The organism is Chryseobacterium sp. WLY505 (genome assembly GCF_030846215.1).
Taxonomy (GTDB): domain Bacteria; phylum Bacteroidota; class Bacteroidia; order Flavobacteriales; family Weeksellaceae; genus Chryseobacterium.
The window spans coordinates 1-57,034 of the sequence record NZ_JAVCWI010000001.1; the positions used below are offsets into that span (position 1 = coordinate 1).

General features: G+C 37.3%; 61 protein-coding genes. 30 read left to right on the plus strand and 31 right to left on the minus strand.

Annotated elements, in window-relative coordinates:
- Window positions 1-65 precede the first annotated feature (65 nt).
- Window positions 66-950 carry a TaqI-like C-terminal specificity domain-containing protein gene (locus tag RAH34_RS00005; protein ID WP_306594729.1) on the plus strand — a complete coding sequence of 295 codons (885 nt, stop codon included), beginning with the start codon at window positions 66-68 and terminating at the stop codon, window positions 948-950.
- Here the strand turns inward: RAH34_RS00005 and RAH34_RS00010 are convergent.
- Window positions 947-1,843, minus strand: coding sequence for a TaqI-like C-terminal specificity domain-containing protein (locus tag RAH34_RS00010; RefSeq protein WP_306594730.1), 897 nt, complete (start codon window positions 1,841-1,843; stop codon window positions 947-949). The genes RAH34_RS00005 and RAH34_RS00010 overlap by 4 nt on opposite strands.
- A 91-nt stretch (window positions 1,844-1,934) precedes the next feature.
- Here RAH34_RS00010 and RAH34_RS00015 point away from each other — a divergent pair, with 91 nt between their 5' ends.
- Window positions 1,935-2,543, plus strand: coding sequence for a master DNA invertase Mpi family serine-type recombinase (locus RAH34_RS00015; RefSeq protein ID WP_306594731.1), 609 nt, complete (start codon window positions 1,935-1,937; stop codon window positions 2,541-2,543).
- Window positions 2,544-2,589: 46 nt separating this feature from the next.
- On the opposite strand, the gene RAH34_RS00020 is transcribed toward RAH34_RS00015, so the two are convergent.
- A complete protein-coding gene (locus RAH34_RS00020; protein ID WP_306594732.1) occupies window positions 2,590-3,000 on the minus strand; it encodes a helix-turn-helix transcriptional regulator in 411 nt (136 codons plus the stop codon).
- 297 nt (window positions 3,001-3,297) lie between these two features.
- Here RAH34_RS00020 and RAH34_RS00025 point away from each other — a divergent pair, with 297 nt between their 5' ends.
- The 3 genes from RAH34_RS00025 (at window position 3,298) to RAH34_RS00035 (ending at window position 8,531) form a co-directional block, all read left to right on the plus strand.
- A complete protein-coding gene (locus RAH34_RS00025) occupies window positions 3,298-3,804 on the plus strand; it encodes a hypothetical protein (RefSeq protein WP_306594733.1) in 507 nt (168 codons plus the stop codon).
- 1,611 nt (window positions 3,805-5,415) lie between these two features.
- Entirely contained in the window at window positions 5,416-7,281 is a 1,866-nt protein-coding gene (locus RAH34_RS00030; RefSeq protein ID WP_306594734.1) for an McrB family protein, read from the plus strand.
- A complete protein-coding gene (locus RAH34_RS00035) occupies window positions 7,278-8,531 on the plus strand; it encodes an McrC family protein (protein WP_306594735.1) in 1,254 nt (417 codons plus the stop codon). Before RAH34_RS00030 ends, RAH34_RS00035 begins: the two co-directional genes overlap by 4 nt.
- A gap of 22 nt (window positions 8,532-8,553) precedes the next feature.
- Here RAH34_RS00035 and RAH34_RS00040 read toward each other — a convergent pair whose 3' ends face one another.
- The 3 genes from RAH34_RS00040 to RAH34_RS00050 all read right to left on the minus strand — a co-directional run bounded on the left by RAH34_RS00040 (window position 8,554) and on the right by RAH34_RS00050 (window position 12,554).
- Window positions 8,554-8,919: an HIT family protein gene (locus RAH34_RS00040; RefSeq protein ID WP_306594736.1), complete on the minus strand. Its 366-nt coding sequence runs from the start codon at window positions 8,917-8,919 to the stop codon at window positions 8,554-8,556.
- Window positions 8,919-9,950, minus strand: a complete 1,032-nt coding sequence (locus RAH34_RS00045) for an HNH endonuclease domain-containing protein (protein WP_306594737.1) — start codon at window positions 9,948-9,950, stop codon at window positions 8,919-8,921. Before RAH34_RS00045 ends, RAH34_RS00040 begins: the two co-directional genes overlap by 1 nt.
- Before the next feature lie 132 nt (window positions 9,951-10,082).
- Window positions 10,083-12,554, minus strand: coding sequence for a TonB-dependent receptor domain-containing protein (locus RAH34_RS00050; protein ID WP_306594738.1), 2,472 nt, complete (start codon window positions 12,552-12,554; stop codon window positions 10,083-10,085).
- 421 nt (window positions 12,555-12,975) lie between these two features.
- Between RAH34_RS00050 and RAH34_RS00055 the strand changes: the two genes are divergently transcribed.
- On the plus strand, window positions 12,976-14,118 hold the full coding sequence (locus RAH34_RS00055) for a 1-acyl-sn-glycerol-3-phosphate acyltransferase (RefSeq protein ID WP_079242492.1): 1,143 nt from the start codon (window positions 12,976-12,978) through the stop codon (window positions 14,116-14,118).
- 68 nt (window positions 14,119-14,186) lie between these two features.
- Here the strand turns inward: RAH34_RS00055 and RAH34_RS00060 are convergent, their stop codons facing one another.
- Window positions 14,187-15,236 (minus strand): alpha/beta fold hydrolase, encoded by a 1,050-nt coding sequence (locus tag RAH34_RS00060; RefSeq protein WP_306594739.1) that lies wholly within the window; start codon window positions 15,234-15,236, stop codon window positions 14,187-14,189.
- A 323-nt stretch (window positions 15,237-15,559) separates the two neighbouring features.
- On the opposite strand from RAH34_RS00060, the gene RAH34_RS00065 reads away from it, so the two are divergent.
- The 7 genes from RAH34_RS00065 to RAH34_RS00095 all read left to right on the plus strand — a co-directional run bounded on the left by RAH34_RS00065 (window position 15,560) and on the right by RAH34_RS00095 (window position 22,526).
- On the plus strand, window positions 15,560-16,543 hold the full coding sequence (locus tag RAH34_RS00065; protein WP_306594740.1) for an L-histidine N(alpha)-methyltransferase: 984 nt from the start codon (window positions 15,560-15,562) through the stop codon (window positions 16,541-16,543).
- A gap of 88 nt (window positions 16,544-16,631) precedes the next feature.
- On the plus strand, window positions 16,632-17,804 hold the full coding sequence (gene egtB / locus RAH34_RS00070) for an ergothioneine biosynthesis protein EgtB (RefSeq protein ID WP_306594742.1): 1,173 nt from the start codon (window positions 16,632-16,634) through the stop codon (window positions 17,802-17,804).
- Between the two features lie 10 nt (window positions 17,805-17,814).
- Entirely contained in the window at window positions 17,815-18,735 is a 921-nt protein-coding gene (locus RAH34_RS00075) for an ABC transporter ATP-binding protein (protein ID WP_306594743.1), read from the plus strand.
- Entirely contained in the window at window positions 18,732-20,297 is a 1,566-nt protein-coding gene (locus tag RAH34_RS00080; protein ID WP_306594744.1) for an ABC transporter permease/substrate-binding protein, read from the plus strand. Before RAH34_RS00075 ends, RAH34_RS00080 begins: the two co-directional genes overlap by 4 nt.
- 62 nt (window positions 20,298-20,359) lie before the next feature.
- Window positions 20,360-20,905 carry a hypothetical protein gene (locus RAH34_RS00085; RefSeq protein ID WP_306594745.1) on the plus strand — a complete coding sequence of 182 codons (546 nt, stop codon included), beginning with the start codon at window positions 20,360-20,362 and terminating at the stop codon, window positions 20,903-20,905.
- Between the two features lie 82 nt (window positions 20,906-20,987).
- Window positions 20,988-21,596 (plus strand): Crp/Fnr family transcriptional regulator, encoded by a 609-nt coding sequence (locus RAH34_RS00090; protein WP_306594746.1) that lies wholly within the window; start codon window positions 20,988-20,990, stop codon window positions 21,594-21,596.
- A 33-nt stretch (window positions 21,597-21,629) separates the two neighbouring features.
- Entirely contained in the window at window positions 21,630-22,526 is an 897-nt protein-coding gene (locus tag RAH34_RS00095) for a cyclase family protein (RefSeq protein ID WP_306594747.1), read from the plus strand.
- Window positions 22,527-22,567: 41 nt separating this feature from the next.
- On the opposite strand, the gene RAH34_RS00100 is transcribed toward RAH34_RS00095, so the two are convergent.
- The 3 genes from RAH34_RS00100 to RAH34_RS00110 all read right to left on the minus strand — a co-directional run bounded on the left by RAH34_RS00100 (window position 22,568) and on the right by RAH34_RS00110 (window position 25,234).
- Window positions 22,568-22,996, minus strand: a complete 429-nt coding sequence (locus RAH34_RS00100; protein WP_306594748.1) for a DUF3592 domain-containing protein — start codon at window positions 22,994-22,996, stop codon at window positions 22,568-22,570.
- 90 nt (window positions 22,997-23,086) lie between these two features.
- Window positions 23,087-24,574 carry a serine hydrolase gene (locus RAH34_RS00105; protein WP_306594749.1) on the minus strand — a complete coding sequence of 496 codons (1,488 nt, stop codon included), beginning with the start codon at window positions 24,572-24,574 and terminating at the stop codon, window positions 23,087-23,089.
- Between the two features lie 87 nt (window positions 24,575-24,661).
- Window positions 24,662-25,234: a helix-turn-helix domain-containing protein gene (locus RAH34_RS00110; protein ID WP_306594750.1), complete on the minus strand. Its 573-nt coding sequence runs from the start codon at window positions 25,232-25,234 to the stop codon at window positions 24,662-24,664.
- A 174-nt stretch (window positions 25,235-25,408) separates the two neighbouring features.
- Between RAH34_RS00110 and RAH34_RS00115 the strand changes: the two genes are divergently transcribed.
- Window positions 25,409-26,290 (plus strand): CPBP family intramembrane glutamic endopeptidase, encoded by an 882-nt coding sequence (locus RAH34_RS00115; RefSeq protein ID WP_306594751.1) that lies wholly within the window; start codon window positions 25,409-25,411, stop codon window positions 26,288-26,290.
- A 71-nt stretch (window positions 26,291-26,361) separates the two neighbouring features.
- Here the strand turns inward: RAH34_RS00115 and RAH34_RS00120 are convergent, their stop codons facing one another.
- On the minus strand, window positions 26,362-27,441 hold the full coding sequence (locus tag RAH34_RS00120) for a hypothetical protein (RefSeq protein ID WP_306594752.1): 1,080 nt from the start codon (window positions 27,439-27,441) through the stop codon (window positions 26,362-26,364).
- A 383-nt stretch (window positions 27,442-27,824) separates the two neighbouring features.
- Here RAH34_RS00120 and RAH34_RS00125 point away from each other — a divergent pair, with 383 nt between their 5' ends.
- The 11 genes from RAH34_RS00125 (at window position 27,825) to RAH34_RS00175 (ending at window position 32,369) form a co-directional block, all read left to right on the plus strand.
- Window positions 27,825-28,040 (plus strand): RebB family R body protein, encoded by a 216-nt coding sequence (locus RAH34_RS00125; protein WP_034697211.1) that lies wholly within the window; start codon window positions 27,825-27,827, stop codon window positions 28,038-28,040.
- A 17-nt stretch (window positions 28,041-28,057) separates the two neighbouring features.
- A complete protein-coding gene (locus tag RAH34_RS00130; protein WP_306594754.1) occupies window positions 28,058-28,573 on the plus strand; it encodes a hypothetical protein in 516 nt (171 codons plus the stop codon).
- A 38-nt stretch (window positions 28,574-28,611) separates the two neighbouring features.
- Window positions 28,612-28,800, plus strand: coding sequence for a hypothetical protein (locus RAH34_RS00135; RefSeq protein WP_114819196.1), 189 nt, complete (start codon window positions 28,612-28,614; stop codon window positions 28,798-28,800).
- On the plus strand, window positions 28,797-29,624 hold the full coding sequence (locus RAH34_RS00140; protein ID WP_306594756.1) for a hypothetical protein: 828 nt from the start codon (window positions 28,797-28,799) through the stop codon (window positions 29,622-29,624). Before RAH34_RS00135 ends, RAH34_RS00140 begins: the two co-directional genes overlap by 4 nt.
- A 33-nt stretch (window positions 29,625-29,657) precedes the next feature.
- Window positions 29,658-30,041, plus strand: coding sequence for a hypothetical protein (locus RAH34_RS00145; RefSeq protein WP_306594757.1), 384 nt, complete (start codon window positions 29,658-29,660; stop codon window positions 30,039-30,041).
- A gap of 20 nt (window positions 30,042-30,061) precedes the next feature.
- Entirely contained in the window at window positions 30,062-30,289 is a 228-nt protein-coding gene (locus RAH34_RS00150; RefSeq protein WP_306594758.1) for a hypothetical protein, read from the plus strand.
- Between the two features lie 460 nt (window positions 30,290-30,749).
- Complete coding sequence (locus RAH34_RS00155; RefSeq protein ID WP_034697220.1) at window positions 30,750-31,007, plus strand: RebB family R body protein; 258 nt, start codon at window positions 30,750-30,752, stop codon at window positions 31,005-31,007.
- A 77-nt stretch (window positions 31,008-31,084) separates the two neighbouring features.
- The gene (locus RAH34_RS00160) at window positions 31,085-31,342 is read left to right on the plus strand and encodes a RebB family R body protein (protein WP_034697223.1); all 258 of its coding nucleotides are present in this window, start codon (window positions 31,085-31,087) and stop codon (window positions 31,340-31,342) included.
- 78 nt (window positions 31,343-31,420) lie between these two features.
- Entirely contained in the window at window positions 31,421-31,678 is a 258-nt protein-coding gene (locus tag RAH34_RS00165) for a RebB family R body protein (protein ID WP_034697225.1), read from the plus strand.
- Window positions 31,679-31,763: 85 nt separating this feature from the next.
- Window positions 31,764-32,021 (plus strand): RebB family R body protein, encoded by a 258-nt coding sequence (locus RAH34_RS00170; protein ID WP_034697227.1) that lies wholly within the window; start codon window positions 31,764-31,766, stop codon window positions 32,019-32,021.
- Between the two features lie 84 nt (window positions 32,022-32,105).
- The gene (locus RAH34_RS00175; RefSeq protein WP_114819192.1) at window positions 32,106-32,369 is read left to right on the plus strand and encodes a RebB family R body protein; all 264 of its coding nucleotides are present in this window, start codon (window positions 32,106-32,108) and stop codon (window positions 32,367-32,369) included.
- A 66-nt stretch (window positions 32,370-32,435) separates the two neighbouring features.
- Here RAH34_RS00175 and RAH34_RS00180 read toward each other — a convergent pair whose 3' ends face one another.
- The 4 genes from RAH34_RS00180 to RAH34_RS00195 form a co-directional block, all read right to left on the minus strand.
- Window positions 32,436-33,116: a response regulator transcription factor gene (locus RAH34_RS00180; RefSeq protein WP_306594759.1), complete on the minus strand. Its 681-nt coding sequence runs from the start codon at window positions 33,114-33,116 to the stop codon at window positions 32,436-32,438.
- A 9-nt stretch (window positions 33,117-33,125) separates the two neighbouring features.
- Window positions 33,126-33,875, minus strand: a complete 750-nt coding sequence (locus RAH34_RS00185) for a sensor histidine kinase (protein WP_306594760.1) — start codon at window positions 33,873-33,875, stop codon at window positions 33,126-33,128.
- Window positions 33,845-34,381 (minus strand): hypothetical protein, encoded by a 537-nt coding sequence (locus RAH34_RS00190; RefSeq protein ID WP_162800846.1) that lies wholly within the window; start codon window positions 34,379-34,381, stop codon window positions 33,845-33,847. The genes RAH34_RS00185 and RAH34_RS00190 overlap by 31 nt, the downstream gene beginning before the upstream one ends.
- A gap of 94 nt (window positions 34,382-34,475) precedes the next feature.
- On the minus strand, window positions 34,476-35,189 hold the full coding sequence (locus RAH34_RS00195; RefSeq protein WP_306594761.1) for a hypothetical protein: 714 nt from the start codon (window positions 35,187-35,189) through the stop codon (window positions 34,476-34,478).
- 205 nt (window positions 35,190-35,394) lie between these two features.
- Here RAH34_RS00195 and RAH34_RS00200 point away from each other — a divergent pair, with 205 nt between their 5' ends.
- From RAH34_RS00200 to RAH34_RS00210, 3 genes are all read left to right on the plus strand, one after another.
- Entirely contained in the window at window positions 35,395-36,030 is a 636-nt protein-coding gene (locus RAH34_RS00200; protein WP_306594762.1) for a LysE family translocator, read from the plus strand.
- Window positions 36,031-36,206: 176 nt separating this feature from the next.
- Entirely contained in the window at window positions 36,207-37,070 is an 864-nt protein-coding gene (locus RAH34_RS00205; RefSeq protein WP_306594763.1) for an AraC family transcriptional regulator, read from the plus strand.
- Window positions 37,071-37,159: 89 nt separating this feature from the next.
- Window positions 37,160-37,882: an FAD-binding oxidoreductase gene (locus RAH34_RS00210; protein WP_306594764.1), complete on the plus strand. Its 723-nt coding sequence runs from the start codon at window positions 37,160-37,162 to the stop codon at window positions 37,880-37,882.
- A 282-nt stretch (window positions 37,883-38,164) separates the two neighbouring features.
- On the opposite strand, the gene RAH34_RS00215 is transcribed toward RAH34_RS00210, so the two are convergent.
- The 4 genes from RAH34_RS00215 to RAH34_RS00230 all read right to left on the minus strand — a co-directional run bounded on the left by RAH34_RS00215 (window position 38,165) and on the right by RAH34_RS00230 (window position 42,707).
- Window positions 38,165-38,743 carry an NAD(P)H-dependent oxidoreductase gene (locus RAH34_RS00215; RefSeq protein WP_306594765.1) on the minus strand — a complete coding sequence of 193 codons (579 nt, stop codon included), beginning with the start codon at window positions 38,741-38,743 and terminating at the stop codon, window positions 38,165-38,167.
- Window positions 38,740-39,762, minus strand: coding sequence for a saccharopine dehydrogenase (locus RAH34_RS00220; protein ID WP_306594766.1), 1,023 nt, complete (start codon window positions 39,760-39,762; stop codon window positions 38,740-38,742). Before RAH34_RS00220 ends, RAH34_RS00215 begins: the two co-directional genes overlap by 4 nt.
- A gap of 53 nt (window positions 39,763-39,815) precedes the next feature.
- Window positions 39,816-40,382 (minus strand): Crp/Fnr family transcriptional regulator, encoded by a 567-nt coding sequence (locus RAH34_RS00225; protein ID WP_306594767.1) that lies wholly within the window; start codon window positions 40,380-40,382, stop codon window positions 39,816-39,818.
- 555 nt (window positions 40,383-40,937) lie between these two features.
- Window positions 40,938-42,707 carry an aminopeptidase P family protein gene (locus RAH34_RS00230; RefSeq protein WP_306594768.1) on the minus strand — a complete coding sequence of 590 codons (1,770 nt, stop codon included), beginning with the start codon at window positions 42,705-42,707 and terminating at the stop codon, window positions 40,938-40,940.
- Window positions 42,708-42,923: 216 nt separating this feature from the next.
- Between RAH34_RS00230 and RAH34_RS00235 the strand changes: the two genes are divergently transcribed.
- Both RAH34_RS00235 and RAH34_RS00240 read left to right on the plus strand, forming a co-directional pair.
- Window positions 42,924-43,361: a DUF6526 family protein gene (locus tag RAH34_RS00235; protein ID WP_306594769.1), complete on the plus strand. Its 438-nt coding sequence runs from the start codon at window positions 42,924-42,926 to the stop codon at window positions 43,359-43,361.
- Window positions 43,362-43,560: 199 nt separating this feature from the next.
- Entirely contained in the window at window positions 43,561-44,667 is a 1,107-nt protein-coding gene (locus RAH34_RS00240; RefSeq protein ID WP_306594771.1) for a DNA topoisomerase IB, read from the plus strand.
- A gap of 128 nt (window positions 44,668-44,795) precedes the next feature.
- Here the strand turns inward: RAH34_RS00240 and RAH34_RS00245 are convergent, their stop codons facing one another.
- The 13 genes from RAH34_RS00245 to RAH34_RS00305 form a co-directional block, all read right to left on the minus strand.
- Window positions 44,796-45,686: an AraC family transcriptional regulator gene (locus tag RAH34_RS00245; protein WP_079242523.1), complete on the minus strand. Its 891-nt coding sequence runs from the start codon at window positions 45,684-45,686 to the stop codon at window positions 44,796-44,798.
- 162 nt (window positions 45,687-45,848) lie between these two features.
- Window positions 45,849-48,095: a TonB-dependent receptor plug domain-containing protein gene (locus tag RAH34_RS00250; RefSeq protein ID WP_306594772.1), complete on the minus strand. Its 2,247-nt coding sequence runs from the start codon at window positions 48,093-48,095 to the stop codon at window positions 45,849-45,851.
- Between the two features lie 187 nt (window positions 48,096-48,282).
- Window positions 48,283-49,170 (minus strand): urea transporter, encoded by an 888-nt coding sequence (locus RAH34_RS00255; protein WP_306594773.1) that lies wholly within the window; start codon window positions 49,168-49,170, stop codon window positions 48,283-48,285.
- A 191-nt stretch (window positions 49,171-49,361) separates the two neighbouring features.
- Window positions 49,362-50,063, minus strand: coding sequence for a membrane protein (locus RAH34_RS00260; RefSeq protein WP_047421274.1), 702 nt, complete (start codon window positions 50,061-50,063; stop codon window positions 49,362-49,364).
- 143 nt (window positions 50,064-50,206) lie between these two features.
- Window positions 50,207-50,995, minus strand: a complete 789-nt coding sequence (locus RAH34_RS00265; RefSeq protein WP_306594774.1) for an urease accessory protein UreD — start codon at window positions 50,993-50,995, stop codon at window positions 50,207-50,209.
- Window positions 50,996-51,634: an urease accessory protein UreG gene (gene ureG / locus RAH34_RS00270; protein ID WP_306594775.1), complete on the minus strand. Its 639-nt coding sequence runs from the start codon at window positions 51,632-51,634 to the stop codon at window positions 50,996-50,998.
- A gap of 177 nt (window positions 51,635-51,811) precedes the next feature.
- Window positions 51,812-52,504, minus strand: coding sequence for an urease accessory protein UreF (locus tag RAH34_RS00275; protein WP_306594776.1), 693 nt, complete (start codon window positions 52,502-52,504; stop codon window positions 51,812-51,814).
- Window positions 52,497-53,006 (minus strand): urease accessory protein UreE, encoded by a 510-nt coding sequence (gene ureE / locus RAH34_RS00280; RefSeq protein ID WP_306594777.1) that lies wholly within the window; start codon window positions 53,004-53,006, stop codon window positions 52,497-52,499. Before ureE ends, RAH34_RS00275 begins: the two co-directional genes overlap by 8 nt.
- Window positions 52,996-53,643, minus strand: coding sequence for a hypothetical protein (locus RAH34_RS00285; RefSeq protein WP_306594778.1), 648 nt, complete (start codon window positions 53,641-53,643; stop codon window positions 52,996-52,998). Before RAH34_RS00285 ends, ureE begins: the two co-directional genes overlap by 11 nt.
- A gap of 101 nt (window positions 53,644-53,744) precedes the next feature.
- The gene (gene ureC, locus RAH34_RS00290; RefSeq protein WP_253317554.1) at window positions 53,745-55,466 is read right to left on the minus strand and encodes an urease subunit alpha; all 1,722 of its coding nucleotides are present in this window, start codon (window positions 55,464-55,466) and stop codon (window positions 53,745-53,747) included.
- Between the two features lies 1 nt (window position 55,467).
- Window positions 55,468-55,836 carry an urease subunit beta gene (gene ureB, locus RAH34_RS00295; RefSeq protein WP_034697259.1) on the minus strand — a complete coding sequence of 123 codons (369 nt, stop codon included), beginning with the start codon at window positions 55,834-55,836 and terminating at the stop codon, window positions 55,468-55,470.
- An 11-nt stretch (window positions 55,837-55,847) separates the two neighbouring features.
- Window positions 55,848-56,150 carry an urease subunit gamma gene (gene ureA, locus RAH34_RS00300; RefSeq protein ID WP_034697260.1) on the minus strand — a complete coding sequence of 101 codons (303 nt, stop codon included), beginning with the start codon at window positions 56,148-56,150 and terminating at the stop codon, window positions 55,848-55,850.
- Between the two features lie 154 nt (window positions 56,151-56,304).
- Window positions 56,305-56,670, minus strand: coding sequence for a hypothetical protein (locus RAH34_RS00305; RefSeq protein ID WP_114819169.1), 366 nt, complete (start codon window positions 56,668-56,670; stop codon window positions 56,305-56,307).
- Window positions 56,671-57,034 lie beyond the last annotated feature (364 nt).

The following is a 57,034-nucleotide window of genomic DNA, read 5'->3' on the forward strand; positions in this document are numbered from 1 at the left end:
CTATTTTGATTTAATTTATACCTATACTGTCTAAAATAATTCTATGCAATAATAATAGCAAGGAAATGAGCGATTATTTTAGACAAAATGGAGCAAATACCACTTTTTTAAGTACTGAAAGTTGGGTGATTTTATGTGATATTGAACAAGCTATAAAAACTAAAATAGAAGCAATTGGTACACCACTAAAAGATTGGAATATTAGTATTAACTACGGAGTTAAAACAGGATATAATGAAGCGTTTATTATTGATGGAAAAAAGAAGGAAGAATTAATAGTAGAAGATCCAAAATCTGCCGAAATCATACGACCATTATTAAGAGGGCGTGATATTAAACGATATTCTTATGAATTTGCTGATTTATATATAATTACAACATTTCCAAGTCTGAAAATTAACATTGATGATTATCCGGCAGTAAAACAGCATCTTATGAGTTTCGGATATGACAGATTAAAGCAAACAGGCGATGGAGGAGCAAGAAAAAAAACTAATAATCAATGGTTTGAGACCCAAGATAGCATAAATTATTGGGAGGATTTTTATAAACAGAAAATAATTTGGGGGGAAATCTCAGACTCTCCAAAGTTTTCTATTGAGTTAGAAGGTAAATATATTAATGAGGCTACTACATTTTTAATGGTAGGCGAAAGCCTACTTTATCTTATTTCTTTTTTAAATTCAAAAATATCCGAATACTTTTTCTCAAAAATTGGAACTACAACAGGTGTTGGTACCGTAAGGTGGAAAAAATTCACAATTGAACAACTCTTTGTACCAAAAATTTGTCCTTCACTACAAAAACAGTTTGAAGATATAACGATTCAGATCATTAATAATACAAAAAATAATAAAGATTCTTCTTCTCTTTTTAAACAAATAAATTCATTGACTTATGAATTATTTGAATTTTCAGCTGAAGAAATTGAATTAATAGAAAATAATTAAGATTCTTCTTCATAAATAAGCTTTTGAACAAAATTTTCAATTTCATATACTTCTTCTTCGCTAAAGTTATAGAAGCTATAAACCCATTTATCAATTTTTTCTATATTTATTTCATGTAATAAATCATTTGCTTGATTTAAAGTAGTATGATTTGGTTTTGGTATTGGAATATTTTTAAAGTAATCTGTAAACATTTTAAACCCGGTTTCATCAAATGAATATATATAATATCTAAATAGATAACCTAATAACGTAGAATTTAAAATAAGCCAAATGTATTCAATATGTTCACCAATAATAAAGTAACAATCATTTCCAAAAAAAAAGTTTTCAGATTCATCGTAAGTAAAACGGGGGAAATTTAATAAATTGCTTTTAGCTATTCGCATTATACCAGGATATATTATTTTCTGTTTATAAAAATCCTCCATATAAGCACAGTTTCTTAAATTGTATGGACTCACTCCTTTATCGCTTCTTTTGGTTAATTGAGAATAAAATTGATTTAAGTGTTTTTTAATAGCAGGATAATTTTCTATATCTATGGGATTTATATTTTTTTCTTTTATACCATTATGAGTATTAATTAGCCATAAATCTGCAAAGTCATATCCAAATCTTTTGACATCCCTGCCACGTAAAATAGGTCGTATGATTTCGGCAGATTTTGGATCTTCTTTTATAAGTCTAGCTTTCTCTCTTCCATCAATAATAAAGGCTTCATTATATCCTGTTAAAACTCCACGATAGATATTAATGTCCCAATCTTTTAGTGGTGTACCAATTGTCTCAATTTTTCTTTTAATTTCTTTTTCAATTGATGATAAAACAACCCAACTTTCTGAATAATTGAAATCTGTAAGAACAGCAAACTGTCTAAAATAATCGCTCATTTCCTTGCTATTATTATTGCATAGAATTATTTTAGACAGTATAGGTATAAATTAAATCAAAATAGCATAATAATTTTTAACAACAAATACAATGATTTACGGATACATCAGAGTAAGTACAGACAAACAAACAGTAGAGAACCAACGTTTTGAAATCAATCAATTTTGCCAGCATCAAGAAACGATAGTAGACAAATGGATTGAAGAAACGATCTCTGGTGCAAAAAATGTAGATGACAGAAAGTTAGGTAAGCTTTTAAAAAAAATGAAGAAGGGAGATATTCTTATTTGCTCTGAGCTTTCCAGACTAGGAAGAAATCTATTAATGATTATGGGGATTCTTAATGAATGTATGAATCGGGATATTCAAGTATGGACGATCAAAGACAATTATCGGTTAGGGAGTGATATTAGCTCTAAGGTGTTAGCCTTTGCTTTTGGACTTTCCGCTGAGATCGAAAGAAATTTAATTTCCCAACGAACTAAAGAAGCTTTAGCAAGAAAACGGGCGGAAGGAGTAATTTTAGGAAGGCCTAAAGGAAGCAAATCTTCAAAAACTAAACTTACAGGACAAGAAAAGAAAATTCAGGAACTTCTGGATAAAAAAGTATCATATTCTGCAATTGGAAGAATCTTAGGGGTACACAGATTGACTGTAAGCAGCTTTGTAAGCAGACAAGAAAGTCTCCATTTAAATTAAAAGTAAAAAGGTTCAGCATCTGCTGAACCTTTTTCTATATCTTAAGTTATCCCTTCTCAATCAATCTCTCCAGCCTCCCCATCATCTCATCCTTCTCCTTCAGCATCCTCTCATAAAGTTCCATTTTTTCTTCATGCATTTTAAGGATAGCCTCTAACGGATTAAAAACAGGATGAATATTGATCGCAGAAGCTCCTTCTTTGAAATCACTAAACGTATTTGCAATAATATTCACCGCCTGCTCCTCATCAAAATTCTGAAATGCTTCCACCGGAATTTTCAATACTTTGGAAATTCTTTTCAGTAAAGGATCTTCAATAATTTCTTTCTGTTCCAGCAGAGAAACTTTCTTCTGGTTCCAGTCGTCCCCAAGGTCAAGAGCCAATGCTTCCTGCTTGATGCCCAGCATTTCCCTGAATCGTTTTACATTGCGTCCCTGATGTATTGTATGTTCCATGATAATTCAACATTTATGAGGTTTAAATATAGAAAAATATTTATAAAAATGCCCCTTAAAAAACAGCTTAATTACAATCTCTGTTCTTCATGCTGATAGTGTGAAACGGTCCTCCTCTCCTATTTCACCATTTCCGTTTTTATACCCTCTTTTTTTCATCAAAAAGTCAGAAAAAACAAACGCTGTTATCTGATTTTCATTTTCTGATGGACACGCTCTGAAAATCTTACAACACCCTGTTTTTCTATGCCTGGCACTCGCTATATTTGATCATACAAACCCAAAAAACACAATATTATGGCACTAGACAATTTAATCAGTGTAAGCTTTTCAAAAAGTGATCTGGAAACGATTGATAAAGCAATTCAGGACATCCAGTCTGTACTGTTGGGAAAAACCATCAACCTTACTCCGGATCAGAGACAGCAATACGGAAGAATTGCCGAACAGAACAAACTCTTCGTGAATAAAGCCAAAATCTATATGGAGCAATATGCCCAATACGTTCCTAATTTTCTGGATAAAGCAGAATTCGATAAAGATTATATTGCAAGAGAACAGATCGAACAAAGACTGCAACAACTGGATTCTTTAACAGAACAGCTTTCAGACACCAAGGTATTGCTGGATCACGATAATTATCATAACGCCATCAGTTTCTATCGAAGCATCAGATACCTTTCGGAAGAGAATGTACCGGGGACCAATGTTATTTATGATGATATGAAGCAGTTTTTTGTGACAGGACAGGCTTCAGTACCCACTCAAGCACCTCCGCCATCAAGTTCAAACAACAATCAGTAAGAATAAATATTTTTTTTGAGAGCACGTGAAAAACGTGCTTTTTTGTGCTCGCCCATTTACTGATTTTTGGTTGGGAATCGCAAAGACGCAAGTTCTTATTATAGGGACACTGCTTAAGGCGCAAAGATTTTATCTCCGATAAAATTTCTGATGACCTACTTTAATTTCCTTGCTGAAAATCTTTGATTTTCTTGCGCCTTACAAAACATATCAATATTTAAAACTTTGCGACCTTGCGTTTAAAACAATAATAAGCCATTGTATTAATCAGTAAGAATAAATACTTTTTCTGAAGCACGTGAAAAACGTGCTTTTTTGTGGTTATCTGTTTACCATATTTTGGTTGGGAATCGCAAAGACGCAAGCTCTTGTGATAAGGACGCTGTTTAAGGCGCAAAGATTTTATCTCCGATAAAATTGCTATAAATCAGTATTTCACCTGCTGAAAATCTTTGATTTTCTTGCGCCTTACAAAACAATCAATATTGAAAACTTTGCGACCTTGCGTTTAAAACAATAATAAGCCATTGTATTAATCAGTAAGAATAAATACTTTTTTGAGAGCACGTGAGAAACGTGCTTTTTTGTGGTTATCTGTTTACCATATTTTGGTTGGGAATCGCAAAGACACAAGTTATTATTATAGGGACGCTGTTTAAGGCGCAAAGATTTTATCTCCGATAAAATTTCTGATGACTTACTTTAATTTCCTTGCTGAAAATGAATTTCTCCCGCAGATGTAAGGGATTACGCAGATATTAGGCTATGATGAGTAAACGCAAAGGTTTTATTGATTCGAATTGATGATTGGAGGGAGCAAAGGAATGGCGGCTGCGCCACTGATGAAGCCAGATAAATAATGCTCATGATTCTTACAATAGTATTTTACTCCTCTTACCTCCTTCCCTAACCTCCTCCAGGTTGTATAATAACCGTCTCCACCCCTTTGGACAACGGTCTCTACCCTCTTATATAAGCAGGTGGAGCCCCTTATCCAAGTCCGTCTACCCCCTTACCCAAGGGGGTATAGCCCCTTCATGAAGGGGGTGGAGACCGTTCATGAAGTCCCTCCAGGGGCTTGGTGAAGGGGCTAGAGAGACTTCCGAAGGGTCTATGGGTATTTCTGAGCAATATTTATAGTGACTTTTAAGAAAATTTACGCTTTCCCGTAAGCAGAAGCTGGAGATTTTTATTATTATTGCGATCTATAATTATAAGACCATGAAAACAAGTACTATTTCATGTCATACATGATGGTATTAGCATATTTAATATTTACATACCTTCATTTCCAGTTATTATTTCATTTAATATTATAATAAGGAATTAAACCATAATTGATTCAGCACCTACTTCATTAAATTATCTACACAAAAATCAATGAAAAACTTAGAGTATTACAAATTAAAAGAAGAATTTCTTAACGAATGGCCATTATCAAGAATTCAGGATTTAAAATTAGAGGAATATACCAATCTGGATAAAACGTCCTTTTGCTATTGGGTTGAAGCAAAGACAAATCTTTTAGGAAGCATTTGGGGAGGCTCTGCTTACAAATTTGGTATCTACAAACGTAGAGATAAAAGTAAAGAGGTGCTGAACGGGAATAGAATGACAGATGATGAATATGCTTGGCATTCAAAATATGGTAAAACAAGAGAAGAAGCATTTTCAACAATCAAATTAATTTTATTGGAAATTGTTGAGAGTGCACAAAATAATGATCTGGAAAGCATTGATAAAATTAACTTAGGTGATGCTTACAAATGGAAAATTGCCTTTTTATATAACAATTTCAAAATTGTTAATATCTATAAGTGGGACAATTTATATAATGCTGCTGAATTTTTAGGTTTTGATGAGGATATCAAAAGCTATCCTGCACTCAATAGTTTTATTATACAAAAGAAAGGGGCCGATCAGGATTATTTTGATTTTACTCAGCTCCTATGGAATAAAAGTGAAACAGAAAATAATGAGAACATAAACATTGAGGAAAATACTAGTTTTGATCTTAGTTATCCTAATCAAATTTTCTATGGACCTCCGGGAACCGGGAAAACTTATAAAATCAATTCTTTTTTAAACTCTACTAAAAAGAGTGAAACTAAAGAACCTGTTACTTCTTCTATAAAAATTGATCGCCATAAAACATTCTGGCATCTTGCTCCAGGGCAAGGAGGATATTTATGGAATGATCTAAAAAATGGCACCAGACTAGGCTATGAATGGTGTTCAGTTGGACTTGGTGATTTAAATGATCTGGATAAAAAGCATACGGAAAATTTCAAGATGAGAACCTATTTCTCAGATGTAAAACAAGGAGATTATCTATGTATTATCTCCGGTAAAAAGTTTTATGGTATCGCTGAAGCCCTTCATAATTATGACTTTTCAAAAGCTGTTGTAAATGGTTTTGATTTTCAAACCATTGAAGTAAAATGGATTAAAATTTTTGACACTCCTGAATTATTATCTGCTTCTTACACACCTACGTTTGGTAAACTGAATGGAGGTAAAAGATGGAATTCCTTAATACAGGCATTACAGGAAAATAACATTGTTTTTGATGATACTACGACTATTGAATCTGTAAAACTGATTCCCCAATCTAATAATAGTATTTTTACAACCTTTCATCAGTCATTCTCTTATGAAGATTTCATTGAAGGAATCAAACCAGATTTAGATGAAGATGATGAATTAAGGTATAATGTTGAAGACGGCATCTTTAAAATTGCATGTGATAGGGCTGCAAATCTTGCTGGATTTGAGGATTTAAATGATGCATTAAAAAGTCCAAAAGAAGTTGTTAAGGCAAAATTTGAAGTAAGTGAGCCATTTTATCTTTTTATTGATGAAATAAACAGAGGAAACATTTCTCAGATATTTGGGGAACTCATCACTTTAATTGAAAAAGATAAGCGTTTAGGCCAACTTAATGAAACAAGGGTTACTTTGCCCTATTCTAAAAGTGAAATTCAGTTTTGTGTTCCTCCAAACCTATATATTATTGGAACCATGAATACCGCAGATAGAAGCGTTGAAGCTTTAGATACTGCTTTAAGAAGACGATTCTGTTTCACTGAAATGCTTCCTGATAGAAAGGTGATTGAGGATAAAGCATTTAATGATTACCCACGGGCAGATGTTATGGAAAAAATCAACACCCGAATTGAACTCCTTTTAGATAGAAGTTATACTCTGGGACATTCGTACTTTATTAAAGAAGACTTTAAAAATTCTTTCAAAAATGAGATAATACCTTTGCTTCAGGAGTATTTCTACAGTGATTACAGCAAAATTGGATTAATTTTAGGAAAAGGATTTGTTAGAGAAAAGGACAGACATAAAGACAAAGAAATTTTTGCTGATTTTTATGGCATAGATGATATTGAAATTCAAAAAACATTTGAATTAATTCCGTTTGATGAATTAAATTTTGACGACGCAATAAAACTTTTACTAAGAATATGATTTATCGTAAAAGAATACAGGTCTATGAACATAGTTTTTTACGAATAGGCGACAGAGATTTTAATACAAAACATTTCATAGCGTTGTCTAAACTTAATGCCTTACACAACTATCAATATTTTGATTTGAAACATAATGGTGTCGTTTTCAAACAATTCGTTGGTGTTCTTCAGGTTGATAATCTCACCATTGAGATTCTTCCCAAAATAGATCGTTATGAACCAGAAGAGAATAAAAAAAAATGGCAGAGAGTTCTTATAGAAATGTTACATGTGACTAAGAAATTAAAGATTCAACAGGTTGGTCAGGCAAATGTTGCGAAACAATCCATAACCCTTTTGGATATTTATTTTGAATGGTTTCTCAATGAAGTTCAGCTATTAGTACATCAGGGATTAATAAAACAATATTATAAAGAAACGGGAAATGTAAAAGCATTAAAAGGAAAGCTGGAATTTGCAATGCATATTCAGAAAAACATAGTTCATAAAGAACGATTTTACACTACCCATCAGATCTATGAAAAAGATCATCTCATTCATCAGATTTTAGGACAGGCATTAGAGATTATAACTCGTGTATCTAAAGGAACCTATCTTTATAGGAGATGTAAAACAGTACAGGTAGATTTTCCTGAAGTAACATCAATTAAAGCCAATGAGAGTACATTCACTAAACTTATTAAATCTAGAAAAATAGCACCTTACGAAACAGCTCTTTCAATAGCTAGGCTCATCATTCTAAACTACGCTCCAAATATTTCCAATGGATCAGAAAGAATGTTGGCTTTATTATTTGACATGAATAAATTATGGGAGGAATATATTCTTGTTCGTCTGAAGCAAGCATCCATAGATCATAATATAAAAGTTTATGGGCAAAATTCTAAGACATTTTGGAGTAATATTTCAATACGCCCGGATATTGTATTGGAGAATGATGACGAAAAATTTATTATTGATACTAAATGGAAAAATATAGGTAATGATAAGCCATCAACGCATGATCTAAGACAAATGTATGTCTATAACGAATATTGGAAAAGTAACAAATCACTTTTACTATATCCATCAAATAATGATGACTTCCATGGTTATATTCGTTTTGGGTTACTTGAAGGTTCAGATAGCCAGCATCATTGTGGCTTAGGAAAAGTTTCTATTTTTAAAGATTGTAATAAAATTTTAAATGATCAGATAGGAGCAAAAATTTTGGGATGGGTAACTGAAAGTACTAGTACTAATAATTAATTCAATAAACATTTTTTAAATATTAGTAACTTCCATTTCCTGGAATCACATGTCTTACCCCTCCTCTGGGGTTATCCATATCCCCTTTATATCTTGGGATCACGTGACAGTGAAAGTGAAATACGGTTTGCCCTGCATCTGCTCCACAATTCATACCAATATTAAATGCATCCGGTTGATATTGGGATAAAATAATGTCCCTTGCCTTTTCAATCATAAAAGGAAGGGCATTTTTTTCTTCTGCGCTCAAAGCAAAAAAATCTGTTTTTAATTCATTGGAAATAATCAATAAATGTCCGGGAGATACTGGAAAGCCATCTTCAATTATAAAGAAGTATTTTCCTCTGTAAATTATTTTATCCTCTGCGATCTCAGTAAAATCTTTCATTAAAATAAAGGTTCAAATTCAATATAGGGTTTCCATTTCTGAATGGCTAAATTTACAGATAAATTATATTGTTCTTGCAAAAACATTCTCCGCTCAAACGGAGTTTTTCCTGTTTGATTAATAATGGTCTCTCCAAGAGGATGCTTACTGGCAATATAAAATTCGTTCCTTTTATATAGCCTTTCCAGGTATTTTATTTCGGGAACTTTGGCTCGTTTATCATTGTTGATAATTTTATCTGATAAAACCAGATTCCACACTCCGTTCACATTAGCTCCATTTTTGTTCAACTGCATTTTATGAACATGAGGAAAGAAATGATCTATAGCGCATAGATTATCATCACCACTTTTGATGGATATATTCTGAAAAGAATAAAAACATTTTCCTTTCTGATATCCATTTAAAGAGTCTCTGGCTGAAGCAATATTCTTCCGTTTCATCATCCGGTTTTCAAAAAACAGAAGATTGAGTTCTTCATCAAGCTTTACTTCCAATAAGTTTGGATTAATCTCTAAATTCCATGCAGTCTCAACCAGATTCCACCGGGCATCAACCTCCTGATCGAAATTAATAAACTGTTGACTTTCCTTAAGAGACAAAAGACTATCTGTAATCACTAAATTCTTTTGATTTCCATTATAGTCTTTATGATAAAAGACATCATTGACAATACTTCCATTAACCGTATGAAAAGCATCTACTACATTATTAAAGCCATGTTTTAAGGTAATATTTAGTAAATGCTCGTAATCTATCTTCTGATCATTAAAATTTCTGCAAGCTTCCAAGAATATACTTGATTTTGAATTTCCCTGCTTATCATTCTGTTTTAAATGCTCCAGGATACCTTGAACATAAGAAGGCGCAATATCCTGAAGTGATACGGAGGTCTTTTCTAATGAAATTATTTCTAATAAAGATTTTGCAAAGGCAAATTTATAGGTCGCTGAATTTTTTCCAAAAAGAATAATTGCTCTCCACTGAGATTCCAGACTTGCATCATTATCCTGAAAATTAGGTACAGGCATCTATTACTATAATTAAGTATTTTACCAAAACACAAAATTATGTAAAAACATAAACCAAATAACTACTATTAAATTATAAAACTATAAAAATGCAATATATTTCGAAAAATACTTAAGCAAGATGATTAAATTCTATCCTCCCGATCCCGGCCCATTCAAATACTCATTACTAATATCCTTCTCCTTTTTAAAATCCATTTTTCCAAACTTATAGCTGAAGCTGATCCCAAAAGAACGATACGGTAATTCTCTTACAGAATAAGAATCATAATCTCCGGTACTCACAGTGGTTACCTGCTTGATATACTTATTGAACGGATTGGTCATGGTAAATCCTAAACTTGCTTTTTTGTTCCAGAATTCTTTTCTCCCTGCAAAAGTATAGGTGATGGATTGTGGATTTTTACCCTGGATATTTTTGGCTGCTGAGTTGTAATTTCCAAATACTTCCAAAACAAAGTTCTTTGGAAACTGATAATTAAGATTCAGATTCGCACGGTATCGTATTCCCATATCTAAGTTTCCTACATAAATATGGCTTACAATATAGCGGTGAAAGACCATAATATTACTTCTCAGATTCAGTTTGTTCTGGAAAAACGGAAGTGATAGGGAGACAATTCCACCGGAGTTGTATTCTTTGCCGATGTTATCTCTTGCGGTAACCGATACATTGGTGTATTCTGTCCCATTAGCCGTAAATGTTGGATAAAAGGTTGTAATCTGTTTTAAATCCTGACTGTTGATGCGCTCCACAAGTGATAATGAGATATTCCCTCCATTGGCCAGGTTTTTTGTGTAACCTAATTCTATATTATCTCCGATTTCAGGTTTCAACACTGGATTTCCTGTGGTAATATTGTGTGGATCACTGAAATTAAGGAAAGGATTAAGTTCTGTATATTCCGGACGTTCCAGCCTTCTTGTATAGGAGAGTTTTACTGTTTCACCACTATCAAATTTATGAGATAAGATGAAGGAAGGAACCAATAAACCATATGACGGAATATTTGTATTTGGGAAATCAATTTTCAGGGTGGTATACTCATATCGGAGGCCTGCTATTACATCCAGCCAGTTCAATACCTTTAGCTTGGAAGAAAAATAGGCTGCATAGACTCCCATATCATAATTTAAATGATAGGATTGCAAAGGATCTGTTTCATACTGCCCTGATGAAGTATTCAAAACATGAACATCAGTAGCATTGGTAATATGCTGCTGTACTGTTTTAAGCCCCATTTCAAAAGTAACATTATCATTCAAAGGATGAACATAGTCGACTGAAATATTATGGCTGTTATCCGTTCCTGGATTACTCCCTGAAATACCATTGTAAGGACCTGCTGCTCGGGATAAGCTTTGCGTTTGCAGATAACTGGTTTTTGGAGAGCCATAACTGAACACATAATCTGCCGTAAGCTCCTGCCCTTCCTTGGCAAAGGTTTTTCTAAAACTCAGACTTCCATCTATAGAACGAACGGAAGATTGGTTATCAGAAGTTCTGTATCCGATAATAGAAGTTACATCAGAAGTAGTATGATCTGTGATAAATTGCTGTTGATTGATTAATCCGGTACTTTTATTCGAGAAACTGTTGAAAGAAAGGGAGCCGCTTAATGAGCTGGATTTCGTAAGATTCCAGTCGAAACCTAAGCCTGTACGGTAACCATGTCTTTCAAAATCGGTATATCCATCCTGTAATAAATGGGTGCTTGTATTGGAAGCTGCATCTCTTGACGTTCTGTCCTGAGAAAAAGGAGTTTGGGCCTTTAGCTGAGCATTTCCGCTAAAGAAAGCATTCATACTGAAATTATTATTCTTATAATTTAGATTCAGAGACCCGGTTTCAAATAAAGTTCCACCCGTAGCATTCACGCTTCCATTAATTCCCCTTACTTTATTATCTTTCAGAACAATATTAATGATTCCTCCGGTCCCCTGGGCATCATATTTTGCTCCCGGACTGGAAACCACTTCAATACTTTTAATCTGGCTCGCCGGAATGGAAGCCAATGCGTCTGCCAGACTGTTTCCAAAGATGCTGGACGGCTTTCCGTTAATCAAAAATCTGATATTAGCATTTCCCTGAAGTTCAACATTTCCATCCGCATCCACCGTCACCTGAGGGACTTTTCTCAACACATCAATCGCTGCTCCATTCTGAGAAGTCACATCATTAGCGGCATTAAAAACAATTTTATCAACCTTATTTTCAATTACCGCCTTTTTACCAACGATCGTCACTCCTTCTATTGCCGTTTCTCCGTTTGTTAATTGAATATCACCCAGGGTAACTGCTGCATTATTGTCTCCAAGCTGGATATCTGCCGTTGTCTTATTTTTATATCCTGCATAAAAAACAGCCACTTTATAAGTTCCGGATGCAATATGCTCCATAGAAAACTCCCCTTTCTCATTAGAAGTCGTCCCGTTGATTTCTTTATTATCCTGATTTAAGAGCCCAATACTGGCATGATCTATTGTTTTCCCCGTATAGGAATCTACAACTCGTCCACTTATTTTCCCCTGACCTGCTCCCTGTTGTGCGTTAATCATTAAGGATGAACACAACATCGCTACTAAAATTATTACTTGTTTCACAGTGATATTAGAATTAATACAGGGCAAAGGTGGGAAGCAATTTGGTAGAAATTCTGAATTTTCTACTGAAACAGACTTGGTAATAACCACAAAAGGCACAAAAGTTTTTAAACACTTAAGTTTTTGAAAATTTTTGATTTTCTTCTTATGTGTATTTTGATACACCATCATTTTATACTAACTTAAGTGAACTAAAGTGTTTTAAATAAAACTTTTGTGACTTTTGACTTTGTCGAAATAACATTCATCGACTAACAGGAGATAATCTTCGATTTGTGATTAAAAATTATAGCATTTACTCCAGTTCACCAGATAATTTCCCCAACTCCTACGCCCTTCATAATACTTTAACCCCCTTTATACCCTCTTCCCCGATAAATTTTCGTTCTTTTGCAAAAAGTTTTAATTTTTACCTAAACGCATGTCTAAGTTTGATGAAATCCGGTATTTCTATGATCAGGAAGTCAATGAGAGATTACAGAGCATAGCCCGTGATCCCATGATGAAAGCCTTTATGAATTTTACTTTTCCTGATACAGATGAGCAGGTTTGGCTGGAACAGTTTAAGAATGTTCATTCCATCAGTGATTTTCAGCATCAGTTTGTAGCCTTTGCCGTTCGCCAGATTCTTGCAAAAAGTTCTGACGGTTTAACGACTTCAGGTTTTGATAAGCTGGATAAAAACACCTCTTACCTTTTCATCTCTAACCACAGAGATATCGTTCTGGATACTTCACTGCTTAATCTGGTATTGCTGGAAGGCGGTTATGTAATGACTGCTTCTGCCATTGGAGATAATCTTGTACGTAAGAATTTCTTAAATGTACTCGCTAAGTTGAACCGTAACTTTCTGGTACAAAGAGGTCTGCCACTTCGTGAACAACTTACCAGTTCACAAACAATGTCTGAGTACATTAAAGAGCTGCTCCTTCAGGAAAACCGCTCCGTATGGATTGCCCAGCGTGAAGGCCGTACCAAAAACGGTAACGATTCTACCCAGCAAGGTGTTTTGAAAATGCTTGCCATGGCAGCCGGAGACCAGTCATTGACAGATTATTTTAAAACATTAAAGATTGTTCCTATCTCTATCTCTTATGAGTATGATCCTACAGATTCCTTAAAAATGCCTCAGCTACTGGCACAACACAGAGATGAGGAATACATTAAAGGGAAAAATGAAGATTTCACCAACATTATCAGCGGAATTCTGGGTCAAAAGAAACGTATTCACCTTCATGCCGGTGATGTACTGGATAAAGAACTGGATGAAATTGCAGCGACCATTGATAATAAAAACAAACAGCTGCAGGCCATTGCACAGGTAATTGACCGTTCTATCATCAGTAATTATAAGCTTTGGCCAACCAAGTATATCGCTTACGATCTGCTTCATAATACGAATACATACGCTTCCGAATATACGGAACAGGAAAAACAGTTGTTTGTCCGCAGACTTGAAATGCGCATAGATCCTTCAGATCCTGTTTCCAGAGAGTATTTCTTAGCAATGTATGCCAATCCTTTGGTGAATAAACTGAAGGTTGAAGAAGAATCTAAAAACTAGTTTAGGATACTATAAAGATAAAAAACCACTGTTCTTGAGCAGTGGTTTTGTTGTATTCTTTCAGATTTTTATTTGGATTTCGACATGGAGTCTACTTCTATGATTGCCTCTGCAAATGCTTTTGGAGCTTCCTGTGGTAAATTATGTCCAATTCCGCCCGTTAGATTATGGTGCGCATATCGGCCTGTAAATCTGGAAGCATAACTTTCCGGTGCAGGAAATGCCGCTCCGTTGGCATCGCCTTCCAGAGTAACGGTTGGTACTGTAATGGATGGAGATTTTGCCAGTTTGGCTTCAAGCACATTGTATTGCTTTTCTCCTTTTGCCAATCCCAGACGCCAACGGTAATTGTGAATTACAATATCAACGTGATCAGGATTATCGAATGCTTTCGCAGAACGCTCGTAGGTCTGGTCATCAAAAGCCCATTTTGGGGAAGCCGTTTTCCATATCAATTTGTTAAATGCCATAGTATTCGCTTTGTAACCTTTATACCCTCTTTCTGTTGAAAAATAATACTGATACCACCATAAAAATTCAGCATTGGGTGGCAGAGGATTTTCGTTTGCTTTTGGGCTTCCTATTAAATATCCGCTTACAGCCACCAAACCTGTACAGCGTTCAGGCCACAATGCAGCCATGATATCTGCCGTTCTTGCACCCCAGTCAAAGCCACCAATGATCGCTTTATCAATTTTAAGGGCATCCATAAAAGCAATGATATCCAATGCAACAGCACTCTGCTGACCGTTTCGTTTGGTATCCGGAGAAACAAAGGTAGTAGTTCCATAGCCTCTCAAATAAGGAACTAAGACACGGTAGCCTTTTTCAGCAAGAATAGCGGAGGATTCTTCAAAACTATGGATATCATAAGGCCATCCATGAAGAAGGATCACAGGTTTTCCATTGGCCGGACCTACTTCTGCATATCCAACGTTCAAAAGCCCGGCTTTTATTTGCTTTGTATTCTGGAAAGCGGATGTAACGGTTACGTTTTCCAGGGCTTTCCCACCAGTGTAATAAGTCTGTGCTTTTAAAGACAAAAATCCCATTCCCATCAAAATAAACAGGGATAAAATGGATTGTATTTTTTTACTGAAGTTCAATGTAGTATTCATAATAGTGATGTTTTGTGATGGTAAAATTATGGTAAAGCAGAAACCGAAATAAGAACAACTACTTTGAACAGGTCATATTGAATGGGGAATCCTGATTTTCGGGCGGTAAACCGGACAGCTTCCCTACTCTTCTTCATTGGTTTTAGTTTCGACAAAAGGGGGTTCTGATGGATAAAAAAATACCACATCTTGTAAAAACATCATGATAATCATTCTATTAAAAGTAAAATTGTTTATATTTAATTAGATATAGGCAAAAAATTTTCATGTTGTAAAAGGCAGGATAATTGCAATACTCTACAAAATCACACAAAATAAGACTTATGAATATACAGCTAGACCCACAATCTAAGACTGAAAAGAATGCTGTTGATCATTTCCGTTCAGATGTTTTGAACGGACTCCAAAATACTCCTAAAAAATTATCTTCAAAGTATTTTTACGATAAGATAGGTGATCATCTTTTTCAGCAAATCATGGCCATGCCCTCCTATTATCTGACCCGTTGTGAACTGGATATTTTCAAAAATAAAACAGATGAACTTATAGATCTGCTTATGCCCGGAAACGAACCTTTCGACCTGATTGAATTAGGGGCAGGAGATGCCATGAAATCGACCTACTTACTTGAACAGCTGATCAGGAAAGGCATTAACTTTACTTACATGCCGATTGATATCTCAGGAAATATCCTTTCCATCCTCCACAAAAAACTAAGCAGTCAGCTTCCGGAAATGAAAATTACCTGTCTGGAAGGGGATTATTTTGAAATGCTTCAAAAAGCCGCTTCCTTATCGGACCGGAGAAAAGTTGTTTTATTTTTAGGAAGTAATATCGGGAATATGACTCCTGAAGAAGCTGAAGACTTCTGTCTGCATCTGAATAGCAATCTATCCCCAAAAGATCGTGTATTGGTAGGATTTGACCTCAAGAAAAATCCACACATTATTCTGGAGGCTTATAATGACAAAGAAGGAATTACCGCTTCTTTTAACCTTAATCTTCTGACCCGTATCAACAATGAACTGGGCGGTAATTTTGATGTGAAACAATTTCAGCATTATCAGACTTATGATCCGGTTACCGGAGCCTGCAGAAGTTTTCTGATCAGCCTTATCGGTCAGGATGTGACGATTGATAATACAACGATTTCTTTTGAAGAAAACGAACTTATCGACATGGAAATCTCACAGAAATTCTCTCCTGAAAAGATCAGGGAATTGGGTGAGAAATCGGGTTTTACCATCACAGGAGAGATTAGAGATGCTAAAAAATGGTTTGTAGACAGCATCTGGCAGGTAAAATAAAAAGAGATGATACACACAGCCAATTTGCAAAAATGAAAAAATAAAACATCCTTATTTCATTAAACTTCAATCATTAAAACTAAAAAACATGACACCAGAGATCATCACAAAAGATATTACTAAAAAGTATCAGAACATCCGCAGACGTTCTGAAGAAATCTGTGCTCCGCTGGAAATCGAGGATTATGTAGTACAGCCGATTGTAGATGTAAGCCCTCCGAAATGGCATCTTGGTCATACCACCTGGTTTTTTGAGACTTTCATTCTTACCCCGCATTTTCCGGATTATAAGGTTTTTGATCCGCAGTATAATTTTGTTTTCAACAGCTACTATGAGACCATCGGAGCAAGAGTGATCCGGACCGACCGCGGAAACCTCAGCCGTCCTTCCGTTTCAGAGGTGTATCAATATCGAAAATATGTAGATGAGCATATGGAAGCCTTTCTTGAAAGCTCATTTCTGACAGAAGCTCTTGAGCCGTTGTTGGAACTTGGGCTTAACCATGAGCAGCAGCACCAGGAATTATTAGTGACTGACATTAAATACATTTTAGGACATAATCCCCTTTTCCCTGCGTATACAAAAGAAGAAAAACCCAGACAAAACAACTCCGAAGATCGGGAAATGCTCAAATTTTCTGAAGGAGTTTATGAAATTGGATATAAAGGAGATGGATTTTGCTTTGATAATGAATTAGGAAGGCATAAAGTATATCTTACAGACTTTGAAATTGCCAGCCGGCTTGTCACCAATAGTGAATATTTAGAATTTATGAAAGCAGGCGGATATGAAGATTTCAGACACTGGCATGCGGAAGGATGGGACTGGGTGAAACAGAATGCTGCAAAATCTCCCCTGTACTGGCATTATATCGAAAACAAATGGATGTATTATACCCTCAATGGCTTACAGGAAATAGACCCTGATGCCCCATTGTGCCACATCAATTTCTACGAAGCCTCAGCTTTTGCCTCCTGGAAAGGAATGCGTCTGCCCACTGAAGAAGAATGGGAAACAGCTTCAGATTATTTTGACTGGGGAACACGCTGGGAATGGACGAATTCTGCTTATCTGCCCTACCCTCATTTTAAGAAAGAAGCAGGAGCTGTAGGTGAATATAACGGAAAATTCATGATCAATCAAATGGTTTTAAGAGGAGCTTCGGAAGCTACTCCTCCGGGACACAGCAGAAATACCTACCGCAATTTTTTTCAGCCTAATTTAAAATGGCAGTTCACAGGAATCAGACTTGCCCAGTAATTTTTTGCCGATGATCACAGTAGAAGCAATTTCAAAAAGTTTTAACGGAAAAAAAGCAGTAGATCAAATTTCTTTTCAGGCACTTGATCAGGAGATTCTTGTTCTTTTAGGAACCAGCGGATGTGGAAAAACAACCACACTTAAGATGATCAACCGCCTCATAGAAGCAGATTCCGGAAATATTTTCATAGATGGCAAAAATATCCGTGATCAGAAAGCTGAGGAACTGAGACTGGGAATTGGTTTTGTCATGCAGCATTCCGGGTTATTTCCCCATTACACAATTCAGCAGAATATTGCGGTAGTTCCTGAGCTATTGAAATGGGACAAAAAGAAGACGCAAAGGAAAATGGATGATCTTTTGGCCAAACTCCATCTTTCTGAAGAGGTACTTTCCCGGTTTCCCCACGAGTTGAGCGGAGGACAACAGCAGCGGGTAGGTATTGCAAGAGCTTTGATTGCAGATAATCCGGTTTTGCTGATGGACGAACCTTTCGGAGCGCTTGATACGATTACCAAGGCTGATATTCATTCAGAATTTAAATCGCTGGAAGAACTTAAAAGTAAAACTATCATACTGGTTACTCATGATGTACAGGAAGCCTTTGAACTGGGTCACCGGATATGTCTGATGGATCAGGGAAAAATTGTACAGACCGGTACTCCCAGTGAAATGCTTTACCATCCTGAAAATGACTTTGTGCGTGATTTTTTTACCAAAAACCGTCTTTTATTAGAGTATAAAGTAACATCGTTACATCACATCAGCCCGTTTCTTACACCAGAAAATGTATACTACAGACCCAACGGTACGCGTAGTACAAGTGTATGGGATATTTTACAGCAATTGAGTTCTGATCACCAAAACGCTGGAGTGTATGAAGAAGTGGTCAGAGCGTTTAATCAGTATAGAAAATTACAGATGGTATGACGCAGCAGCAGAGTCTTTGGCAATTTATTGCAGAACAGCACGAAAAATTGACCACCCAGATCATTCAGCATCTTGGGCTTACCTTTTTATCCCTGCTACTGGCTATCATTGTTGGAGTGCCATTAGGAATACTTATTTCCAGAAAAAAGAAACTTTCCAGCCCGGTGCTGGGTATTGCCGGTATTTTACAAACTATTCCAAGTATTGCATTGCTGGGATTTATGATTCCTGTTTTAGGTATTGGTCCGAAGCCCGCCATTGCCGCTTTATTGATCTATGCCCTTCTTCCCATTATCCGGAATACCTATACCGGAATTACAGGAGTTGATCCGGCAGTCATTGAGGCTGCAAAGGCCATGGGAATGAACAGAAACCAGCTTCTTTTTAAGGTTAAACTTCCCTTGGCCATGCCGGTTATTATCGCAGGCATCAGGACTGCTGCTGTTATTAATGTAGGAGTGGCTACTCTGGCCTCTTTTGTGGCAGCAGGTGGCTTGGGAGAGTTTATCTTCGGAGGAATTTCGCTTAACAATACGAATATGATATTGGCCGGAGCCATTCCGGCGGCATTATTGGCTGTTTTTCTGGATCAGGTTATTGCCATGATTCAGAAATCGGGTTACCGTTTTTTTCAAAAGCTGAAATATATTCTTCCTGTTTTCCTTATTATTCTAGGGATCGGATATCTTCTTTTTTTTGGGTCACACCGTACGATTAAAGCGGGTTTTACACCGGAATTTATGGGGAGACAGGATGGTGATATCGGGCTTCGCTCTGTCTATGGACTCAATGTGAATCCTCTTGTGGTAAGTGATGCGATAATGTATAAGGCTGCTTATGAGAAGGAGCTGGATCTGATCAGCGGATATTCTACAGACGGTAGAATCAAAGCCTATGATCTGTATGTACTGAATGATGATCAAAAAATATTCCCTCCTTATTATGCCGCTCCCATCATCAAAACCAAGACTTTGAAAAAATTTCCGGAATTGGAAAAAACCTTAAGCCTACTGGCAGGAAAGTTCAATGATTCTATCATGACGGATCTGAATTACAGAGCTGATCATCTCCATCAAACTCCGGAAAAAATTGCAAAAGATTTTCTCATCAGAAATAATCTGTATAAAAGTCCCGGAAAAAGAAATTCCGGAACTGTGAGAATTGGTTCAAAAATCTTTGGTGAACAATATATTCTCGCAGAAATGTATACTATGCTTATTGAAGGATACACAGATTATAAAGTGGAAACCAAAACGGGTTTAGGAGGAACCAAAATATGTTTCGATGCCTTAATGAATGATGCCATAGACTTTTATCCTGAATATACGGGAACAGGGCTTCTGGTACTTTTAAAGCCTACAGCAGAAACGATCAGAAATGTTTCCAAAAGTCCCGAGACAACCTATCAGTACGTGAATTCGGAATTTGAAAAACAATATGGAATTCAATGGCTGAAACCGTTGGGGTTTAACAATGCTTATGCTCTGATGATGCGAAGAGAGCAGGCTGAAGAGCTTCATATCAAAAATATATCTGATCTTACCCATTATTTTGATCAATAGTCTTTTGAAATCCATCAGTTTTTTCAAAAACCCTATCTTCGTATCTTAAAAAATTTGACAAAATGAAGAAAATGCTATTGCTGGCCTCCGCTCTACTTGTTCTCCAATCATGTGTGGTAAGAACGGCTACAAAAGTAGTATCAGGCGCTGTAAACTTAAGTTATAAAGCGGTAAAAGGAACTGTAAACGGTATCAGCTGGGCCGTAAGCAAGGCGAAAGGAAAAATAGATGAAGACCGTGTGGACGGTACGTGGAAAGTAGTTGGAGTTTATCGTGGTTCTTTTGAGGATTTTTCAAAAGATCAGAATCCTGACGGTTCATTTACATCGGAATGTACGGAAGGTTTTGACCAGATTGTTTTCAAGGCTAAAAAGTCTAAATTCAAGCCCGTACACTGCAGCACGCAGGATGAAGATTGGGTAAAATATTCTATGGAATTTGGAAAAAATCCTTCCACAAAAGAAAAGGAAAACTATATTGAGTACAATTCCAACAATTATATTTCTGTGATTGATGTTACTAATAAAACTATGGTTCTGGAAGGCAATCTGATGCCTAAATTAGGTTTTTCCGGAGCTAAATTATATCTCCTCGAAAAGGTAAAATAAAGATACAGCAGGGATGCCTTTCACTCATCCCTGTTGTATTCTCTAATCCGGAATTTCTATTCACTGCTTATATTTCATAGCCATGAAAGATCTTAATAATTTTCTCGAAACAGCTATATATCCTTTGTTTGATCTTAGTGATCAGGAGAAACAAATGATTCAGGCCGAAGTGAGTATTCTTCATGTAAAAAGCGATAGTTCCGTTATCAGAGAAAGTTCAACTGTCGAGCGGCTTTTTTTTCTTCAAAAGGGAATCATCAGAAGTTTTTATGTTAAAGATGACCGCGAGATCAATACAGAATTTTTCTTTGAAAATGATTTCTTTACAGCACTGACCAGTTTTCTGACCGGTGAAAAAACCAACCTCAACTTTCATACGCTGGAAGAATCCGAATTGATCATTATCCCCAAACCGCTAATAGACCGTCTTTTAAAGGAGCAGAAATGGTATCAGCTGATGAATGAAATCCTTACCCGAGAATTTATCAAAAAATGTCGTCGTGAAAGCTCTTTTCTGCTTCATGATTCTTATGAACGGTATCTTTATTTTCTTGAGCAGTTTCCACATTCGGAAAGCAGAATTCCTCTTTTCCATATTGCCTCCTATCTCGGGATGAGTCCTGAAACCTTAAGCAGGATCCGAAGTAAAAAAATCAGACAAATTGATTTAAGTCAAGCAAACAGAATCTGATTTTCTTCACTTTTGTCTAAAAAATATAAACCAATGGACAAAAGAGTACAATTTGATTTTGAAGTCAATTTTACCAACGGAGGAAGTCTGAAAGGGGAAGAATTCAGACTGGATATTACCGGAGATACTATTACAGACCAGGAACTGGTTGATTATATTATTGATGATCTCCGGCTCCTCATGGCTGGTAAAGTTGATATTCTGAATAAGCAGATCATTAACGAACCCCATAAAAGAAAGACTGTAAAACAAAAACCTCCTGCGGAACGGCTGATCGATCTGAGCCATACGATTGAAGAAGGACTTATTACTTATAAAGGGCTTCCGGCTCCTCATATCTGTGATTATCTCAGCAGAACGGAATCTCAGAAATGGTATGAGGAAGGAACTTCGTTTCAGATTGGTAAGATTGAAATGGTTACCAACACAGGAACTTATATAGACTGTCCTTTTCACAGGTTTGAAAACGGAAAAGATACCGCTGAAACAGAACTGAACAAACTGGCTGAATTAGAGGCGGTAGTAATCCAGATTCCTTATACGGAGACATTGGAGATTACAGATCAATATCTCAGAAACAGGGAAATCAGAAATAAGGCAGTACTTATTCATACCGGATGGGACCGCCACTGGAATACCGAAACCTATTATGAAAATCATCCTTATCTTACACAAAGTGCAGCAGAATATCTTAAAGACTGCCAGGTAAAACTCGTCGGGATTGATTCTCATAACATTGATGATACCACAGGCAAAAGCCGGCCGGTACACACCATTCTTCTGGGCGCTGAAATAGTAATTGTGGAGCACCTTTGTCATCTGGATCAGCTTCCTGATGAAAATTTTACCTTTACTGCTGCCCCGCCAAAATTAAAAGGAGTCGGTACTTTTCCGGTAAGGGCTTTTGCTTCAGTACAACAAAACTTATAAAATTTCTGTGAAAACAGATCAGGCAATTGACGATGCGAAGATTATTTTAAAAACTGCTCTGCAATAAAATACCCGCTTCCTACCACCAGTAATGGCAGTGCTATTGAAATCAGAATTAAAGGCCAGGCAAAAATTCTGAAATAGGTATATAAACTTACTGAGGAAGGATCTTCAGGATCATAGATCACAGTCTCTTTTTCCCCAACGGCCCATGCTGAGGGATTGGTTCCTTCCGCCAGTTCAAAAGTATGTTCTATATTATTTTGCGACCGGAAGGTAAAGACAGGACTGAATACGGTTCCCTCTGATTCATATTCTCTTAATGAGGTAACGGTTGCCGTTGCCTTTTCTGCTTTATTTAAGAATGAAAGAGTACTTCTGAAGCTCAGCAATGCTGCCACAAACAGAATGATTCCTGATGCAAGGATGATATAATATTGCCACATAGCTTTCGTTTTTTTTCTGTCCATAATAAAGTATCATGGAAACAAATACAGACCTATTGTATTTATTTCCAGATTGATACCCCGAAGATACAAAGATTTTTATTTCATAGGCAGTTATCTGGTTTCTATCTCAACAATCTTCTTCCCATCCTTTCCCAGATAATGATGGACTAATTTTTCATAGGCTTTATAACCATCATCCACATTGGTAAATATCACAATTCCCCTTCCTGACTTAGGTAATACAATTGTGATACACTGCGTGCCTTTATCAGCTCCACTGTGCGATAAAGCATAATCACCATTTCCAAGGTCATATATTTCGAATCCCAATCCAAAATATTTATTCTCTTTTGTTTTAACCTGCATTTTGACCATTTCCTGAAAAATTTCTGGTTTCAGATTTTTTCCTTTCATAATGCTGATCATAAAATTCCCGTAATCTTCTATCGTGGTATGGAGATCATCAGCAGCATTGGCTGTATTGCTTTTTTCGATGGGGTAAGTTTCCCCTTTTTCATTATATCCTGTTATAAATCTTGTTTCATCAGTATTTTTATCCCAAATGTAACTGGTATCCTTCATTTTGAGAGGCTGGAAGATGAGTTCCTGCGCTAATTGCTCCAATGTTTTCCCAAACTTCTTTTCCAGTGCTTTCCGTAAATATTCAAAACCTTCTCCTGAGTATTGGTATTTTGTGCCGGGATCAAACTGAAAATTCAGCTTTTTATCTGCATTCATCCATCTCCAGTTCGGGAAACCTGTCTGGTGGCTCAGTATCATTCTGGTCGTTAATTTTGTATGCCGTGGATCATTAGAAATATCGGGATCTATCCAGTAAGTATCAAGAGGTTCATCCAGTTTCCACTTGCCTGAACTTATCAGGCGTAAGGCTACCATTGCTGTAACGGGTTTGGTAAGAGATGCTACATTAAATAAGGCATTATGAGGTGCTGGAATTCCTTTCCTGATCTCGCCAAAAACTTTTACCTGCTGTAATTTTCCATGTTCGATAATTCCTAATCCCAGCGTTGGAATATTGTTTTCTTTCAACCAGCTTTGCATCGACTGATCGTTATCAAACATGGTTTCACTATCGGTAGTCTGTTTCGGATGATGATTAAAACTCAATGAATTTTTAAGCTTCCATTCATTATTTTCCAGTATCCATAAATGAGTAAATTTTGCCTCCCCGACTAGTTTCTCAGCTTGATTTCCCATCTTTTCATAAAACAGATGATCTCCGTTCTGAATAGCAGCGTAAATCTTTCCCTCTTTATACATGGGATAAACTTCTGTGCTTTTATCAACCAGGACTCTTTTTATCTGATAAGTTTCCGGGGATTTGCACAATCCGTTTTTAAAATCAATGATAAAATTTTTCCTGTCTTCGAAACCTCCTTTATCGTGATAAAATTCAAAGCTATCGCTCAACAGATTTTCCATCTGCTTGATGTTGCAGGTATTGTAGCCCACAGAAAAAAACAGGCTGTCTTTCGACATAATGGTTTTATAAAGAGGATCTTTTTTTTCTGTTTGTGCCTGCATGACACTCATGAACAGCATAAAAAAAGGAAGGATGAACATTGAAAACTTTGTCATTGTTATTTTTTTGACAAAGATTCAATTTCCTTTTGTTTTTCTGCTAAAAATGAACCCGACAAAAACCCGACAAAGCCATGACAGGTTTTATATCATACTGAATTTCAGTCTGAAATAGAGTTTTTTATTCTTATCTATTTCGGCGGCATTGCGAAGGATCATAAACACATTGGAAAGCACAATCAGGATCATAAGGATCAGGGTAAACTGTTTTCCGAACTTTAAAAAGATGCCGAGCATGAAGGTAATAGGCGCCATCACTGTCCAGATCATCTGAACCGAAATAATCTGTCTGGCAAGACTGTTTCTCTGCTTCATACTATGCATAAGAATAAGCGGAACAAAAATGTTCAGTGGTGGTAAAAGAGTAAAGATGAGTGATGAAAGATTAATGATTTTAATGTATGAATAATTGATTGGAGCTTCCTCTTCTTTTACTTCTATTTCAATCTCATCTGTTTCAGAAATTGCTGCCGGCTGATCCTGCTGCAATTCAATCTCTTCTATTTCCAGAGCCTGTGCCAGTGCTCGTAACGTATGTCCTTTCGGTTCCGTTCCGGATTCTATCCTTTGAATGGTTCTTACGGAAATCTTGGATTGTTCTGACAGTTCTTCCTGGGTCAGATTTTTTTGTTCTCTTATGGCTTTTAGCTTGGACATCGTTGGGGATATTCTGAAAAAATGTTTTGGCTAATTTACAGTTTTCCTTATTAAAATTTTTTCTTACTGCTGCTGATGTTTAAATTATTAATCATATAAAAAATAAGTGTATTTTTATTTAAAAATAACTTTCTACTTTTCAGCTATTTACAAACTTCAACACCAGATCTGCTTATGGAAAATACAACACCCAAATCTGAAATCAGGAAGAATATTGCTACTTATCTGATTCTTACCCTGCTTTTCTGTCTTCCTGTCTATTATATGTGTATCCGTACAGGAAAACTTGGCGGCGGAATGATCTCTTATGCAACCATTGTCATGTGGTGTCCTGCTATTGCTGCACTCCTTACCTGCCGCATCCGGAATATCCCGATTTCTTCTCTGGGATGGAAATGGGGATTGACAAAATATCAGATCATGGCGTATTGTATTCCTGTTCTTTACAGTTTAGTTCCTTACCTCATCATCTGGATCAGTGGTGCCGGCGGTTTTTATAATCATGAATTTGTCGCCGAAATTGGCAAAGGAATGGGCTGGAATCTTTCAGATGGTCTCACGATCATTCTGTATGTAATTCTGATGAGCAGTTTTGGTATGGTACGTTCAGTAGGCTCTGCATTAGGAGAAGAAATAGGCTGGCGTGGTCTTCTGACGCCTCAATTGGCCAAAATGAATTCTTATACCGCTACTTCTCTTTGGATGGGTGTGATCTGGTCGATCTACCATTATCCTCTCCTGCTTTTTTCCAATTATAATACTGGCGGGCCTAAATGGCTGGCTCTTCTATGTTTTACGGTGATGATATTTGCAGCCTGTTTTATTTTCACCTGGTTAAGGTTAAAATCCGGGAGTTTATGGACAGGTGTTATTTTACATGCCAGTCATAATCTTTTTATACAGTCTATTTTTACCCCTCTTACTGTAGATACGGGAAATACCAATTATTATATTGACGAATTTGGTATTGCGCTGCCTATTGCAACAGCTGTTGTTGCTTATTTCTTCTGGAGGAAGAGGAAAGAACTGGATCAGGTTCGTCCACTTTCAGCGTAATCTGTTTATTAAAAAGACAGCCTTTTCTTGATAGGGGCTGTCATTTTACTATATTCTTAATTTTGAAAAATCTATTCCGGAGCAATTACTTCAATAAGCCGTATTCTACTGATCAAACCTTGAAATATTTCCTGAGTATCTCCGCTCTCCCCTAACGAAATACTTAATCCCTCTCCTTCCTTATCTTCATTTTTGAGGCCTATTCTACCTGCTTTTTGGCCTTCACTGTTACTTATTTCTTCAAACGGTATTTCGTTATCTTCAAACCAGGATTTAATTTTTGCTACCGCAGAATTACTATTTTTGGATGTTCTTTGTAAAACTAACTGCTCCGGCTCTCCAAAGAATCCTTTAGCATTCTTATTCAATACAAACTGCACGAGAAATTTAAACTGATGCTTATCAGGTCTCGCATACCATCTGGCCTGGCTGTATCCACCCAAATGGTGCCGAACGGGTATTTCATTCGGGATATTATTGTTGGCAAATACCCTTGAATTCATTATTTCATGATGGAAAGTAAGATCAGTTTTAATATTTCCACCCTCTGCCCTATATTTTTCAGCCCATTCACTTATTCCTTTAAACTCTGCTTCTCCCATTGTCCTGTAGAATGTCATCGTATGGAGATCAGGACTGCCTTGTGTTCCATTTCTCAATAAACCGAGTCTTTGCCTCATAAATTCTTTACTTTTACTTCCGCTGTCCCATCTTCTTTCATGAAATTTTTTGATAAAAAACAATTGCTGCAGATCCCGATATACAGAAGATGCAATAACCTGGGTATTCATGATGATATTTACTTCATGTCTTTCCTTTTCGCTGACATCCCCATACTTTTCTTTTCTTTCATTTTCATACCTGTCACTTTCCCACTGATCATGGTTGAATTTATAGTCTCCTTCAGATAGATAGTCTGCATTATAAATGTCAAGTACCTGAATGATATCTTTTATATCTCCTCCCATTAGCTCCAGGGTTTCCAACATCTTTCTTTCGTTTTCCCTGCTGTTTATGAAGTAGGTATTAAAAACCTCCTGCACAGTCATTGCTTTTATCTTTCCGTTTTTCAGCCTGATTCCTATCTTCGCTTTGTCATTTGTTCCTTTTGCACTGAAAAACAAATTGTCGTATTTTCCTATAATGCTCATAATGGTTTTATTTAAGGTTATTCATTTGATTTCTGAAATTTTCTGTATTCTGACTTCCAGAGTTTTTATCCATATTAATAACACAAATTTCCGGGGAAACATTCTGACTCGTTAAAGGGGAAAAACCCATTTTCAGAAATTCAGGGTTTACCCTTATTTACAGGTAATGTATTTGTTTATTTCATTCATTAAGTTCTCAGATATTATCAAGAGTAATGATTAAAATTTCACTCATAGGAGAATTCCCTTATTTTTTAAAATTCCGTTTTTTCCCTTAATGAAGATTTATTTTGTTTGATGAAATTTGTATCAGACAAAAGAGATCAACAATCTCATCGTCAACATTAGATTTAAAAAAAATAGTAACCCATTAAAACCAGAATATGGCAGAAACAGTAAACACCCAGACTACAGATGCAGTAACGCAGACTAACGTTACGGTACTTGGTGAGTCTCCCGCACAGGCTATGAGTATGCTTTACCAGATGGCCACGCATGCCAGTGGAATTTCCATTCAGAATTCTGTGACAAACCAGCAGAACTTGAACCAGCTCAACCCTGCGATTGTTGCAGATGCCATTAAAATTTTAAAAGGATAATTTAAAACCTTACCATCATGAGTGAAAACAACAGTGAAACCCAACAATCCCAGGCAGCCAATGCTACCACTCCGGCGGAGAAAGCTGTAGTATTTGTGAACAGTGAGGTATTGGCTCCGCCTAAAGCTTCTCCAATGACCGGAGTAACCAAGGTAATGATAGAACAGTCTACAGGAATGATGGTTCAGGATTTACAGTCTTTCCTAAAAGGATTTGAGCAGGTAGGTTTAATTGCATTGAGCAGATTGGCTAATAATTTATTGACCTATGGAACGACTTTCGGGCCGGCTCCGGGCAGTAAAGAGACCTGTGTTCAGATGGCCGAAAATATTCAAGGTCAGGATGCAGGAAAAGGCAATGAAATGATGAAAGACTTATTCAAAATGGTAAGTGATTATGCTGAAGTAAAAGCAAAAATTTCCAATACCATTTATAATGTCAACGCGCTTCCTGTCTCAGAAGCCCTTCCTTCTCCCCCATCTTACACGGAAGTTTCCTCTGAGGCTGAAGATCCTGAAAAAAAAAACGAGTAGATCCGGTTCCGGAAGAAGACTCCTCAGAAAAAGAAAGTATGAGAAAAAGCTTTGTCACGGCTGATCATGGGGGAAAATTAGTATTAAAGTCGGTTAAACTGACACAGCCACTTGTAAAACCAGAGATTAAGGAAGCGGTAATTTCTTCTGTGGAAACGGAAGTTAATCCCAGGAAAAAAACAATAATAGCCCAACTCATTGAAAAAATTAAAATAAATAAGAGATGAATTACTCCTCAGCAACCAAACCCGCCAAAATTTTAAACCTGGAAAGTTTAAATGATTTGAATGAAAAACTTTATCTGACCAAAAGCAATGATATCCTTTATCTGAATCCCAAAAGTACAGATATAAAAAAGAGCGATCATTCGGAACGTTTTGTATTTAATCTTCAGACATCGGACATTAATATTCAGCCTTCCATAAGACTCGTCAGCTGTATCAACAGATTAGGAAAAAGGTACAATCATTTTCAGTGTTTTGTGGTAGAACCTAAAGATCAATCAACGGGAATTGCCGTGATCATGGTCAAACTGGATGATCCGAAAGCCTTTTACTGTAATGTGAGAATTTTACCTCTCAGCACCTTAAGTGAAGTTGCTTCTCCGGAAATTGACTCAAAGCTTCTTACCATCAATCTTGAAAAATCAAAATGTATACTCAAAACCGATATTACCATTACACCGTCTAATACGGGAGAAGCGCAATATTCGGTGCATGATGTGGATGTATCAGCCATTTCGGAACTGGTAAGCCAGGATGAAATCATAGAATTAAAAAGAGAACTGGAGTTTCAGGCCTCAAAACTGATTGCCCATTATTTTCAGGAAATACTGAGTATTATAGTGAACGAAACAACTCCAGGTAATGGTACACCTCCTGATATTCCGGATGATTATGTCCTGACTCTTCCTCCCAACCAGCTTAAAGAAATGCTGTCGGCCAGTGCCATCTCAGCCTGTATTGCTCTTGAGATTACCGGATATAATGTAGTGAAAGAAATCAACAAGGACTGGAGATCTGCTGCTGCATTTATTAATTATCTGCTGTAGTAATTAGCTATTCATACCTTAAAAACAAGACGTATGCGCAGAAGAACCCGTAAGAAAACTCCCGCTCCCAGGCCGCCTGTGCCTGTGGCAGAACCTGAAATGGTAGAAAAAGAAATCATGCCTTTTGTTTTAAGACATGAAGATGAAATCATCAATTATATCAAGGAAAAAGCCATCAAAGAGACGATGAAGTCACTTGCTCCTTTGTTGGAAAAACTGGAGGAAGCTGTGAAACAGCAGGAAGCAGCTCCTGTTCCTGTGGCCGCTCCACCACCGCCTGAAACTCCTGTCATGAATTATGAAGACCAGTTGAAAAAACTGCAGGAAGCCTCTACCGCAAAGGTAAAGGAGAAGGAACTTAAAATAATGGAGCGAATGAATAAGCTGAATACAAGATTGGGTAATATCCAAACTTAGAAATACCAAAATCAATGAATATGAACGAAATAGATACAATCGTTACGGGAATGTCCACCGCTGTACCTCAGGCTATTTCTGCGCAGGTAAGTGTACATTCCACGGGACAAATGCAAATTAATTCTGCATTGAACCAGCAAAGGAATGCCATAACCGGCATCAACCATTATGTGATGGGATTAAAAAAAATGAGTCCCAAAAATATAAAGCTCAGGCAAATGGAGGCCATTAAAAAAGATCGTTTTTAATCCAGCTCTCTAAAAACTACGGATGCGGTTTATTTCCCTGCAAAGATGAAATCCGGTGCCCTCAACATATATACAATCAGGTCAACATTTATTTCGCACCGCTTTCAGATGCTGTCAATGCCCAAAAGCAATCATTCAGAATCCGTCTTTAGCCCAAAGGAATCATGCATTGCCAGTATACCCGCAGCAGGAATTTATTTTTGAGACAGATATTAAAAATAAAGACCGCATCCTTTTACAAAAAAATAGGGTTTAAACTCGCACAGATTTTACAGATAGGTTTCAACCATTGTATTCAGAGCCACCCTTCAGATCCAATGTATTCATAACCTGTTAATACCAATGCTTTTGAAATATATTCATCTGCAGGATCTGTGGTGAGTTTAAAACTCCGACATAAAACTAGTTTACCTCAATAATTTATTAACCGAGACCAGATCTCAAAAAAACAATTACCATTATGCCAGTTAATGAACAAATCACAGACGCAGTAACACAATCGAACGTAAAAGTAGTAGGAGAATCTCCTGCAATGGCTTTGGCCAACGTGTATCAATCTGCAGCACATTCTACAGGAATCATGTTTGAAAATGCGGTAAATACGCAAAATCAGCAGAACATTTTAGGCCAGGCAGCAACCACTCAGGGAATCCTGCAAATCTATAGTCTGGATACTGTAGCAGACGCAGTTTCTATTGCGAAGATCCTTAAGCCTTAATTTTTAAGCTATTTGATCCAAGTAATACCCTCAACCGGAAAGCCCGGTTGTTTTTAACCTAATAAACCTTACTCATTATGCCAGTTAATGAACAAATCACAGACGCGGTAACGCAGTCTAACGTAAAAGTAGTAGCAGAATCTCCTGCCATGGCGTTAAGTAATGTGTATCAATCTGCTGCACATTCTACAGGAATTATGTTTGAAAATGCAACGAACGCTCAGAATCAACATAATATTGTTACCCAGGCAGCCACTACACAGGGTGTGACCCAAATCTACAGTAAAGATACCATCGCTGATGCGCTTTCTATTGCTAAAATTCTTAAACCTTAAACCCATTCTGCAGACCGCAGAATAAAATTAACCCGCCGGAAAACCCGGTGATTTTAACCCAAATAAACAATAATCATTATGCCAGTAAACGAAAAAATCACAGACGCAGTAACGCAATCCAACGTAAAAGTAGTAGCAGAATCTCCTGCAATGGCTCTAAGTAACGTGTATCAATCTGCAGCACATTCCACAGGAATCATGTTTGAAAATGCAATTAATACGCAAAACCAACAAAACATTGTTACTCAGGCAGCCACTACACAAGGGGTGACTCAAATCTACAGCCTGGATACGATAGCCGATGCGGTTTCTATTGCTAAAATCCTTACTCCGTAATCCCTTTTTCTCAACAGCTTATATAACCTTATCCGAACAGCCGGAAACTCCGGTTGTTTTTTAAACCAAATAAACAATAATCATTATGCCAGTAAACGAACAAATCACAGACGCAGTAACGCAATCCAATGTAAAAGTAGTAGCAGAATCTCCTGCAATGGCTATGGCCAACGTATATCAATCAGCAGCACATTCTACAGGAATCCTGTTTGAAAATGCTGTGAACACTCAAAACCAGCAAAACATTGTTACACAAGCTGCAACTACACAAGGTATAGCACAGATCTACAGCCTTGATACGGTTGCCGATGCGGTTTCAATTGCAAAGATCCTTAATCCGTAATCACTTTTTGCGAACAGCTTAAATACCATTATCCTAACAACCGGAAATTCCGGTTGTTTTTAACCCAAATAAACAATAATCATTATGCCAGTAAACGAACAAATCACAGACGCAGTAACGCAATCGAACGTAAAAGTAGTAGGAGAATCTCCTGCAATGGCTTTAAGTAACGTCTATCAATCTGCTGCCCATTCTACAGGAATTATGTTTGAAAATGCAGTGAATGCACAAAACCAACAGAATATCTTGGGCCAGGCAGCCACTACACAGGGCGTTATCCAGATCTACAGCCTTGATACTGTAGCAGATGCCGTTTCTATTGCTAAAATTTTACATCCTAAATTATAGTGTTTTTTAGATTTCTTGTGATCAGGGAGTACATCAATGTGCTCCCTGATTCTTTTTGCATACGATCTACTTATCAAACAGTACAATTTCATCAGGATTTATCACCTTATTCTGTACGGCATAAATAACAAGTCCGGCCATATTTTTCACTCCGGTTTTGATCATCAGATTGGTCTTGTGAGTTTCTACTGTTTTGGGTGAAATAAACAATGAATCTGCAATTTCTTTGGTGCTCAGCTGCTGGCAAACCAATTTTAGGACATCAATCTCTCTGTCCGTCAGTTCATTTTTCGAGAATGCATGAAACTCAGGAAGCTTATTGGAAAGTTGAGTCCTCATGACATCAATCTGGTCATTGGAGAAATAATGTCCTGTATGATAAACCGTTTTGATAACCGATAACAATTCTTCGAGTTCAATTTCTTTGGGTAAAAAAGCATGAGCCCCCATTTTCAGCATCTGCCCCATGAATGAACGGCGGTAGAAACTGGAAAGAACAATGATTTTTGTTTCGGATTCTCTTTGAGCCAGTTCAGCCATGACTTCAAGCCCATCGCCATTGGTCATCCTCAGATCCAGAATCAGGATATCTAAAGACGCAGAATCCTGTTCTTTAAGAAACTGATATCCGCCTGTTGAGGTAAGCAACACCTGATAATCTCCGTTATTTTCAATATAATTTTTCAAAAGCTGTACAAACAGCAGGTCATCATCTACAATTCCAATTTTAATTTTTGAGTATTCCATGTTTATTTTTTATTGTAATGCCATACAGGCAATGAATTTTGTGCCTTTTTCAGGCTGGGTTTTAAGTTTATAGATTGCTTTAATTTTTTGTGCTCTTGACCGGATATTTCTCAGCCCAATACCTGCTGACTGGTTTTCAACGGTAAATCCACGGCCGTTATCTTCTATGGTTAATATTAAATAGTTCGGAGAGATTCTTAAGGAAACATCCACTCTGCTGGCCTCAGCATGTTTTAAAATATTGGTGATCAGTTCCTGAATAATTCTGAAAAGATTAAGTTTTACGGGATTACTGATCGGTGTCCTTATTGTCATATGACGGAAAATAACCTCTATATTTTTATTGATCTGATCAAGATAATCTGCAATTAAATCTACCAGTTCAACCTCCTCAAGATCAGGCGGAGTAAGATTATGAGACAGTTCCCGTATCAGCTGCATTGATTTTTTTAAATCACGATTAAGATCTTCCGGTTTTTTATCATTGAGATTCAAACGGATAAGATTCAACTGTGAAATAATATTATCATGAAGTTCTTCCGCCAGCCGTTCCCGGTCCTGTTCCTGCAAAAGCAGCATATTTTCCCAATATTCATTTTTTGAATTCCGGACCAGGCGGGAAACTTTCTTTTTATTTTTTCTTATGCTTTTTAAATAACTAATCACCAACAATGTAACGAATAATGTTGTTAAAGAAAACAATCCAATACCAATCCATATCCATACAACTATCTGATCCTGATTTTCCCAACGCCCCATCCCAGATTAATAAAAGCAAGATAAAAAGACAATAGCAGAATGCCTCTAAAAAGCCAGATAGGCGCTACCCAGTTCAGATGATTGCTGATTAAAAAATTAAAGGTAGTGGAAATAACACATTCTATAGAGAAAAACAGAAAAACGATGATGTTCCCGATAAACATATCCCTGTCTGCCCTCCCCTCCCTGATGACTTTCATAAAATAAGCAGCAGCATAACTACAGATGATAATACTGGAGACAATATTGGAATAAAATGTAACCTGCCTATCATTTTGCACATATAATACATTCGTAATCAACACCAGAACAGCATAACAATAGACAATCCCTCTTAATGTGCGGGAAAGCTGGATATAATAATGGTTATAAATTACTGTAAGAATCATCAAACCAAAAAACTGGCTCAATATATAATTGTAAGTATTGAGTGCATTTACTTTCATCAGCCGGTCCGTTAAATCCGTCAGCTCCAGCATCAATTCTCCTGAGAGCAATATAATCACAGGAAGTTTTGTTTTAATCCTTTCTTTTATCAATACAATCAATCCGGTACACAAGACGAGATTAATGATAATTTGTAAATAAAGGGATAAGCTGTTATACGACAACACTGGTACTTTGCTTCAGAAGTTGATAGTCATTAAGAGTATCAATAATCGTAAAAGGAGGTCTTGGTGTGGAATAATTTTCAGCAGTCTCGCTCATATGATTAATGGCCAGACTTTTCACGGTAATGATTTCGATATGATAAGGGAAGTCGGGATTTTTTCTTTCCAGATCATCTGTAAGTCCAAAGAAACTGGTACACGTCTGTCCTGCGGTAATTCCAATATTCTCATAGTCTGAAAACGGTATGGAAATCAGTTGAAAAATATCTTCTGTTTTCTGAGCCTGCATCCAGGAAGTCCCAAACATGTTCCACCTGAAGTTACGGTTAATGGCTGATTCAGCAGTAATGGGAGGAACATCTATCACGATGTCATTGCTGCTTTCTATTTTTGATTCACTGAATTCTACTAAGAAGTCTTTAACAACAATGGTATTGAAATGAGCATCTTTATCACTTTTAGAATCGATCAGGAAAAATTTCAGCTTACCTTCATGAATACCCACATAGGCATGAATCATTTGGGGTTCTGTGGTTCCTAGATTTTTTTTCCATTGTTCAATGTCTTCACCTGAAACGCTGAAGTGAGTTCCCTGATTCAAATAATTCAAAATTTCTGCTCCATTCCTGTCAATTCCGTTTTTGTAGGAATCAATAAGATTTTTCCATTTTCTGATAGCTTCAAAGATGTTTTCAGTAGTCATGATAATATTTATTTGTGAATGATAATTATTTTATGCGTTGAAATTTACAAAAAAAAGAGACTGGTATTCCTTTTTAAATCACATTCAGGTGGAAAATAAAATTTAATTGAATAAAAATGAATTTTTCTTCTGTTTCTGATAAAATTAAATCAGGAACACCTCTTATCTTTGCACCGGAAACCTTCTCCTTTAAACAAGAACGATCATGATTCCATTCCACGAGCTCCTATTTTTCATACTGGCTGCACTCATTTTAGTCATCAGCCCCGGTCCTAATATGATTTATCTGATATCAAAGTCTATAACACAGGGGAAAAAGTCCGGATTTATCTCATTAGCCGGAGTCGTATGTGGATTTTTATTCCATATCATCATGGTTTCATTTGGTCTTACAGCTGTTTTGCTGGCTGTTCCACTCGCGTATACCGTTCTTAAAACACTGGGAACAATCTATCTTTTATATCTTGCTTATCAGGCTATAAAACCGAAAAGCAGAAATATTTTTGATGTTGATAAAAATGGTGCTCACGATAGTCCCAAAAAGCTTTTCACCATTGGTTTTTTAACAAATGTACTGAATCCGAAAGTGGCTGTTTTTTACCTGTCTTTCTTTCCTCAGTTCATCAAACCAGAGTATGGTTCGATATTGACCCAAAGTCTGGAACTTGGGGTCATCCAGGTTCTGATCAGCTTCAGCATCAACTTTATCATTGTACTAACAGCTGCAAGAGTTGCTGTATTCTTTTCCAATAATCCGGTCTGGATAAAGGTCCAGAAATGGTTTATGGCCAGTGTATTAACCTATTTAGCCATAAAAATGGCATTTTCAAAAGCAAAATAAAATCCGGAACAGGTTTCTTTCTGTTCCGAATTCTGTTGTATATTCATATAAAATCTGACTTGAAGAAAGCATCATGGTTATGCACCGCGAATTTGAGATTAAAATCCAGGATGTAAAACCGTGAAAATACGTAATTTTGCTGTTCCGTATTATCCTCATCAGAAGAGCTTTTAAAGATGAAACAGACCATTCCCACCTATGATTTAAACGGTATTACCCATCATCAGTTCCATGTCAAAAGGATGGATAAACGTACTCAGGAAGCTGGGGATATTCTTCTGGACAAAGGAATTCATCGGGACAGTCATTATATTTTCACCTGTATGGAAAGCGGCCATGTAAGAATGATGGTTGATTTCAAAACGGTTGAAGCCAAAGATTCCACTATTTTCTGTGTATTGCCGGGGCAGGTACATCAGGGACTTTTAATGAAAGAGGTCTGCGGATGGTTTGTGGCGGTAAAAGCAGAACTTGTTCCTGACCCGGTACGTTCTTTTTTTGATGAATCTCTGGGCGACATACAACCGTTGTCTGTGGACAAAGGCCTTGTTAAAAAGATTAATACGACAGCCAGTTTGCTTCATGCATCCTATACGAACGAAATGCTTTCCACTAAAGAAGGATTTCTCATCGTTCAATCGTTGCTTAATGCTTTTCTCGGAATGTTTGCTCTGATGTATTCGCGGAAGAATATTTCTCCGGCTTCGGATGAAAACCGTGCTTTACAGCTGTCAAGAGCATTCAGGATTTTGGTTCGGAAAGATTTTAAAACCATGAAAAGTCCATCTGAATATGCTGCAGCTTTACATATCACAAGAGGATATTTAACGGAAACCGTTCGTGAAGTCACAGGAAAGCCTGCACAACACTGGATTCACCAGGAAATTCTGACTGAAGCCAAAAGATTACTGGTCTTTACCAATCTGAGTATAAAAGAGGTGGCTTATGAACTGGGATATAGTGATCACACCTATTTCAGTCGTTTGTTTTCCAAACTGGAAGACCAGTCTCCGTCAGAATTCCGGAATCAGCACCAATAGATACCCAACCACGAATAGTCCAATTAATTCCCCGAAACCGCTATCGGTATTTTCTGATTTTGCAACGTCCTTTGCAATAAAAATGATTTATGCCAAGCCTACCAAAATGGATCAATGACACCGTAGAAAATGTTTGGTCCTCCAAATTTAAAGAATGCACCGTTAGCCATATAGAACAGATTACCCATGATCTTCGACTGATACGCTTTGAAACAGAATTACAGGATGTACCTTATGAACCTGCCTATGCCATTGGAATAAGGATCAACGACAGGGATTTCAGGAATTATTCTCCTTTTAATTTTAACAAAGAAGCAGGAACTTTCGATGTTTTGTTTCATTTGCATGACATGTCTGCTGCCGGAAGTCATTTTGTAACCCGGCTGACAAAAGGAAATTCTATCAAACTTTTAATGCCCAGAGGGAAACAATTTTTTGCCCCCAATGCCAAAATTCATTTTTCTGTAGGGGATGAAACTTCTTTGGGAAGTTCGCTTTCAATCAAGGAAGCCGTAGAAGAATCCGGTTCTTTATTCATTTGCCTGCATGAGCTGGATGAGTGTTCTGCTCTTGAAAAACTGAATTTATATGGGTATCACTGTCCCAAAAATAATACCATGAGAATGATTGAAGCTTTGAATGACTTTCTGAGAGAAGAAAAAGAATCTATTTCTGATGATGAAGTTGTGTTTTATCTTACAGGAAACGGAGAACGTATGTCTTTGATCAGAAAATTTCTTAAAGCCAGAGGCGTATCACCAAAATGTATCAAATCACAGGCGTATTGGATTGAGGGTAAAAAAGGATTGTAAAAATGGGGAAAAGAGTACTTACTTTAAACTTTTATTTATTGAACCATTAAGATTGTATTAAGGTGTTGAGAGTATTAAGATAAGCTTCGCTTTAAGCTTAAAAATCAGAATGATTCATCTTAATTATACTTTATTTCTTAATCCTTCTTCATGGTTTTAATATATATCCTATTTTTTTGATACGTTTAAATAATTTCTTTAATAATGAAACTTTATCTGATAATAAAAACAATTATTACCGGATAAAGTTATCATTGTTCAATACCTAAAAATATTGTGCGGTTATTTCTGTTTCCTTCCTAGCCCCTTGACTTTTTTCAACCATTTGGAACGCTGCTCCTCTTTAGAATTCCTGATAATTCCAATATAAGTCACCTTCACCGGCTTTACCCCACAGTATTCCAGGATAGATTTCCTGAGCTGATTTACGCTTGGTCTGCCAAAGAACAGACGGTAATACCATCCCGGCTGGTCTAATGTTGTTATGATATGGGCTGTTTTATCTTTTAAAAGCTTGTCCCACCATACCGAATTTTCACGGTATTTATAAGCCATTCCCGGTAAAAAAAGCCGGTCTATAAATCCTTTCATTATGGCAGGAAATCCTCCCCACCACACCGGATGTACCCATACCAAATGATCTGCCCATTGAATAATTTCCCAGGCTTTCAGCAAATCCGGTTCAAGCTCCATTCTTTTCTGATATCCGAACTGTAAATTGGGATTGAAGGTGAGATCCCGTATAACGATTTCCCTCACTTCTGCTCCCGTTTCTGAGGCTCCCAATCTATAAGCTTCTGCCACTCCAAAATTAAAAGAGTCTTGATTTGGATGTCCGTTGATAATGGCTATTTTTTTCATGATTTCACATTAATATTGATAGAATCATAGGCATTAAGCTGTGCCATTAATGATAAAGGTTCATGCAGCTGATGACTGAAATACACCTTGTTTTCATGAGGATTTCTCAACAGTTCTTCGGTATGCAGAACAGCAGATAAAGCGGTTAATTCCGCCTGCCCTTTTTCACTCTGCAAACTCAGTCTCTTTTGTCCTGACGGGTCATCAACTACAATTTCAAAGACCGCCTGATCTCCGTTACCACTGGATCCAAAAATCATTTTTCTTTCTTTTAAAGACAAAATACTGTAGATTCTGAGATATTGAAATGCTCCCAGCAGCCAGGTAATAAATTTTGAATTGTAGGTCATCTTCACACTCACATCGGAAATCCTTTCCACTTTATTGAGAATGTACAGATCCGGAACATCAAAATTATAGGCACTTCTATGCCCGATTCCAAAAGAAAAACTGAAGGTTTCCGTATCAAGAAAATGCCGTATAGAAACCGGTTTATCATTCTTATAATGAACAAAAGGAACGGCTACATTTTCTGCCATAAAGTGAGCCGAACTCTCACCTGCAAGATCTTTTACGGAATAATAGACAAAGAGTTTTACTTCATTAATATCTCCTGAGTCCGAAAGGATATTAGCCAATGCAGGGACAATCCCGCCCATCCATCCTGAACTGAAAACAATTCTGCTGTTTACATCTGATTTTTGTGCGATATCATAAGCTTTCACCAAAGCCGGAGTAGGTTTGGTAATATCCAGATAATCTATTTGATGATCAATGGCAAAACGAAGTACATGGTCTTCTTTATCATTCACAGAAAGAATGATGAGGTGTATCTTTTTTTCGGAAATAATTTTAAAGGAGGAAGGGTCTGTAACATCAATCTTCAGGTCTTTATCTGTTTTTCCACCTTTTCTGCCCCCGATAAAAACAGTAACATTAGGATTTCTTGATTTCAGGATTCGGGAAATTGTCTTTCCTACCAATCCATTTCCTCCGATAATTAAAATATTTTGCTCCATAACTTTTTTTGACAAAAGTAGAGCGCTGCTGTTTCAATAAGCAGGACAAATGTCTAAAAAGAAATTTCCTTTCTGATACGGCTCAGGTGGCGTTGAGTAATGCCAAGGTAGGAAGCCAGATATTGCAATGGAATGTTTTGAATATAATCAGGATGATTCTTTACTAATGTTTCATACCGTTGGGCTGCGCTGTCTCTCTGAAGCTGAAAAAACCGTGTTTCAAGTTCAAGATATTCCTGTTCTGCAATAATCTTTAAAAATTTTGTCCAGTTTATGCTCTTCTTCACCAGTTCATCTACCGCTTCTTTTTTAATGATAATCACTTCAGCATTGGTAATAGCCTGCATACTTTCTTTGCTGGGACATCCGGAGACAAATGAGGAATACGCAGCGATCATATGATTGGGAAACCTGAAGCAATATGTCATATCTTTTCCCTCGTCAGAAGTATAAAAAGAACGGAAAATACCAGACTTCACCAAGCCTACTTCCTTACAAAACTCTCCTTCCTGTATGAAATAATCATTTTTACGGATAATTCTGAATTCAGAAAACTTCAGAAATTCTTCAATTTCATCTTCTGAGAACAGATTAAAGCTTCGAAAATAGTCACGTTCCATGATATCAAATAAGTTTCAGCGAAAATAAATAAAAAGATGGAGGAAATGTTGTTTATAAACGCAGAGTTTTAATTTTATACAATTCTATTTTAAGAAAGCAAAGAGGGAGACTGTCTCAAAAGTGAATAATTCGGATTTTATCATTCTGAATGAAATGGAATGAAGAATCTGATACTTCTCGTTATTTATGAGATTCTTCCTTCGTCAGAATGACACTTTTGAGACAACCTCTTTTTAAGCAGGGGCATATTGATAAATTTCAATTGAAAACAAAAAAAAATCATCTCAGGACGAGATGATCTACCGTTTTGAATTTACTTGAGTTATTTATGAAGATATGAATGATGTTTGTTGTAACAAAGATAGGTGAACCTTATTTTTTATGCATCAGTGGAATCCCTGTAATTATATCCGTAAAAATACGGTTGTATAAAAAGAAAAGCCCTGCAGGAAATACCTTACAGGACTTTTGGATTATCTAACAATATTCAGTTTAATGTTTATCATTCAAGGTTTAAAGTGATGATTTCCATTCACTTTCCACCATTAATTGTATTAAAGAGGGCTTACCAATTGAAGGAACCATTCTTTAACTTCTCCTTCCAGGTATGGAGCAAGCTTTTCTTCACATGTTTTATGGTATCCGTTCAGCCATGCGATTTCGCTTTCTGAAAGGATTTCTTTTACCACTGTATCTTTGAAGAACGGGCAGAATGTTAATGTTTCAAATTCATAGAATGTTCCGTGAATTGTTTTTTCTGCTTCTTTTACGGCAATCAGGTTTTCGTGACGAATTCCATAGTGCCCTTCAAGATAGTAACCCGGTTCATTGGAACATACCATTCCCGGAAGAAGTTCCTGAGGATTCAGATCTTTTCTTATGTTTTGTGGTCCTTCGTGTACATTCATGAAACTTCCTACCCCATGTCCTGTTCCGTGGTTGAAATCTTTCCCTTCCATCCATAGCGGAAGTCTTGCAATAGCATCAAGCTGTACTCCTTTTGTACCTTTCGGGAATTTCACCATAGATAAACGGATCAATCCCTGTAGTACCAATGTTGAATTTCTTTTAAACTCTTCCGAAGGGGTTCCTAAGGCAAAAGTTCTTGTAATATCTGTAGTTCCTTCAAGGTACTGGCCTCCTGAATCTACCAGAATAGTTTCCTCGTTGGTTACTTCTTTGCTTCCTTCTTTTTTGGCAGAATAGTGCATGATAGCACCATTATCTTTATATCCTACGATAGACCCGAAACTTTCTCCTACAAAATTTTCACCTTCTGCACGGAAGCTTCTCAGTTTTTGTCCGATAGAATATTCATTCATGGCTTCTTTTCCTGCATTGTGCGTTAGCCAGTAAAGGAATTTCACCATTGCTACTCCGTCTCTTACCATTACTGTTCTGAAACCATTCAGTTCAGCTTCGTTTTTCTGAGCTTTCATCAGGTTACCAGGAACCGGAGCTTTGATAAACTGATTGTCTGATTTTAATGTTTCAAAAATCTGTTGGTTGCTGTTTGGAGAAACCAGCACTTTTTCGTTTTTAAAGGTCTTCAGATAATTGTAAAATTCTTCGTAAGGCATCATTTTTACAAAGGAGTCATCCATTTGTTTTCTGGCTGCCACTTCCATTTTCTCTAATCCTGTGAACAGAACAGCGTCGTTTTTAGTAATCACAATGTATCCTAAGAATACAGGATTGCTTTCTACATCGCTTCCTCTCAGATTCAGTGTCCATGCGACATCATCCAGACTTGAGATAATGTGTACGGTAGCTTCCTGCTCTTCCATTTTCTGACGAATCGCAGAGATTTTATCGGATACTGATTTACCCGCTCTTTCTACCGGATGTACGAAAATAGGGTTAGCAGACGGAGTTCCTCTGTCTTTCCATACTTCTTTTAAAAGCGGAGCATCTGCCAGGGTAATATTTTTGGAATTGAATTTCTGAGAAAGCAGTTCCCAGTTGGCATGAGAAGCTGCAACAGCATTTACTGCCACTTTACCGCCTGCCGGAATTTCTGAAATAATCCAGTCGATATAATTAGGAGTTCCTTCCATTCCATCTTTGAAAAGATCGATTCCTGAACCTTCCAGTTCGATAGCAGCCTGTGTAAAGTATCTTCCGTCTGTCCAAAGTCCGCCTTTGTCTTTGGTAATCACCACGAAACCGGCAGAACCTAAGAAACCTGACAGCCAGGCTCTCTCCTGCCATTCTTCAGGAAGATATTCGCTCATATGCGGATCTGCAGAATATACTATAAATGCATCAACATTATTTTTCTGCATTTCTTCACGAAGCGCAGCAACTTTTTCCTTTGAAGTCATTCTTTTTATTTTTAACCACCGAAAGTTACAAAAAATTTGATGTCTGAAGGGTAAATCTATCCGCTATTTTGCTTAATAATTCTTTATAGTTAAAGCGGTCATTAAAAAATCAAACTACTAAATATATTTCATAAAATAAATCACTTTTAAGTAAAAAAAACTACCATATTACCAAAATAATAAATTTTTGGAAGGATTATTGCTACATTCTATTTCATGAAACAGCAAAACTACCATAACCACAGAAAATTCTATCTGCCACATCATTTTATTTATCTTCCTTTGCTCATTATATTGGAGATATCAGGAATTTATAAAATCTGGGATGATCCCGGAAATCAGCTGGTCTGGATACTGTTTTCTGTCGTGATTTTTTTGCTTTTTTATCTGGCATTGATGACAAGGCAGCACTATGCACTGGGACTTCAAAACCGTATGGTAATTCTGGAGTTTAAACAGCGTTATTTCGAGATCTTCAATAAAAGATCTGATGAAACTGCTGAGAAATTGAAATTCGATCAGATTGCTGCCCTGAGATTTACCTATGATGATGAATTCAAAGAGCTTTTATACAGAGCACTTCATGAAAACATCTCAGGAGATGAAATTAAAAGGTCTATCAAAAAATGGAGGGCTGACCGACTCAGAATTTAACACACCAACAAAATATATACCTATGAAAAAATGGACCTTTTACAGTATTACAATATTAATGTTGTTGACACTTACAAGTTGTGAAGCCGTAGAAACGATTTTTAAGGCCGGAATGTGGTGGGGAATAATCTTAGTCTGTGTGATAGTAGGAATTCTTTTACTGATTTTTTCGAAGGGTAAAAACTCTTAACCATGTTTTATGGAGAAGAATACAGACTTGGAGATGATTTCTCACCTTAAGCCTTCAAAAATTGTTAAAATAATGAAGGACCCGGAAGCTTCTGCAAAGGCGGTACATCTTGTATATACCACCGATGCAGAAACCGCCGGAATTACCCGTAAAAAAACCGGAAAGAAATATTCCTATTATAAAGACGGAGAAAAAATAAAGGATAAAGAGGAAATTACCAGAATCAATAAACTGGTCATTCCGCCTGCCTGGGAAAACGTATGGATCTGTGCGCTTGACAACGGCCACCTTCAGGCCACAGGCTTTGATGTAAAGCAAAGAAAGCAATACCGCTACCACCCTCTGTGGAGTGCTTTAAGAAATCATACAAAATTTTACAGAATGCTTCAGTTCGGGTATGCATTACCGGACATCCGTCTGCATTTAGAACAGGATCTTGCCCTGAGAAATTTTGAGAAGCGAAAAATCCTTGCTTTAATTGTAAGCCTTATGCAAAGAACCAATATCCGTATCGGGAATAATGTGTATGAAAAACTGTACGGTTCTTTTGGCCTTACCACATTAAGGGATAAACATGTAAAGGTAAAAGGACAGAAAATTTCTTTTTCTTTTAAAGGAAAGAAAGGTATCATGCATCAAATCGACCTCAGGAGTCCAAGGCTGGCAAGGCTTATTCAGAAATGCAAGGACATTCCCGGAAAAGAACTCTTCCAGTATTTTGATGATGAAGGAAACCGTCATTCTGTAGATTCAGGGATGGTGAACGACTATATCAAAGAGATCAGTGGTGAAGATTTTACTGCTAAGGATTTCAGAACCTGGTCCGGAACAGTAAGTGCGCTGATTGCTTTTAAAGAAATAGGCTATGCGGAAAATGATACTGAATATAAAAAGAAGGTAAAAGAAGCCCTGGACATCGTGGCAGAAAATCTGGGAAATACATCTACCGTCTGCAGAAAGTATTATGTTCATCCTTTAGTCATCAACCTTTATGAGAATAATACCATCAAAAAATATCTTGATGAACTGGAAGTGATAGAAGAAAATGACGGAAAAGCCGATCTTACAAAAGAGGAAAGACTGGTGCTGAAGATCCTGGAAAACGAGAGGATGTAGAAAGATGGGAGAATGGAAGCTGGGAGAGGGAAGTTCTGAAACTCTTAAAAACAACTTCTGAACTTTCAACTCATTTTGTTTACCCTGTTTCAATACCTCCAGCATCTGACATCCCGCCTCCAGCCTTACTATACAGATATTCTACTATTATTCAAAAACTGAACCCTGTATTCCTTTGGCGTAATTCCTGCAATTTTTTTGAAAAGCTGTGTAAAATGGGAAGCAGTATGAAAGTTCAGTTCGTAGGCAATCTCTGCAATATCTTTACTGGAGTGAAGTAATGCTTTGCTGTAATTGATATCAATCTCATTGATCCATTGTTTTGGAGATTTTTGAGTTACCCCTTTGACACACTTATTCAGATAACTTTCTGTAACGGACAGTTTATCGGCATAAAAAGCCACTCTTTTTTCCCCAACATGATATTTAAACAAAAGATCACGGAACTGAAGAGAGAGCTCCATCGGACGTGTTGCAGATTTGTGATGGTTGTCAGAATCTGTGCTGAGCATTTTGATTAAAATAAGATGAAGCATTGTCACTACGACATCATTAACATTGAGGTTATTCAACCACAATTCCTGTTCCATGATCGGGAGAAGCTGAGTAATAGTTCCATAAGTCAGGCTATCCAGATTGAGGAAAGGGGTCATAAAAAAGATACTGCTTTTATGCTTGGGCAGTTCCTGTTCAGAAAGAATATTATTTTCATAGGCAAGAAAGAAACCTTCAATATCATCTGACAGTTCAACAGTTGCGGTAATTGTTCCTTGTTTGATAAAGATGACTCCTCCTTTTTCCGCATGATATTCTTTATTTTCAAGATACTGTCTGATATGCCCGTTGGTAACGAAAATAATAAAATTGAATGTGGTACGGTACGGAATGACCGGCATCAGAATACCTTTAAGATAATTTTCTATCCGATACAGCTGTATATCAGCATTGTTAGCTAATATCTTGTCCGTAATATTGGGCAGAAAAAGCTTTTTATATTGAAAATTGGATAGCACTTCCATATCCTTGTTATGATTATTTAAAGTTATACAAAATATTTTAAAGCAGGTGAGGAAAGCGAAAGAGTGAAAACGCTAAAGTGTAAATAGTAAAAATCCCGAAAACACGTATCCCGAACCCCAAAATTTACTCTCTCCAACCTTCATACTCTCCCGCTCTCCTGTTTAGAACTTATAATACACGCCTACTCTCACTCCAAAAGGACTTCCCGGTGTATAGGTAAGATCTGTAATAGGCTCTGCTTCTCCTTTTAACTGTGTTTCTGTGGCAAACTGAGCTTCGTTCCATTTTACATTGAAAAGGTTGTTCAGCTGAACATTCGCTCCCCATTTCTGACGGTTATAGGAAAGCATCAAATCATTCACAAAATAGGCTTTCGTTCTGATGCTGTTATCCTCTACTGCTGGTCTTGCTCCCAGATATCTGTACTGAAGTCCCAGAGAAAAACCATTCAGGAAATCCCAGTTAACAGATCCTGTACTGGTAACTACCGGAGCCAGCGGAACGTAGTCCTGACCTTTTTCTTCTTCGGTAAATCTTGCGTGGGAATAATTGATATCTGCATTCAGATAAAAATTTTCCAACGGGTGGAAGCGAACGCCAAGATCAGCTCCGAAACGTCTTGATTTTCCGGAAGGCTCTACCACTGCATCATCTCCTACATACACAAATTCCTGCTGAAGATCCATATACCATAATGCCGGAGTAATGATCAAAGATTTGAACGGGTGTAATCTTACCCCGAAATCCGCACCAATAGAATATGGAAGGGTATTTTCGTTCTTATTGGGAACCACCACCCTTAGGTCATTGGAGTGAAAGCCCATTCCTGTTTTCAGGAACCACATCACATTGTCATTCTGAGCATAGGAGAAATTAAGTTTAGGGCTTAATCTTGTTGCTTCTTTTGACTGTCCGGATGGCAATTGCTCCACATCCAGCAGATTATGCATATTAAAGATAAAATGATCCACCCTCAAAGCCGGATTGATGGTCCATTTTCCTGTTTTCCATATCAATCCTGAATAGGCATGAAGATTGGTTTCTGTTCCTGTCACATCTGATAATCTGTCCAGCAGAAGATCTCTGTGATAAACGTGATTAAGCTGTAAGGTGTTGATATCATCATTTCTTAATCCGATTCCTGAAGTCCAGTTTAAAGAGCTGTTGGCAAAGGAAAAGGACTTTGTATATTTTATTTCGGCTCCGTAAATATTTCTTCCGTCCGTCTGCTGAATCTCATCACCATGCTCTTTATCTTTTAAATTAAAGGTAAAATCAGAATACAGGTTGAAGTTATATTTTGAATAAAAAGCCATCGCATCAATCTGCTCGGAAGGAGAAATAATATGCTTGAAATTCATCTGAAGGTTTGTTCTGGAAGTTTTTCCGCCTTCTGTGGGATCTATACTTCCCCATCTTCCAATGATTCCTTCATCTACAGCACGTTCCGGAATCTGTCCGGAAGCATTCCATGAAGAATTAAATGTTGAAAACTGGATGTTGAAATAGTCTTTGTCAGTCAGCCATTGATTGTATTTACCGAAGATATTAACCCTGTTAAAATTCTGTTTTACATCAAAAGGTCCGTCTGTATAATTGTATTCTGCAGCTATGTAAGCATTTTTTCTTCCCAGATCATCATGTAAGATATTGAACATTCCCAATACTCTTTTGGAGTTGAACGAACCTCCTTCCAGTTTTATCATACTGTTTTTCAAGCCATTGTAGGTCTGAAAATCAACATAACCAGCTGTGTTGAAGTCCCCACGATCCATGTAATAAGCTCCTTTTCCAAAATCGATATTATTGACAGTTTCAGGAATCACAAAGTGTAAATCAGAATATCCCTGACCATGGGCATGGGAAACAATGTTCACAGGCATTCCGTCTACATTCACGCTTACATCGGTACCGTGATCCGCGTCAAATCCTCTTAAAAAAAGCTGCTCAGCTTTTCCTCCTCCGGCATGCTGCGCAATAAACAGTCCCGGAACTTTTCTCAACAAATCCTGCGCTGAGTTGACCGGAAATTTATTCAGATCAACCTTTGTAATGGCAGATAGAAACGAACTGTGATTAATGGCTACTTCAGAAATCTGAAAAGGTTTATGCTGTAAAAAAATAACTTTATTTTTATCATCATCATTAGTCACTACCCATTTTATTTCATCATATCCCTGACGGCTGATCACAAGGGTATCAGGAAGAGATTTTACGGGAACGGCAAATGTTCCGTCTGTTGCCGTATGGGTATGACTGTTTCCATGGTCGTATTTCACCAAAACATCTGCAATGGGAAATTTGTCATCTGCATCTTTTATCAACAACTGTTTTTCTGCTTCCTGCGCCATCATTTTTCCACTGAACATCATAACCAGAAATACGGCTGCTATTTTTGTTATTTTCATTTTTTAGTTTAATTATATTTAAATTTTAGAAGTTAGAAACTAGAGGTTAAAGGAATATCAATAGTGAATTTTGCTTCGCAAGTGAATTGTCAATCATTATGAAAAAACTTTAAACTTTAAACTTTAAACCTTGAACTTTCTCACTCTCAAACCCTCAAACCCTCCAACTCTAAGACTCTCTAACTTTTTATTTTTTCGTTTTAAGAAATACTTTTTGAATCAAAAGCGTAATCCACGTTCCAGCTACGAATGGGAAAGTAAATACTCCACCCACAATATCCAGACAGTGATTGTCTATTAACAGGTCATCAATGGCAATGGTAATAAGGACAGCAATAAGCACCCATAAACCATCTGTTTTTTTGACACCTGAAAAAACAATGGCAGAAAGCACTGCGTTAAAACCAAATAATCCCATGTGAATTTCTTTGATGGGTTCTCCATTCAATTGTGATAATCCTGCACCCAGAATTGATGCTGCCAGTCCATATAAAGCGGCTACCGGAGAACTAATGAAAACGGCCAGGAAGAAAATAATTCCTGAGAGTATTCCTCCCTGAAATATCACTTCACCAAAACCATTGGTACAGGTAAGAAAGTCATCATATTCTGTTGGAACCACTTCAATGCTCAACATCGCAGAAGGTGGAATATGGGTAAAATGATGCAGTGCAAATACCAACACCCACGAAATAATGATGAAAGGAAAAGTAAACACCGGAATTTTCTTCTGAATAAAGAAATGCTGTATCACAGCCGCCAATGCTCCGCCCAATACAATAAGAACCCAGATCAATAGTGTTGCCTGAAACAGAAATGCCAGCGCTACTCCCACCAGTGCTGCACTGAAACCATAAAGACCGGCATTAATTTCAGATTTGTCATAATTAAGCTTCATTGCAGTGAAAGTTCCGGCTGCTGTTGAAAGCAAAACGGCCACTCCACACTGCCAGCTTCCCATAAAAATTCCTATCAGAAAAAGTAGACCAGTCCATCTGTTTTCCTGGAGCATAATCTGCCCGATTCCTTTTAAAATATTGTCTATAAAGGGTAGTTTTTTGAAAAATTCGTCCATAGTTTTTTAATTTATTAATAATGGGGTTGTTGTTTGTTTTTCGTTGCGGGTTGTTTTTCGTTGCGGGTTGTTGTTTGTTGCGGGTTGCGAGGTGCGGGTTTCGGAATCCACCTCAAAACTCTCAAACCCTCTTACCCTCAAACTCTCCCGCTAGAATCCCGAATCCCGAAACCCGAAACCCCGAATCCCGTTTACCATCCAAGAAAGACCATTCCAACTCCGCAAACAGTTACTACCGCTCCGCTTACCACGCCCATATATCTTTCCAGTTTTTCTGTATTGAATAGTGTTGAGTAACCATAACGTCCCAAAAGAACCATTCCAAGCATGGTCAACACTGTTGTTGCTGTGAAAGAGGTTACCAGTACGGCAATTTCAGACATGGAATGTTTTACTCCTGAATAAAATAATAAGGGAATCAAAGGTTCACTTGGTCCCATCACGAAAATCATGAACAGGACAAGCGGTGTTACTTTTATTCTTTTTTGAGGCATTACGACTTCGCTGTGATTATGTTCGTATACGTATACATCGTCACCCATCACATCAAAATGCTTATGCGGTTTGTTTCTGATTGCCTGGATGAGGCCGTATACAAGGTAAACTCCTCCAAAAATCAGCAGTGCCCATCCGGAAAAATTTCCTCTGATATCCTGAAACCAGGAGATCTTATTCAGCTGCCACCCCAGGAAAACTCCGATAAAACCTAAGATCAGAGAACTGAACACATGTCCAAATCCGCAGACAACGGTTAAGATGGCTGTTTTCATTCCACTCCATTTTTTGGATTTTGAGATGACAATGAAAGGCAGATAATGATCCGGCCCTGAAGCGGTATGTATAAAACTTATTGAAACGGCGCTCAAAAGAAGTGCCCAGACTGTACTATCCATTTTCTATTTATCTATTATTGTTCTCCATTAAGTTTTGGCTAAAGCCAATGGAAGATTAATTTTTATTTCGCGGGCTAAAGCCCGCTTCTATTGAATATATTAGAATCCTTGTCAAGGTTTTGAACCTTGACAAGGATCTCTTTTTACTCCAACGACCACAGAATGTCCTGAATATGCAGGAAGAAGTTGTACATCAATTCTCCTCCATGTCCCAAAGCTCGTACTACAAAACCATTGTCTTCCATGGCAGAAACTCCTACTTCCATTACTTCGTGATGTTGCGCAGCGGCTTCAACGATCTCTTCTATCAATCCGTTTTTATCTACATTTTCTTTTGTACTGTAGAAAATCAGGGTTCCCTGATGGGTATACTGTTCCAGATTTCCAATGCTGCTGATCGGGATCATATCAGGCTGGATAAGAACATTATCTTTTACCACAAGCTTATTATTATGATAGATTTCCATCACATTCTGAAAACGTTTCAGTTTAAAAACCTCTCCATAATGTTTTCTCCCACAGGTAATGATCTCACTGATGATGATCTGACTGTTTTTCCCTATATGAATATTGGCTTTACTCTTAAAGTTTGAATCTTCGTGAGGAACAATCGGGTGAGGAACGTAAGCGAAAGAAGTTTCATCTTCCATAGAAACATTCAGCTCCTGAAGCGCCTTGTCCTGCATGTTGAAAAGTCTCTGATAAGATTGTGACTGCAATTGCAGTGCTGCTCCTTTTTCAAGGGTAACATTCAAATGATAATGGTCTCCATCCAGAATTCCCGGAGAGGAGCTCATCACCATCTGATAGAGCTTTTTGTCGCTTTTTCGCTGTCCTACAGAAACTACTCTGAAAGGAAGTGAGACATAAAGGTCTTTCACATAGGATTCTCCTCCCTTGAATCCTGCAATAATTTTTAAATGACTATCCATTTATCTTACCAGATTCGGTTCTTCAATTTCTTCTAAAAGGGCATATTTTTTAATCCAGCCAATTACTTTATCCAATCCTTCATCTGTTTTCAGGTTGGTGAACACGAAAGGATTTCCTTTTCTCATTCTTCGGGCATCATTTTCCATGACTTCAAGGCTGGCACCTACGTGAGGGGCAAGGTCAATTTTATTGATGATCAATAAATCTGATCTTGTAATACCAGGACCACCCTTTCTAGGAATTTTTTCTCCTTCCGCTACGTCAATAATAAAAATAGTAACGTCTGCAAGATCCGGGCTGAATGTTGCAGAAAGGTTATCGCCACCACTTTCAATCAAAACCAGTTCGATTTCCGGGAAACGTGTTGCCAGCTCGTCTACGGCTTCAAGGTTCATACTTGCATCTTCACGAATAGCTGTATGCGGGCATCCTCCTGTTTCTACTCCGATAATTCTGTCGTGGGGAAGAAGACTGTTTTTCGCCATAAATTCAGCATCTTCTTTGGTATAAATATCATTCGTGATGACTCCAAGATCATAAGTCCCGAATAATTTTCTGCTTAAACGTTCCAGTAATGCAGTTTTTCCTGAACCTACAGGTCCTGCTACTCCTACTTTTATGTATTTTCTGTTTTCCATTTTCTTTAAATTTTATTTTATTTTTTTAACGCTATAGGCGCTAAGCTTTCTTTACTGTGAATATTTTTCGATCGCAAGGGCGTTTCACTCAGCAGAGAGCAATTCGCCCATTTGCCCTTTTACCTTTTACCTTTTACCTTTTACCTTTTACCTTTTACCTTTTACCCTTTTATCTTTTTAGGACATATAAAGTCTTGAATACAATCTTTCATGCTGCATACACCTGATATCAAAGGCCGTATTACAAAGTCCCACCATATCTCTGTCCAGATCTATAGTTTCTAAAGCTGTTTTTTCCATGACGGGATAGAGTGAAAATAGAATATCCTGTCCGTCCAGCTGTCCAAGAGGAACTAATTTTACTGCATTGGTAATCATCCCGGCAACCGAAGTGTAATAGAATCCTAAAAGTGCTTCGTACAAAGGAATTTTCATCAGATACGCATATACTCCAAACACAATACAGTAATGAGAATTGGCTTCTTTATGCTGAACTGCTTTTTCAAAAGCTTCCATAAAAGGAAAATTTTCTCTTCTTTTAAAGATTTTAATCAGTCTAAGTCCCAGTTTCTGACTGGCCTGGCGAATTTCCTTTGGACATTTTATCGCATTACATTCATTATCCAATTGTAAAAGCTGCTGCAAATCTCCCTTTCCTGCCGCTTCATAAGCCAGTTTTACAAAAGCTCCGTCATTGAATTTAAGGTTGTACTGAAGCATATTCTGCACAAATTCTTTCGCGGTTGACAGATCATGTACAATTCTTTCCTGCACATAGGTTTCAAGTCCGTTGGAATGGGTATATCCTCCGATGGGAAGTGTAGGATCTGCAAGATGAAGCAGTCCTGACAGGAAATTTATATTATTCATCTTTCGGAGCGGCCATTTTTAAGATTTTTGTAAAGATTGTGGAGCCCAGACTTCCATGTCCGTGAGGTTCTACATTAGATTTAAGAAGGTTCAGCAGTTTCACCGACTGTTTTTCCGGTTTGAAACCGCTTGCCTCCAGCCATCTGAACATCGGCATTTCAAAAGGAAGCAAAACTTTATCATTCTGAATGAAAAGCGGAATATGTTTGTTTCCGATCTCATAACATACAGTTCCCATTTCCAGCAGTGAAGCTGGTGACATCACGATGGCTTCCGTCTCCAGAACATTGATTGCAATTATTTTTCCGGCATCCTCAAAAAGAATATCCCCTTCACGTAATCGTTGCCCTTCTCTGAGAAATTTGATGGCAACATCAATTCCCTGTCTGGTTTTTTTACGCTGGATTCTTTTGGTGGTTTCAAACCATTCCAGATCAAGATAGTCTATGGTTTTCTCCGTAGGGTTTTCAGCAAGATTGCCTATGATTTGATTAATTATCATTTTTGGTTTTTTTTCTGAAGTCTAAGTTTTTGGAGATTCCCACCCCGAATGTTGAACCACTGATTCCTGCGACATAGCTTTTCGTCCAGCCTTCTTCTTTTGTTTTGGTCTGAAGCATTGAAAGTTCTGCGAATTTGAATTTCAGTGCCCAGCCTCCTCCTAATACGATTCCGATCAAAGGATAGGCACGAAGACGGAATCCGTTAAAATTCTGCATGGCATCTGCTGCTGTTGAAAGCTGCTGTCCCCAAACATAGTGCGCATCTACCTGACCGATCAATACAAAATATTTTCCAAGCATTACCGAAGGGCTATACCAGATTCCCGCTTCATTCTGTTTGTAAACTACATTGTGATCTACTGTATTCTGCGAGTAAGCATAATTAACTCCGATAAGGTCATTATTATTGATGAAGTATCCTACTCCAAGCGGTGCACTGGAAACGGTACTGCTGCTGCTTGATGGTGTTGTAATTTTAGAATAGTCTAATGAACCATACACCATAAACTGTCCTTTGGGTCCGTCTTCATCACTTTTAAGCCTGTGCCCGCCCAGAAACTGGGCATTCAGATTTCCTGAAAGCATAGATACACCAGTTATCGCAAGAGAAAAAACTGTTTTATTTAAATATTTCATTTTACACTTTGTTCTATAATTGTTTTAAATTGTATCGGATAAACTTTGGCTAAACCTAACAGGTTTTTGAAACCTGTTAGGTTTTATTCATAAAATTTATCTTAGAACAAGTAATACAACTGTGTTAAAGGAAGTGTTTCTGCTGGTTCACAAGTGATATATTCTCCGTCTACCGTTACTTTATAGTTTTCAGGATTCACTTCAATTAAAGGCGTCTTATCATTATGGATAAGATCTTTTTTACCAATATTTCTACAGTTTTTCACCGGAAGAATCATTTTTTCCAGTTTGTAAGAAGCGATGGTTCCATTGTCGATAGAGATCTGAGAAACGAAGTTCGCGCAAGTACCAAACTTAGCTTTTCCGTGAGCACCGAACATATTTCTGTAAATAATAGGCTGAGGCGTTGGAATAGAAGCATTAGGATCTCCCATTTTAGCAGCAATGACAAATCCTCCTTTTACAATCATTTCCGGTTTCACACCAAATAAGGCCGGTTTCCAGATCACCAAATCTGCCAGTTTTCCTTCTTCAAGAGAGCCTACATATTCTGAAATACCGTGTGCTATAGCCGGATTGATGGTATATTTAGCCACATATCTTTTTGCACGATAATTGTCATTTCCGCTATCTTTATCTTCAGCCAGATCACCTCTCTGCTCTTTCATTTTGCTCGCTGTCTGCCATGTTCTGGTGATCACTTCTCCCGGTCTTCCCATCGCCTGAGAATCTGAACTCATAATACTGAAAACACCCATGTCGTGAAGGATATCTTCTGCTGCAATGGTTTCTGGACGAATACGTGAATCTGCAAACGCTACATCCTCAGGAATATTTTTGCTCAAATGGTGGCAAACCATCAACATATCTAAATGTTCATCAATGGTATTGATGGTATAAGGACGTGTAGGGTTGGTAGAAGCGGGCAATACATTCGGATACATAGCCGCTTTAATAATGTCAGGTGCGTGACCTCCACCTGCTCCTTCTGTGTGGAAAGTATGGATTACCCTTCCGTTGATGGCTCTCATGGTATCTTCCAGAAACCCTCCTTCATTCAAAGTATCCGTGTGGATAGCCACCTGAACGTCATATTTATCGGCTACTTTCAATGCGGCATCAATGGTTGCCGGAGTTGCTCCCCAGTCTTCGTGAATTTTTACTCCCAAAGCCCCTGCTTCTACCTGTTCTTCGATAGGTTCTTCTGCCGAGCAGTTTCCTTTTCCGAAGAAACCAAGATTCATAGGATATTCTTCTGCTGCTTCAAGCATTTTCTGCATATTGAATCTTCCCGGAGTAACTGTTGTTGCATTGGTTCCGTCATTGGGGCCTGTACCACCACCAATCATTGTGGTAATTCCGCTGTAAAGAGATGTTTCGATCTGCTGAGGGCAGATGTAGTGAATGTGAGTGTCAATTCCTCCGGCCGTTACAATATAACCTTTTCCTCCATGAACTTCTGTTGAAGCCCCGATAATCATATTAGGACTTACACCATCCATCGTATCAGGATTTCCTGCTTTTCCGATTCCTACGATCTTCCCGTCTTTAATTCCGATATCTCCTTTTACAATTCCCCAGTGGTCAATGATTACGGCTCCTGTGATACAAAGATCAAGCACGCCTTCATCTCTTTTAGCCGTTACATTTTGTCCCATACCATCACGTACGGTCTTTCCTCCTCCGAAAACAGCTTCGTCACCATAATGGGTGAAATCTTTTTCGATTTCAATAATAATTTCAGTATCACCCAGTCTGATTTTGTCTCCCGCTGTAGGACCTAATATATTGGCGTATTGTTTTCTATCTACGTGTAAGCTCATCTTAATGATTTTTAAAGTTTAACTCTTCAACTTTTGCAAGGCTTACTTTTTTCTGTTCTTCAGAATCTACCTGCCCATCGACAAGATTATTGAAGCCCATTGCTTTTTTGGTTCCTCCTATTTCTACCAATTCCACTTCTTTTTCTTCTCCCGGTTCGAAACGTACTGCAGTACTTGCTACAATATTCAGTCTCTTTCCAAAAGCTTTTTCACGGTCAAAGCTCATCGCTTTATTAACTTCGAAAAAATGGAAGTGCGAACCTACCTGAATAGGACGATCTCCTGTGTTTGTTACTTTTATTTTTACAGTTTCTCTGCCTTCATTGCAGATAATTGTACCTTCTTTTACAAAAATTTCTCCTGGTATCATAATCAGTAGTATTAGCGGATTGGATTGTGTACGGTTACCAGTTTGGTTCCATCAGGAAAAGTAGCTTCAATCTGAACATCATGGATCATTTCTGAAACGCCTGGCATCACATCTTCTTTAGTCAGAAGGTTGGCTCCTTCCTGCATCAGTTCAGCTACTTTTTTTCCATCTCTTGCTCCTTCAAGCAAAAAGTGGCTGATCAGAGCTATTGATTCCGGGTAGTTTAATTTAAGGCCTCTTGCCTTTCTTTTCAGAGCGAGTTCGCCAGCCAGAAACAGCATAAGCTTTTCCGTTTCTCTCGGTGTTAAGTGCATAATATTTTTATTTAAAATTGGACAAACAATATCCGGTTCACCCCTCCGTAAAGGCAAACAGACATGTTCAAAAAATGTAAATTGGGAATGATTTTTATGAGTCTGTACTCACGGGAATACAAACCATAGCGGATCATTAAAAATTAAAAAGGAATTAGCAGCCGGCTATCTGCAGGGAATGATACAGAATGTACCTTGGTGCTGTAATATAAATGCGGTTTTGAACAGCCGCAACCTGTGTATTGTAAGTGTAACCTGCAAAGAAATAGTGCAGCCACTGCTGTGCAAGTATTGAGTAATCAAATTTTACTTTCTCCCAGTCATTGGAATCCTGCACATCCTGTGCATCGGAAAAACTATAGATTTCAGGCTGGGTCTGATGGTCAGATTTCTGCTGTAAAAGATGAATTTTTGAAAGAATATCAGAATATGATTGAGTTTTCCCCTTATGTGCAAAAAGACCTGCACACAACGCTGAGAAAAATATCACAAAAGAGAAAAATAAGACTCTTTTTTTCATACCTGTTAATAATGGTGTAAAATTAGAACAATCTTATGCGCCCGGCTATCAAAAAAATTATTTAAAATGTTCAAAATCGCAACAAATATGAATTTATGTAATTTTAACACTCCGCTACAAATCCCTTATTTACAGCAATTAATCACTGTTTTTAAACTGTGACAAATATTTTATTGTCCTAATTCCTATAATTACAACAAAACGATGCATTTTTTTCTAAAAGCTAAAGAATTATCAAAACATACCCCTATTTAATAAAATCTATCATCAAAAAAAGCTTAAATATCATCAAAAAACTCATTTTATATTTTATTTGACAAAAACAGATGGTATTTTTTCTTTCTTTATAATTATTGTAAATTTG

Bases quoted from the DNA above. Each gene is read 5' to 3' on its own strand.
- RAH34_RS00225 (WP_306594767.1), bottom strand. From the start codon at position 40,382: ATGGAACGTGACTATTTTCGAAGCTTTAATCTGTTCTCAGAAGATGAA.
- RAH34_RS00090 (WP_306594746.1), top strand. From the start codon at position 20,988: ATGAAAGATCTTAATAATTTTCTCGAAACAGCTATATATCCTTTGTTT.
- RAH34_RS00200 (WP_306594762.1), top strand. From the start codon at position 35,395: ATGATTCCATTCCACGAGCTCCTATTTTTCATACTGGCTGCACTCATT.
- RAH34_RS00220 (WP_306594766.1), bottom strand. From the start codon at position 39,762: ATGGAGCAAAATATTTTAATTATCGGAGGAAATGGATTGGTAGGAAAG.
- RAH34_RS00100 (WP_306594748.1), bottom strand. From the start codon at position 22,996: ATGGACAGAAAAAAAACGAAAGCTATGTGGCAATATTATATCATCCTT.
- RAH34_RS00255 (WP_306594773.1), bottom strand. From the start codon at position 49,170: ATGGACGAATTTTTCAAAAAACTACCCTTTATAGACAATATTTTAAAA.
- RAH34_RS00245 (WP_079242523.1), bottom strand. From the start codon at position 45,686: ATGGAAGTGCTATCCAATTTTCAATATAAAAAGCTTTTTCTGCCCAAT.
- RAH34_RS00005 (WP_306594729.1), top strand. From the start codon at position 66: ATGAGCGATTATTTTAGACAAAATGGAGCAAATACCACTTTTTTAAGT.
- RAH34_RS00135 (WP_114819196.1), top strand. From the start codon at position 28,612: ATGAGAAAAAGCTTTGTCACGGCTGATCATGGGGGAAAATTAGTATTA.
- RAH34_RS00140 (WP_306594756.1), top strand. From the start codon at position 28,797: ATGAATTACTCCTCAGCAACCAAACCCGCCAAAATTTTAAACCTGGAA.
- RAH34_RS00215 (WP_306594765.1), bottom strand. From the start codon at position 38,743: ATGAAAAAAATAGCCATTATCAACGGACATCCAAATCAAGACTCTTTT.
- RAH34_RS00250 (WP_306594772.1), bottom strand. From the start codon at position 48,095: ATGAAAATAACAAAAATAGCAGCCGTATTTCTGGTTATGATGTTCAGT.
- RAH34_RS00065 (WP_306594740.1), top strand. From the start codon at position 15,560: ATGAATATACAGCTAGACCCACAATCTAAGACTGAAAAGAATGCTGTT.
- RAH34_RS00210 (WP_306594764.1), top strand. From the start codon at position 37,160: ATGCCAAGCCTACCAAAATGGATCAATGACACCGTAGAAAATGTTTGG.
- RAH34_RS00125 (WP_034697211.1), top strand. From the start codon at position 27,825: ATGGCAGAAACAGTAAACACCCAGACTACAGATGCAGTAACGCAGACT.
- RAH34_RS00240 (WP_306594771.1), top strand. From the start codon at position 43,561: ATGGAGAAGAATACAGACTTGGAGATGATTTCTCACCTTAAGCCTTCA.
- RAH34_RS00130 (WP_306594754.1), top strand. From the start codon at position 28,058: ATGAGTGAAAACAACAGTGAAACCCAACAATCCCAGGCAGCCAATGCT.
- ureC (WP_253317554.1), bottom strand. From the start codon at position 55,466: ATGAGCTTACACGTAGATAGAAAACAATACGCCAATATATTAGGTCCT.
- RAH34_RS00110 (WP_306594750.1), bottom strand. From the start codon at position 25,234: ATGTCCAAGCTAAAAGCCATAAGAGAACAAAAAAATCTGACCCAGGAA.
- RAH34_RS00040 (WP_306594736.1), bottom strand. From the start codon at position 8,919: ATGAAAGATTTTACTGAGATCGCAGAGGATAAAATAATTTACAGAGGA.
- RAH34_RS00185 (WP_306594760.1), bottom strand. From the start codon at position 33,875: ATGGGGCGTTGGGAAAATCAGGATCAGATAGTTGTATGGATATGGATT.
- RAH34_RS00045 (WP_306594737.1), bottom strand. From the start codon at position 9,950: ATGCCTGTACCTAATTTTCAGGATAATGATGCAAGTCTGGAATCTCAG.
- egtB (WP_306594742.1), top strand. From the start codon at position 16,632: ATGACACCAGAGATCATCACAAAAGATATTACTAAAAAGTATCAGAAC.
- RAH34_RS00015 (WP_306594731.1), top strand. From the start codon at position 1,935: ATGATTTACGGATACATCAGAGTAAGTACAGACAAACAAACAGTAGAG.
- RAH34_RS00170 (WP_034697227.1), top strand. From the start codon at position 31,764: ATGCCAGTAAACGAACAAATCACAGACGCAGTAACGCAATCCAATGTA.
- RAH34_RS00285 (WP_306594778.1), bottom strand. From the start codon at position 53,643: ATGAAATATTTAAATAAAACAGTTTTTTCTCTTGCGATAACTGGTGTA.
- RAH34_RS00080 (WP_306594744.1), top strand. From the start codon at position 18,732: ATGACGCAGCAGCAGAGTCTTTGGCAATTTATTGCAGAACAGCACGAA.
- RAH34_RS00265 (WP_306594774.1), bottom strand. From the start codon at position 50,995: ATGGATAGTCATTTAAAAATTATTGCAGGATTCAAGGGAGGAGAATCC.
- RAH34_RS00230 (WP_306594768.1), bottom strand. From the start codon at position 42,707: ATGACTTCAAAGGAAAAAGTTGCTGCGCTTCGTGAAGAAATGCAGAAA.
- RAH34_RS00260 (WP_047421274.1), bottom strand. From the start codon at position 50,063: ATGGATAGTACAGTCTGGGCACTTCTTTTGAGCGCCGTTTCAATAAGT.
- RAH34_RS00155 (WP_034697220.1), top strand. From the start codon at position 30,750: ATGCCAGTTAATGAACAAATCACAGACGCAGTAACACAATCGAACGTA.
- RAH34_RS00235 (WP_306594769.1), top strand. From the start codon at position 42,924: ATGAAACAGCAAAACTACCATAACCACAGAAAATTCTATCTGCCACAT.
- ureE (WP_306594777.1), bottom strand. From the start codon at position 53,006: ATGATAATTAATCAAATCATAGGCAATCTTGCTGAAAACCCTACGGAG.
- RAH34_RS00160 (WP_034697223.1), top strand. From the start codon at position 31,085: ATGCCAGTTAATGAACAAATCACAGACGCGGTAACGCAGTCTAACGTA.
- RAH34_RS00035 (WP_306594735.1), top strand. From the start codon at position 7,278: ATGATTTATCGTAAAAGAATACAGGTCTATGAACATAGTTTTTTACGA.
- RAH34_RS00120 (WP_306594752.1), bottom strand. From the start codon at position 27,441: ATGAGCATTATAGGAAAATACGACAATTTGTTTTTCAGTGCAAAAGGA.
- RAH34_RS00115 (WP_306594751.1), top strand. From the start codon at position 25,409: ATGGAAAATACAACACCCAAATCTGAAATCAGGAAGAATATTGCTACT.
- ureA (WP_034697260.1), bottom strand. From the start codon at position 56,150: ATGCACTTAACACCGAGAGAAACGGAAAAGCTTATGCTGTTTCTGGCT.
- RAH34_RS00180 (WP_306594759.1), bottom strand. From the start codon at position 33,116: ATGGAATACTCAAAAATTAAAATTGGAATTGTAGATGATGACCTGCTG.
- ureB (WP_034697259.1), bottom strand. From the start codon at position 55,836: ATGATACCAGGAGAAATTTTTGTAAAAGAAGGTACAATTATCTGCAAT.
- RAH34_RS00105 (WP_306594749.1), bottom strand. From the start codon at position 24,574: ATGACAAAGTTTTCAATGTTCATCCTTCCTTTTTTTATGCTGTTCATG.
- RAH34_RS00165 (WP_034697225.1), top strand. From the start codon at position 31,421: ATGCCAGTAAACGAAAAAATCACAGACGCAGTAACGCAATCCAACGTA.
- RAH34_RS00205 (WP_306594763.1), top strand. From the start codon at position 36,207: ATGAAACAGACCATTCCCACCTATGATTTAAACGGTATTACCCATCAT.
- RAH34_RS00145 (WP_306594757.1), top strand. From the start codon at position 29,658: ATGCGCAGAAGAACCCGTAAGAAAACTCCCGCTCCCAGGCCGCCTGTG.
- RAH34_RS00025 (WP_306594733.1), top strand. From the start codon at position 3,298: ATGGCACTAGACAATTTAATCAGTGTAAGCTTTTCAAAAAGTGATCTG.
- RAH34_RS00060 (WP_306594739.1), bottom strand. From the start codon at position 15,236: ATGAATACTACATTGAACTTCAGTAAAAAAATACAATCCATTTTATCC.
- RAH34_RS00075 (WP_306594743.1), top strand. From the start codon at position 17,815: ATGATCACAGTAGAAGCAATTTCAAAAAGTTTTAACGGAAAAAAAGCA.
- RAH34_RS00275 (WP_306594776.1), bottom strand. From the start codon at position 52,504: ATGAATAATATAAATTTCCTGTCAGGACTGCTTCATCTTGCAGATCCT.
- RAH34_RS00305 (WP_114819169.1), bottom strand. From the start codon at position 56,670: ATGAAAAAAAGAGTCTTATTTTTCTCTTTTGTGATATTTTTCTCAGCG.
- RAH34_RS00095 (WP_306594747.1), top strand. From the start codon at position 21,630: ATGGACAAAAGAGTACAATTTGATTTTGAAGTCAATTTTACCAACGGA.
- RAH34_RS00030 (WP_306594734.1), top strand. From the start codon at position 5,416: ATGACAGATGATGAATATGCTTGGCATTCAAAATATGGTAAAACAAGA.
- RAH34_RS00175 (WP_114819192.1), top strand. From the start codon at position 32,106: ATGCCAGTAAACGAACAAATCACAGACGCAGTAACGCAATCGAACGTA.
- RAH34_RS00150 (WP_306594758.1), top strand. From the start codon at position 30,062: ATGAACGAAATAGATACAATCGTTACGGGAATGTCCACCGCTGTACCT.
- RAH34_RS00055 (WP_079242492.1), top strand. From the start codon at position 12,976: ATGTCTAAGTTTGATGAAATCCGGTATTTCTATGATCAGGAAGTCAAT.
- RAH34_RS00010 (WP_306594730.1), bottom strand. From the start codon at position 1,843: ATGAGCGATTATTTTAGACAGTTTGCTGTTCTTACAGATTTCAATTAT.
- RAH34_RS00195 (WP_306594761.1), bottom strand. From the start codon at position 35,189: ATGACTACTGAAAACATCTTTGAAGCTATCAGAAAATGGAAAAATCTT.
- RAH34_RS00085 (WP_306594745.1), top strand. From the start codon at position 20,360: ATGAAGAAAATGCTATTGCTGGCCTCCGCTCTACTTGTTCTCCAATCA.
- ureG (WP_306594775.1), bottom strand. From the start codon at position 51,634: ATGGAAAACAGAAAATACATAAAAGTAGGAGTAGCAGGACCTGTAGGT.
- RAH34_RS00020 (WP_306594732.1), bottom strand. From the start codon at position 3,000: ATGGAACATACAATACATCAGGGACGCAATGTAAAACGATTCAGGGAA.